This window comes from Natrialba sp. INN-245, from assembly GCF_009807105.1.
Taxonomy (GTDB): domain Archaea; phylum Halobacteriota; class Halobacteria; order Halobacteriales; family Natrialbaceae; genus Natrarchaeobius; species Natrarchaeobius swarupiae.
On the sequence record NZ_WUBV01000063.1, the window covers coordinates 185,085 to 242,755 of the forward strand.

Below are 57,671 nucleotides of genomic sequence, written 5' to 3' on the forward strand. Positions count from 1 at the left end.
CAATCGTGTAAAGCAACGAGCCGACATTCGCGTACAGGCGTCGAAAACCACCTTACTGGAGCCCACGCTCGACACCAGGCTCGTGGGATCGAATACCAACACATATAATGCCAATATTATCAATTAGATAGTATCAAGTTGCTGCACCATAGATTTATACAGGTATTCGGCGTCGTCGGTACTATGATGGAACAGCAACCCGCGACCGAACGGATCGACGACCTCCCAACTAACATCGAGTCACCGCAGGGAAAGCTCGTCTACCTCTATCTCGAGGCGGCGGGCAACGCGACGGTCGACGACCTCAACCGCACGCTGGCGATGAACAAGATGTCGGTGCTGAGCGTCCTCGAAACCCTCTCGAGTCAAGGACTCGTTCGGAAAACCGGCGGCGAGTACACGGTCGGCGTCAGCCGGTGAAGGCGACCACACGCTTTTGTTCTCGAACACGATTCCAGACGCGGTCACCGGCCGTCCTCTCGAGCAGTGCCATCCGCCCCGTCTCGCGGTCTTCGATCCGAATCCGTGGTTCGAAGCCTTTATCCGCTCGGTAGGCCTCCGTTTTCGTAAGTAATCACAACCATGTCCGATAAACCCGCCTCAATGTACCGGGACATCAGTAAGCCGGCCTACACGCGCCGCGAGTACATTACTGGCATTCCCGGATCGAAGATCGCACAGCACAAGATGGGCGACATCCGTGCCGAGCCCGACGACTATCCGGTTCAGATCAGCCTCGTCACCGAAGAGGAGGTCCAGATCCGCCACGGATCGCTCGAGGCCTCCCGGCTCTCGGCGAACCGCCACATGCTCAAAAACGCCGGCGAGGGCAATTACAAGATGATCCTGCGCAAGTTCCCCCACCACGTCATCCGGGAGAACAAGCAGGCGACCGGCGCGGGTGCAGACCGTGTCTCCGACGGGATGCGCCAGTCGTTCGGCAAGATCGTCGGCACGGCCGCACGGATCGACAAGGGCGACCGAATCTTTACGATCTGGTGTGACGTCGACGACGCCGACTTCGCGAAGGAGGCGTTCCGCCGCGCGTACAACAAGATCACGCCGCCGTGTCGGATCGTCGTCGAGAAAGGCGAAGAGCAACTCATCGCCTGAGCCGAGAGCCGTCTCGATCGAACGGACACGTTTCTGTCGTCACAGACGCCGAGAGCCGTCTCGAGCGAACGGACTGTCAGGCTCCCCGCTCTACCGTCGTGGGGCTCTCCTCTCAAAACAGATTCCAGTTGGTCGCGAGGACCGCTCAGAACGATTGACATTCCATCTCCGGAGGGTCGATCGGGTCGATCTCTCCCCAGGAGTGGTAGTCGATGGTGCCGGCCTCGATCTCGACGCGACGGAGATAGCCCGTTTCGGTGCTCACGTAGTAGGTGATCGTTTCACTCTCGTCGATTTCGAAAACGTACATCTCCTCGCCGTCGATCGTGTCAGTGCCGACAGCCTCGACGTTGGCGTGTGCCCCGACGCGATCCTCGTGGTTCTCGACGTAAGCGTTTTCACTCGGACCTGCGTCTTCCGCGGGGTCTGCCTCCGGTGCAGGGTTTTTCATACACATCTCATCGGTGACGACGTAGTCGTCGCCGTCGACGAGGTACGTCTCCATCACCTGGCCGTCCACCGTCATCTCCTGATAGTAATCCCCCTGGTAAAAGCGGCCGTTCATTTCGACCTCCCCCTCGGTGCCGTCGAGTTCACTGAAACGCATCGTTATCGCATACGAGTTCGCGAACTCGATGTCGCCGAATGTCGTCTCACCGACACTAGCTGCGCCGTTGGCCCCACCCGCGGAGTCGTCGGCGCTTTCGGCCCCGGCTCCGTCGTCGCTACTGCCGTTTCCACCGTCTGCAGCTGAGTCGTCGTCCAGACAGCCCGCCACCACACCGAGGGAGACGCCGACAGAGAGCTGCATCCACCGTCGTCTCGTAACATTCCCTTCCATGAGAAACTCCTCCGAGCCAACCGACCTAAGTTTCATCTTACCTCGTGGTAACGTCGACGGTTACGTGGAGGTACCTTCTCCGACACTGTATTTTACCCTCGCTGCAACACTCGAGTATGATCGATCTGGCGGTCGCCAACGCCCAGGAGACGTTCCAGCGGATGTCGAAACCGCTCGAGGAGCGCGATATACAGGTACATCACGTGCCCGCGAGCGAGCGCGTGGTGGACCTCGCGACGCCGCCGTGGGAGCCGGACGAGTACGACGCCGGCTTCGTCTATCCGGGCCGACTCATGGAGGGTGGAGTCGCCGACGCGATGCTCGAGATTCCGTGGCTCAACGACCACGAAGCGGTGCTCACCTCGCGGAACAAAGCGGAAGTGGTGGCGCGACTCGGGCGAGCCGACCTGCCGGTTGCGCGATCGGTGTACGTCTCGAACGACGTGAGCGAAGCTACCTTGGCGGACGTCTTCGAGCGGTTCGAGCCGCCAGTCGTGATCAAGCCCAACTCGACGACGCGGGGCGTCGGCGTCGCGAAAGCCCACGATCTGGACTCGTTTCTCGGAATCTGTGATTACCTCTCGCTCGTCCACGACTACCGGGCGACGGGCGACCGCTCGTTTCTGGTTCAGGAGTACCTCCCCGACGCAATCGATTACCGGGTGATGGTCCTCGAGGGAGAGTACGTCGGCGCGGTCGAGCGCCGGCTGCCCGACGACGCCGTCGCGGAGGGCCAGTGGAAACACAACGTCCACCGCGGGGCCGAGGCGAGAGGGGTCGACCTCCCCGACGATCACCGCGAGCTGGCCGAGGCGGTCGCGGCCGAACTCGAGATTCCGTTTCTGGGCGTCGATTTACTCGAGACCGGAGATCGACTCGTCGTCAACGAGACGAACGCACGGCCGACGATCGACGAGGAGACGAAGTACGAGCCCGGGTTTTACGATCGGCTCGTAGAGGCGATCCGATCGACGGCGGACCGATCACCCCGATAGCTCGTCCGTTCGATACGCCACACGACTATCTCGCGGCGTTCGGTAGACGGCACTCCCGGATCGGCGGCCAGGCTTGTCACGGTTAGATGACAAAAACGGATATGACCGCGACGGTCGAGTTATTCGAGGCTGATATCGGACGATTCTTTGGCGGGTTCGAAGACGACCTCGAGGACGCCGTTGTTGTACGTCGCCGAGGCCGTGTGTTCGTTGACCCGCTGGGGCAGGGAGATGCGCTCGTCGTACTGGTGGTGGTCGCTACCTGCAGAGATCGTCAGCGTTTTGCCGTCACACTCGAGGTCGATGTGGTCTTTCTCGACGCCGGGAAGGTCGGCGACGACGCGGATCTCGCTGTCGGTTTCGTGGATATCGACGTGGGTGTCCATTCCGAAGCCGTTCTCGGCGGTGTTCGCGGAGTCGAAGTTGACGTTCGCGTCCGCTCCGTTCATCATCTCGTTCATCATCCGTTCGATCTCACGGAAGAGGTCGTCGAACGGTTCGTCGCGGTCGTCTCGTCGCATGGGTGTAGGTAAGGAGGGGAGGTGCAAAAACTTTCCGCGCGCGAAAACGATTAGTCCGCCGTCTGTCGATCGAGCGTTCGACTCTCGCGGCCGTCGAGTCGGCTGAAGCCGATGCCGAGAGTCTCGTTCGTGAGCGAGCGGCTTTCGGGGCCGGTGAGATGTCCCGAGAGGGCGCGGATCGCGTCGACGTTCTCGGGAACGACGTCGGACTCCTGGTGGATCGCCTGCATACAGTAGAGATCCCTGCCGCGAAGGGTGATCGACTCCTCCCAGACGCAGTTCTCCCAGATGTCGCCGCGGGGGCGACCGGCGTCGAGTGCGAAGTCCTTCAGGGTCCCCGCGCCGTCGATGCCGGCGTACTCGGGGATCGTGAGAATGCGATCTTCGGATCGGAGTCGGTCGCGAATCTCGGTGACGTCGTCGGGTTCGTTCTCGAGGGTGACGTTGACGGTGTGGACGTGCATCATCGTCGTCGGTACCTTCAGCCCGATGGTGTCGATGTCCAGTTTCGGGAAGATGGTCTGGACGTCAGGGCCGTGGTGTGAGGGAATCGAAATCGGATCCGGAACCGCGTCGTTGATCGGCCCTCGTCCGGTCTGGTCCGGATCGCCGCCGCGGCGAACCAGCGTGACGCGGGCCTTCTCGATACCGTAGTTCTCGTAGAGTGGTGCGAGAAACCGGGAGAGCCCGGTCGTGTTACAGGAGACGACACGCACGTAGTCGGCGTCCTCGGCCTCGTCGTAGTTGACGCGGGCGTTGAAACTGACTTCGGCGACGGTGGCATCCTCGCCACCCTGGAAGAGTGCGGGGGTGTCGTGGTGTTCGTAGAGCGGACGGTTCTCAGCACCGACGCCGGAGGGTGTCGCGTCGACCACGACGTCGCTTTCGGCGACGAGTTTGTCGACCGATCCAGCGAGGTCGATGCCGGCGGCGGCGAACTCGTGAGCACGGTCGTCGTCGGCAGCGTAGACGGGATATCCCGCTTCAGTTGCGCCGACGGCGACGTAGTTCGGACTGCGTTTCGCGACGCCACAGACCTCCATATCGGGTTGTGCACGGACCGCATCGGCGACGCGTTTACCGATGGTTCCGTATCCGTTGACTCCGACCCGTATCATACGAGTTACTCTCCACCGCCGACGCCCATAACCGTTTCGCAAATAATTTACAGATGTTAACTCGAAATCGAGTAACATGGGAAAAACTGGCAGAAGAAGGCGGCAAAGATGGAAAATGGTATGTGTGCATATGTATTTGAATTATGTTATTTTTTCGTTACTCCCGCTTCGAATACCTGGTTTCGAATCGTCTGTGTGGACCGTTCATCAACGTTTTGGATTGGACAACAAATTTAACGGCGGGGGGCATAGAACTCGTATATGAGTGAACATTCTTACGAGGGAGAGAACGGAAAGGAGAACTCGTTGCGTATCGGTCTCAACGGATTCGGGCGTATCGGACGGAACGTACTTCGAGCCTCACTCGAGTACGACAACGTCGAGATCGTCGCGATCAACGACGTGATGGCCGACGACGACATGGAGTACCTCGCCCAGTACGATTCCGTCCACGGCCGACTCGATGACGTTTCCCGCGACGGTGACGTGCTCTCGGTCGACGACCACGAGATTCAACTGCTCTCCGAGCGCGATCCCACCGATCTCCCGTGGGACGACCTCGAGGTCGACGTCGCGTTCGAGGCGACCGGCCTGTTCCGCACACACGACGACGCGGCCCAGCATCTCGAGGCCGGTGCCGAGAAAGTGATTATCTCCGCGCCGCCGAAAGGCGAGAAGGAGGTCCAGACGATCGTCTACGGCGTCAACCACGACGAGTACGACGATGCAGATATCGTCTCGAACGCCTCCTGTACGACGAACTCCGTCGCGCCGGTCGTTAAGATCTTAGACGAGGAGTTCGGCATCGAGTCCGGCCTCCTGACGACCGTCCACGCCTACACCGGCACGCAGAACCTGATCGACGGCCCGCTTGGCAAGCGCCGCCGCGGCCGTACCGCCGCCGAGAACATCATCCCGACGTCGACCGGCGCCGCCATCGCTACCACCGAAGTGCTCCCACAACTCGAGGGGAAACTCGACGGGATGGCGATGCGCGTCCCCGTACCCAACGGCTCGATCACCGACCTCACCGTGGACCTCGCCGAAGACGTCACCGAGGAGGAACTCGCCGACGCGTTCCGCGAGGCTGCAGACGGCGAACTCGCTGGCGTCCTCGGCTACACCAACGACGAGATCGTCTCCCGTGACATCGTCGGCCTGCCGTTTTCGTCCTACGTCGACCTCGAGTCGACGATGTCCCTCGACGGTGGCCTCGTGAAGATCCTCACCTGGTACGACAACGAGTTCGGCTTCTCGAACCGGATGCTCGACCTCGCGACGTACATCGCCGCCGAATCCGAGGACGTCGGCCCCGAGGAAGCGCTCGCTCACTAACTCGTTCTTTCACGTTTAAGCGATTCGATACACCAGTTATTCACAATGACGACGTTCCAGACCGTAGACGACCTCGAGCGCGGCCAGCGACTGCTCGTTCGCATCGATATCAACGCCCCCGTCGAAGACGGGGTCGTCCAGGACAACCGCCGGTTCGCCCGTCACGCCGAGACGATCGCCGAACTACTCGAAAACGACCACGCCGTTGCCATCCTCGCCCACCAGGGACGACCCGGCCGAGAGACGTTCGTTCCGCTCGAGGGACACGCCGAGATCCTCGCCGACCACCTCGGCCGCGAGGTCGAGTACGTCCCCGACACCTTCGGTGAGGAGGCCCTCGAGGCGATCGACGACCTCGACTCTGGCGACGTGCTCGTCCTCGAGAACGCCCGGATGTGCGACGAGGAACTGCCCGAGGAAGACCCGGAGGTCAAGGCGGAGACGGAGTTCGTCCGGACGCTCGCACCCGAGTTCGACGCCTACGTCAACGACGCTTACTCGGCGGCCCACCGCTCGCACGCCTCGCTCGTCGGCTTCCCACAGGTAATGGACGCCTACGCGGGCCGTGTGATGGAAGCCGAGTACACCGCGAACTCCGCGATCCAAGAGCGCGAGTTCAACGGCCCCGTCACCATGGTGCTGGGCGGCACGAAAGCCGAGGATCTTATCCCCGTCATCGAGCAGGTCGACGACACCGTCGACCGGTTCTGTCTCGGCGGCATCGTCGGCGAACTCTTCTTGCGCGCCGACGGTCACGACGTCGGCTACGACGTCGACGGCACCGACTTTTTCGACCACCAGTGGGACGACCATCGGGAGACGATCGAACGCGTTCTCTCCGAGTACGGCGACCGTCTCCACCTCGCGAGCGACCTCGCCTACGAGGACGTCGAGGGCGAACGCGCCGAGAAAACTGTCGAAGAGATCGAGAAGGCGACCTCCTATCTCGACGTTGGAGGTGAGACCACCGGCGAGTACGTCGATCTCGTCGGCGACTCGGAGGCCGTCTTCGTCAAGGGCGCACTCGGCGTCTTCGAGGACGAACGCTTTGCCGACGGCACCGTCGACGTCCTCTCGGCGATCGCCGAAACGGACTGTTTCTCCGTCGTCGGCGGCGGCGACACGGCCCGCTCGATCGAGATGTACGACCTCGATGAAGACGACTTCTCGCACGTCTCGGTCGCCGGCGGTGCCTACGTCCGTGCACTGACCGGTGAGGGGTTGGTCGGCGTCGACGTCCTCGAGCAGGCCGACTGAGCGGGGCTGTTATCGGCGACCGATCTTCCGGTGATCTCATAGGGGTTATCGTAGCCTACCGAGGGTCTCGAAACCGGACCTTCGGCACTGTCTCTCGGTTCTCCAGCGAGAAACTCTGAACTTCTACGATAACCCCTATCACCGGTACAACACTCCCCCTGTACGGAGTCGAAGGGAAGACCTTTCGTTCGTCCTCCCGGATGCACGCGTATGTCCGAACTCCGAGCCGCCGCCGAAACGGCCGTCCAGGAGTGTCTCGAACTCGCATCCGAGGAATCCTGCGTCGTCGTGACCGACGACGAGCGCGAGCCCATCGGCGAGGCACTGTACGAGGTCGCACGCGAGATCACCGACGACGCCACCGTCGTCCGGTATCCGCCGGGCGAGCAACACGGTGCCGAACCGCCCGCACCCGTAGCCGCCGCCCTCGGCGGTGCCGACGCCTTCCTCGCGCCGACGACCAAGAGTTTGAGTCACACCCGCGCACGCTCCGACGCGACCGACGACGGGGCTCGCGGGGCGACGCTCCCGGGAATTACCGAGGAGGTGTTCGTCGCCGGTCTCGACGCCGACTACGACCGAATCAGCGAGGAGTGCGAGCGGACGCTCGAGCGGGTGGCCGGGGCCGACGAGATTCGCGTGACGACCGATCGAGGCACCGATATCACGTTCGAGCTGGGCGACCGCGAGTGGTTCGACGACACCGGCGACGTGAGCCAGCCGGGATCGTTCTCGAACCTCCCTGCCGGCGAGGTGTTCATCAGCCCCGAATCGGCCGACGGCACCTACGTCGTCGACGGCACGATGCGCCCACACGGCCTGCTCGAGGCGGGCCAGGAACTCGAGTTTGTCGTCGAGGACGGCTTCGTCACCGAGATTTCAGACGACGAGATCCGCCAGCAGGTCGAGGAGGCTGCCGAAGACGCCGGCGATGTGGCGTACAATCTCGCCGAACTCGGCATCGGGACGAACGTCGGCGTCACCGAACTCGTCGGCTCCGTCCTGTTAGACGAGAAGGCTGCAGGTACCGTTCACATCGCCATCGGCGACAACGCCGGCATCGGCGGCGAGACCGACGCGCCGCTCCATCTCGACGGAATCATCCGCGAGCCGACGGTGTTCGTCGACGGCGAGGAACTCACGTTGCCGTCAGCGTAGGATCGAACGCCGATCCGGTCTCGAGGCGATATTTCTGTTCTCGCTGATTCTCGTGACTGTACAGTATCGAGGTCGGGGTTGGGGCTACTGGTGGTCTGTCAGTGTACCCCATCGACCACGACGACGTACGATTCCATCGGTGAGACCACTCCGTCGTCGTCGCGATACGTCTCCAACGCATCCTCGAGGGTCTGGATCAGTTCGTCCCACACCGATCGCTCGGTAGCTGCGAGTGAGTCGGCGACCGGTGAACTCGCCGCCTCGCGGCGGACGAACTCCGCAACCGACGGGTATCTGACCGACCCGATCTCGATGGTGACCGACACGTCGTCGAACCCCGCGTTCAGGACCAGCGCTTGGAGATCCTCCCCGTCCCACGTAGGGAACGGAGAACGCATCACCGCCCCGGCCTCGTCACCGATACGTCGCTCGAGGGCGTCGGCCAACGCCACGTACGCGGGCTGGTACTCGAGCGATCGCCAGACGAAAAGCGCCAGACACCCGTCCGATGTGAGAACCCGACGCATCTCCTCGAGTGCCGCGACGGGATCGTCGAAGAACTGGAGGGCCTGTTGACAGCAGACGACGTCGAACGTCCCATCGTCGAACGGCAGATCGGTGGCGTCTCCCGTTCGCCACTCGATCGACGACTGGACGTCTGTGGCAGTTTCTTCTGCCACTGCGAGCATCCCCTCGTTGACGTCGAGGCCCACGACGGAGCCACTATCGCCGACCGACGGCGCCACACGACGCGCCACAATGCCGGTCCCGCAAGCGACGTCCAGGACTCGATCCCCCTCGTGGACGTCACTGACCTCGACGAGCCGATCCGCCCAGGGCGCGAAAATCGGCGGGACCAGATACCGTTCGTATGCTTCGGACGCGTTCTGTTCGATCTGCCAGCCGGATTGACGAGCGGGATTACTCACGTGCGTTCACCCGAAATCGAGTACGCCGCGACCAGACGTATACATGTCTAGTGAAATATTTCACGCCGTGAAAGCCCGATCCTCGAGACCGATTTCGTTGGACCGCTGATCAGTGGACTGATACGGTTTACTGTACGTCATTCCGGCGCAACCGCGACCCGGGCGGCGGTTGCGCCAGTACATCGTTACAGTAATCCGCATGACTCGAGCGAGCGGACGTCGTCTGCGTCCTCGAGCGGTCGGGCGTTGTCTCGGAACTGCTCGTAGTGGGACTTCGCCCACGTACACATCTCGTCGCTTCCGGTGTCGACCAGTGACCGCAACGCTCCCGTCTCCGGGTCGTAACAGCAGATGCAGACCCGCTCGTCGAACAGACTGATGCCACACCGATCGTCGAGCGGAAGCTCGTCGTGTACCAAGACGGTGTAGTTGGCACGCGTCGCCGTCTCCGCGACCGTTCTTTCGTCCCACGAGAGGAGCTCCTCGAAAACCGCAGGCGGGTAGATGTACTCGCACTCGAGACCATCCTGGATGTGATCGAAAAACGGCTCCAGGTTCCCCGATTTGAGCAGCGCCATGCCGAACCCGTACATCGTCTCCGACTCTGCGAGCAGTTCAGCGAGACGGTCGACGGGCTCGTACGGATATCCGGGCCCTGGCTGGGAGACCACCACGTCGGTGACCGAGCCAACGGTGAACCCGTCGATCTCGCGTGGCAGCCACGGCCAGACCTCCCGGAGTCGCCGCTGGGACGCCATTGCGTCCCTGAACTCCTCGAACCGGGCGGCCACGAACTCTCCCAGTTCGGTGAGCTGATACGTCCGCCCATCTCGTTCGATCCACCGGCGATCCTGGAAATCGGAGAGGATTCGTCCCATCGTCGGGGAGGACGCGCCAGTTGCAACGCGCAGGTCATCCCGGTCACACGAACCCCCTGCCAGTGTAGAGAGCACCTCGACGCGATGGGTCGAACTGACGAGGAACTCGATGTCGTCGTGTGTCCCGTCCATAGTCGTGTTGGGTGTTGGCACACAATAACCGTATGGCTAAAGGTCTCGTTGATGGTGAATTGCGCCCATTCTCACCGGCGCCCAGTTCAATCGTCTTTTACGCACGTAGCGTCTACGACGCGGTATGACTGATATTCCGGACCGCGTCCCGACGCCCTGTCCGTCGTGTTCGCCGGACCTCGAGACGGTCCACGAGGTGCTCACCACGACCGAGGGTGGCGGAACTGTCACCGTCCGCTGTAGCGAGTGCGGGCACGTTCACAAGGTCCAGCCCGAACGGACCCGTGAGGTCACGCTCGACGTCGTCGTCTCCCAGGAGGGCGAGTCGTTCACCGCGAACGTCACTGTTCCCGAAGAGGAAACCCTCGAGGTCGGCGACGAGTTCATCCTCGAGACCGACGAAGTGCTCTCGACCGTCCGCGTCACCAGCCTCGAGTTGGACCGACAGCGCCGCACCGAGGAGGCCGACGCCGACCGGATCGAGACGGTCTGGAGCCGCGAGGTCGACAACGTCGCGGTCAACGTCACCGTCCACCCACAGGACGGCTCGAGAGACGACAGTCGCTCGATTACGGTCCACGTTCCCGGCGACTACGAGTTCGAAGTCGGCGCGGTCGAGAGCTTCGGCGACGACGAGTTCGAGATCGACGCCGTCGTCGTCCGCGACGACGCCTCGGGCTACCACCGCGACCGCTACGAGATGGAGGGCGATACGGTCCTCGCGAAGGACACGAATCGCGTCTACGCCTACGACGAGACGAGCAGCGCGTGGTCAGCCTGGTAGTTGTCACCGTCTCCATCCTCGTGACGATTCTGACAGCCACGACTCGTCCCCGTCGCTGCCGCCGACCGCCCGACACACTCCGAAGACGACGAGCGACCCACAGCCTTCTGCCGGCGAGGGAGTAGCCACTGGCATGTTCGATCGGTTCGGCTCCGACGACGTCGATGACTACGGGGCTGCCCGGAAGCGGATGGTCGCGACCATGGCCGACACACTCGGCGTCGAATCCGTCGACGAGGTCCTCGAGATCGGAACCGGCTGTGGCTACCACGCCGCCGTGACCGCCGAAATCGTCGGCCTCGGGAACGTCTACAGCGTCGAGTACAGCGAGGAACTCGCACAGCGGGCCCGAGAGACACTCGCCGACACCGGCGACGGAGACGTCTCGATCCGCGTCGGCGACGGCCGTCGTGGCTGGGACGAGCACGCGCCGTACGACGCCGCGTACGCCACCTGCGCGATGGCCGAGTTCCCGGACCGAGTCGTCTCCCAGGTTCGTGTCGGCGGCGAGTTGCTCGCGCCGATCGGGCGGAGACGCCAGACGATCGTCCACGCGACGAAACGCGAGGGCGGCACCTAGAGCGCAGCGAACACGGCGGCGTCCGGTTCGTCCAGGTGCGCGGGTGACGGCTACGAGCGACGACGACCTCGTCCTCGATCGGTTCGAGCTACGACAGGATCGGACCGCGGTCAGCCACGTTCGAGCAAGCGCGCCATTGATACCGACGGAGGGGATAGCTCAGGTATGGACCCTGCGGTACTGCGGGCGGATATGGTCGACGGGCTCGAGTCCCCGCCCAGAGACGTCCTCTCCGACGACGCCGTCGCCACTGCGATGTGTACGGTTCCCCGCCACGAGTTCGTCGGCGACGAGCGAACCGCGTACGCGGACCGCGACCACGATGTCCTGGGAACTCGTGTGCTCTCCCCGAGTACGGTCGCCCGACTGTTCGAAGCTCTCTCAGCAACGGACGGCGATACTGTTCTGATCGTCGGTGCCGGCGTCGGCTACACCGCCGCGGTCGCAGCCGAACTCGTCGGCGAGACGAACGTCCACACGGTCGACATCGCGCGCCCGCTGGTGTTCGAATCACGGGCGAACCTCGCCGAGGCCGGCTACGACGGCGTCCTCGTCGATTGGCGAGACGGCGCCGACGGTCTCTCCGAGTACGCCCCGTTCGATCGTATCCTGCTCGAGGCCGCCGCAGTCAGACCCCCGCGCAGGCTGGTGGAGCAACTGACCAACGGCGGTCGACTGGTCTTTCCCTGTGGAACCCACCGACAACGACTCGAGGCGGTCTCGAGCGACGGCGACCGGAACCGATTCGGTGCGGTCTCGTTCGACCCGCTACTGATCGACGGCGAACAACACGGGGCCGTCGAACGAAACCGCACCGCTCGTGAGGATCGGGAACACGCGAATCGAAACGCCCAGTCTCGACGCGGATGGCAATTCGAGTGGATCGAGTGGGAGTCGTCTCTAGGGGGGTAACGTTCGGAAAGTGGGGGTGGGGGGATTGGGGGTGGCGACAGTCTACCGTTGATCGCCATTTCTTCGTACTGCCTGCCGGGGATTAAACATACTCTTTATTTGTTTAGCAACGTCAGCATCACTCCTCTAATTATTTAGTATCGGCGTCGAACACCAGCGAGACGAGCGTCCGTTCCGCCGCCCGAAGGTGATAGTGGTACGTGGGCGGGGAGATCTCGAGTGCATCCGCGATGTTCTCTCCCGTGGTCTCACGGGGCCACTCGAAGAACCCGCTGTAGTGTGCGGCTTGCAACGCTTCGAACTGCTTGTCGGTCAACAGATCCTCGAGTCGGGTGTCGAGTCGACCCACCGACTGCGTGCTCGTCGTCTCGCGGCGGGCGACTAGTTCCGTCTCGGGGTGTGCCTCCTCGATCGCTTCGATTACTGACCGTGCTTCGACGCTCTGTGGGAGCTCGAGGACGAGCGTCGACGTTCCGCCGTCGGCAGTCGCGGCGCGCAATCGCACGTCGTACGTCCGAAGTACGTCCAGAAGTGGCGACGACGTGATCGTCACCTCGAGGAGACTCCGACTCTCGCCCTCGGAGACGACCGACGCCGTGTCGATCGACGCCCGCTGATCCTCGAATTCGGCCAGCTCCGCCGGCGACGGTGTGCCGACGATCGCGACGACGGTCTCTCCTCTGTCGATCAGCCCCTCGAGCGTGATCCGTTCGCCGACGGTCGACGAGAGCCGGTTGAACAGGAGTCGCGAATCGTGACACTCGAGTTCGATCTCGATGCGGCTGTCGGTGAGCATCGCGCGCGTCCGTTCGACCATCCGAATCGCGTGACCGATCGTCTCCCCGAGTTCGGCGAACACTTCACGCTCCCCATCGCCGATCGAATCGACGCCGCTGACGTGGACGAGCAACACGCCGTAGTGGCGTTCGTCGTCGACCAGCGGGACCGCCAGCACTGTCTGATAGCCGTACGTCAGTGCGTCCGTTCGACGGCGGTCCCAGCCATCGGCCTCGAGAACGTTCTCGACGACTCGAACCCCCTCGCGCTCGAGGGTTTCGTCGACGAGAACTGTCTCCGGCGCTCGCTCACCGTCGGCGCGGATCCGATCGATGTACACCGCTTCGATCCCTGCCCACTCGGCCGGCACCGGTGGATCGCTCTCGCTGTCGGCGATCCAGGCGAATCGGTATCGCTCCGTATCGGCGAGCCGTTCACAGACCGTTCGCTCGATCTCGGCCCGCGTCGAGGCGCGCGTCACGCCCTGGTTGATTTCGCGAATCACTTCGTTGATGTGATTCAACCGCGTCAGCTCCTCGTTCTGTCGTGCCAGCGTTCGGTCGTGTTCACGAACTAGCTCCTCGCGCTCCGCACGGTCGAGTGCCGTCTCGGTGTTGGCTCCCAGAATGTGTACCAGTTCGATCATCGTCTCGTCGAAGCCGTCGCCGTCTTCCGTTCCGACGACCAACACGCCGTGTGATCCCAGCGGCTCGATCAGTTCGCTTCGACAGTACGAGTTCATCGTAATTCCGTCCGCGCTCGGTAGGTCGCCGTGGTAGACGCTTTCGCCCGCGGAGAACGCATCCCAGACGTGCCCATCGCCGCGTTCGACCGTCGACGTCGAATCGACGAGTTCCCGTCCCGTCCCTGCAGCCGAGACGTACTCGAGAACGCCCTCGTCCGGCTCGAACACGTACGCTACCGCCACGGCGACGTTGAGAATCTTCGCCGCCGTCTCGACCGCCTCCTGATAGATCTCCCGTTTCGTTCCGGCACGCATCAGATTCCGGGTCGTCTCGTGGAGTGTCGCCAGCGTCCGCTCGTACCGTCGCTTGTTCTCCCGAAGCTCGATCTCGGTCCGATACTGCGAGACCGCGTTCGTGATCTGATTCGCCAGCAGCGTGTACTGTTCGTTTCCAGTTCCCTTCTGGAGATACTGGGTTACGCCCGCAGCGATCGCCTCACTCGCGACGTCCTCCGATCCTCGTCCGGTAAAGAGGATAAACGGAAGCTCCGGATCGGTCGAACGAACCCGCTCTAACAGCTCGATCCCGTTCCGTTCGGGCATCTCGTAGTCACTGACGATGCAGTCGACCTCCCGATTGTCGAAAACCTCGAGTGCCTCGTCGGCACTCGCCGCGGGTACCGAGACGATCGAGTCGTGTTCTCGCTCGAGCATTTCGCCGGCCAACTCCGCGAAGCCGGGTTCGTTGTCGACGACGAGGACGGTGATCGGATTCGTCATAGTCTGGGGGAGGTCTGCTCTCGATGGAGCGATACTCGATCGAATACTAAATGATTAGTGCTATCGAAACCGTCTTCTATTCAGTTCGGAATGGTGCCGGTAAACTCGTACGCGTCCGCCCAGTTTATCGACGGGTGGTTGATCTCCGACTCAAATCGCAACTCCATTTTCTGCTCGTTCGCGTCGCTCGCATCGATCCAGTAGCAGGTCTCGGTCGGCGGGTAGTAGACGAAAAATGCGTCTATCTCGCCGCTGTACGTTTCCTCGTGATATGCTCCGTCTTTCGTCGTCTGGGTATGAGTATTGAACCGGATCGTTCGCTCCTTGTTCGACCACGCGGTCTTACACTGGATCCGATACAGTCGAAACCCATCGTCGACCACGAGATCGTACTTGTCGTTGTCTCCGAACGGAATCGAAACGCTGTGTCCGCTCGAGACGAGTTCTGAGATCGCCCTCGCTTCGGTTTTGTCGCCGATATCCTTCGAGTTACCCATGTGGATTGTAGATTCACTTTCAGTGAAAAAGACGAGGACGAGACTCGTTTCTCGCGCTATTAACCTGCAGGCCGGAGCAATATTTGTACCACGGTCGCTCTGTTCTCCATTGCTCCCCAGTTCAAATTCCTGTTGAGGTTTTTACAGCCAAGCGACTCGCTCCGCTCGTCGTCGTAGTCCCCGAAAAACGCCCGGAGCGGGATTTGAACCACGGTCGTTCCGCTCAACTCGTTCGCTGCACTCCCTGATTCAAATCCCTGTTCGCGTTTCTCGATTCCGTCCTCGCTCGTCGCTTGGGCTCCTCGCTCGGTGTTGGAATCGAGAAAACGCCCGGAGCGGGATTTGAACCCGCGTCACAACCGTGACAGGGTTGTATGATGGGCCACTACACCATCCGGGCTTACGACTCAGGTTTTCCCGGTGAGGGTATTAAGGGTTTTGCTCTGGTTTCCTCCGCTGTTCGAGACGGTCCGTCGACCAGGGTTGTCAACGGTAGCACACGATCCCGACGACCCCACCCGCTCACGAGTCGATGATAATTCCTCGGGCGAACTGTGACACACGGAACAGTCACGGCCAGTTTGCTGGTCGTTCTGAGAACGAATTCCGAGAAGCGCCCGGAGCGGGATTTGAACCACCTGAACTTCGCTCACTACGTTCGCTCGCTCCGTAGTTCGAATCCCTGTTGAGGTTTTTTACAGACAAGCGACTCGCTTCGCTCGTCGTCGTAGTCCCCGAAAAACGCCCGGAGCGGGATTTGAACCCGCGTCACAACCGTGACAGGGTTGTATGATAGGCCACTACACCATCCGGGCTTACGACTCAAGGTTGCCCGGTCGAAGTATTAAGGCTTTCCAATCGGAGCCCGTGTGGTACGGTGAATCGGGCCACGGCAGCCGGCGATTCACCCCCCATGATCGTGCCACTTCTTCACACGACCCACAAGGAATTTAACCGAGAATCGGGAACTGCTAGGTGTGATCGGCACTCCCGGTCAGGGACGCCCGGTCGGTTAGCCCCGCTTCTGGCTCGAGTTAGTAACCGTTAAATGCGTGCCGCCGTTAAGACCCTGTAGTATCTCGTGACAGCCACTTCTCTCCCAATAGCCCGCAGGCACATCGACACTCACACCGACACATGGTAGACGTAAGCCAACACGAACTCGTTCCGGAGCATACGATCCTCGAGGAGGAGGTCCTCGAGGAGGTGCTCACGGAGTACGACATCGATCGCACAGACCTTCCCAAAATCAAACGGACCGATCCCGCGATTCCGGACGACGCGGAGACCGGCGACGTCATCAAGATCGTTCGCAACTCACGGACGACCGACCAGGCAGTCGTATATCGACTTGTGGTGGAATAAATGGCAATGGAACTCGACCGCGACAAACGACGGGACATTTCACGCGAATATTTCTCGAAGGAACGGCTCGCAGAACACCACTATCGGTCCTTTAACGCCTTCCTGAATCGGGGCATGCAGCAGGTCGTCGACGAGAAGGAGACGATCGACACCGACATCGGTGATAAGGAAGGCGAGGAGCCGGTTCACGTCGAACTCGGCGACGTCCGTGTCGTCACGCCACGCGTTCGCGAGGCTGACGGCTCGGAGGAACTGCTGTATCCACAGGAGGCACGACTCCGAAACATCACCTACTCCGCGCCCGTCTTCATGGAGATGTCCATCGTCAAAGGCGAGGAGGGCGACGAACGGGTCGTCGACTCGACGGAGACGAAGATCGGCCGGATGCCGATCATGGTCGGCTCCGAGAAGTGTAACATCGCCGGTTTCTCCGACGAGGAACTCATCGAGATCGGCGAAGACCCCGCCGACCCCGGTGGCTACTTCATCGTCAACGGCTCCGAGCGAGTCCTGATGACCAGCGAGGACTTGGCACCGAACAAGATCCTCGCGGAGTACGACACCAAGTACGGCGACGAGATCCAGGTCGCCAAGACCTTCTCCCAGCGTCGTGGCTACCGGGCGCTCGTGCTCTGTGAGCGCACCCGCGACGGCTTACTCGAGGTCTCGTTCCCCTCCGTCTCCGGCAGCATCAACTTCGTCACGCTCGTGCGTGCGCTTGGCCTCGAATCGGACGAAGAGATCGTCCACAAGGTCTCGAACGACCCCGAGGTCGTCAAGTACATGCTCGAGAACTTAGAGGAAGCGGACGTCCAGACCGAAGAGGAGGCCATCGAGACGCTCGGGAAGCGCGTCGCCTCCGGGCAGGGAAAGAACTACCAGCTCAAACGAGCGAACTACGTCATCGACCGCTACCTCCTGCCACACCTTCACGAGGACGGCGTCGACGAGGAAGACGTCCGGATCAACAAGGCACACTATCTCTGTCGGATGGCAGAGGCCTGTTTCGAACTCGCACTCGGACGCCGCGAATCCGACGACAAAGACCACTACGCAAACAAGCGTCTGAAGGTCTCCGGGGATCTGATGAAAGACCTCTTCCGGACGGCGCTGAACAAGCTGGCCCGGGACGTCAAATACCAGCTCGAGCGTGCGAACATGCGAAATCGGAACCTCTCCGTTTCGACCGTGGTTCGGTCGGACGTGCTCACGGAACGCTTAGAGCATCCGATCGCGACGGGTAACTGGGTCGGGGGTCGTTCCGGCGTGAGCCAACTGGTCGACCGGACCGACTTCATGGGTGTGCTTTCACACCTGCGCCGACTGCGCTCGCCGCTTTCGCGCTCACAGCCACACTTCGAGGCACGGGACCTCCACGCGACCCAGTGGGGACGCATCTGTCCCTCGGAGACACCCGAGGGGCCGAACTGTGGGTTGGTAAAGAACTTCGCACAGGCGATGGAACTCTCCCAGAACGTCGAGGACGAGCAGGCGCTGAAACGCGAACTCGCCTCGATGGGGGTACAGGGCATTCCGGGTATCGAGGGAATCGAACGATCGACGCCGGCAGACGACTAAACACATGAGCAGCCAACAACGAGAAGCCAAAGTCTACGTCAACGGGTCGCTGGTGGGGACCCATCCCGATCCGCACGAACTCGCAGAACAGATCCGCGAAGCGCGTCGCATCGGCGACGTCAGCGAGATGGTCAACGTCTCGGTCAAAGAACGTACCCGCGAAGTGATCGTCAACGCCGACGCAGGTCGCGCTCGTCGCCCGCTTTTGGTCGTCGAGAACGGCGAACCACGCATCTCCGAGGCGGAAATCGAGGCGGTTCGCGACGATGACCTCGAGTTCGAGGATCTCGTCTCCCACGGCTACATCGAGTTCATCGACGCCGAGGAAGAAGAGGACATCTACGTGGCGGTCGACGAGGACGATCTGAACGAGAAACACACTCATCTCGAGATCGATCCCTCGCTGATCTTCGGGATCGGTGCGGGGATGATCCCGTACCCAGAGCACAATGCCTCGCCCCGCATTACGATGGGGGCAGGAATGGTCAAGCAGTCGTTGGGCCTCCCCAGTGCGAACTACCGGATCCGACCGGATACGCGCCAGCATTTGCTGCATTACCCGCAGCTATCGATGGTCAAGACCCAGACGACCGAACAGATCGGTTTCGACGAGCGGCCCGCAGCCCAGAACTTCGTCGTCGCCGTGATGAGCTACGAAGGGTTCAACATCGAGGACGCGCTGGTCATGAACAAAGCCAGCGTCGAGCGTGCACTCGCCCGGTCGCATTTCTTCCGGACCTACGAGGGCGAAGAACGACGCTACCCCGGTGGTCAGGAGGATCGCTTCGAGATTCCGAGCCAGGACGTTCGCGGCGCTCGCGGCGAGGAGGCCTACGCGCACCTCGACGAGGACGGTCTCGTGAATCCGGAGACCCGGGTTGACGAGAACAGCGTCTTGCTCGGGAAGACCTCCCCGCCACGGTTCTTAGAGGAACCAGACGACATGGGCGGACTCTCCCCACAGAAGCGCCGAGAGACGAGCGTGACGATGCGCTCCGGAGAGAGTGGCGTCGTCGATACCGTTACACTGATGGAAGGCGAGGACGGCTCGAAGCTCTCGAAGGTCTCCGTGCGCGACGAGCGAATTCCCGAACTCGGGGACAAGTTCGCGAGTCGCCACGGCCAGAAGGGCGTCGTCGGCCACCTCGCACCACAGGAGGACATGCCCTTCACCGAGGAAGGCGTCGTGCCCGACCTCGTCTTGAACCCACACGCACTGCCCTCGCGGATGACCGTCGGACACATCTTAGAGATGATCGGCGGTAAACTCGGCGCGATGGAGGGTCGGCGAGTGGACGGCACGCCGTTCCTCGGCGAGGACGAGGACGAACTCCGCAACGGACTCGAGGCCAACGGCTTTGACTCCGCGGGCAAGGAGACGATGTACTCCGGCGTCACCGGAGAGAAGATCGAGGCCGAAATCTTCGTCGGGATCATCTTCTACCAGAAGCTCTACCACATGGTCTCGAACAAGCTTCACGCTCGCTCGCGCGGGCCGGTGCAGGTGCTCACCCGCCAGCCCACTGAGGGTCGCGCTCGCGAAGGTGGGCTCCGTATCGGGGAGATGGAACGGGACGTGTTCATCGGTCACGGCGCGGCGATGACGCTCAAAGAACGACTGGTCGACGAATCCGACCGCGAGGAGGTCTACATCTCGGCCGAAACCGGTATGATCGCGGTCCAGGACGTCAATCAACGTCGTGTCTACGACCAGCTCACCGGGGACGAAAGCGACATCCACCGCGTCGAAATCAGTTACGCGTTCAAACTGTTGCTCGACGAGATGATGGCACTCGGCATTCGACCACGGCTCAACCTCAAGGACGCAGTCTAATATGTCAATTCAAACACCAAAAGAAATCGACGAGATCGAGTTCGGGCTCATGGACCCGGAGACGTATCGGGACCTCTCGGTCACGAAGGTCATTACGGCGGACACCTACGACGACGACGGGTTCCCCATCGATATGGGGCTGATGGACACGCGTCTGGGCGTCATCGATCCGGGTCTCGAGTGTCCGACCTGTGGACAGCATTCGGGATCGTGTCCGGGTCACTTCGGACACATCGAACTTGCCGCGCCGGTCATTCACGTCGGCTTTACGAAACTCATCCGTCGACTGCTGCGTGGGACGTGCCGAGAGTGTTCGCGACTGTTGCTCACCGAAGACGAAAAGCAGGAGTTTCGCGACCGGCTTTCGGAAGCACACCGTCTCGGTCGTGATCCACAGGACGTACTGAAAGCGGCGATTCGACAGGCACGGAAGAAAGATCGATGTCCTCACTGTGGGGAGGTTCAGTACGATATCGAACACGAGAAGCCGACCACGTACTACGAGGTTCAGCAGGTTCTGACCAGCGAGTACTCCCAGCGCATCGCGGCGGCAATGCAAGGCGGCGAGGACGGCGAGCGGACGACGCCGGACGAACTCGCCGAGGAGACCGACATCGACATCTCGCGGGTCAACGAGATCCTCTCTGGCTCGTTCCGGCCACGGGAGAGCCAGCGGGCGGCGATCGAATCGACGCTCGATATCGATCTCACCGAGGAGGACACGAACAAGCTGATGCCGAGTGATATTCGGGACTGGTTCGAGGCGATCCCGGACGAGGACATCGAGGTGCTGGGCATCAACTCCGAGCGCTCGCGTCCCGAGTGGATGATTCTCACCGTGTTGCCGGTTCCACCCGTGACGACACGGCCGTCGATTACGCTTGACAACGGCCAGCGCTCCGAGGACGACCTCACGCACAAGCTGGTCGACATCATCCGGATCAATCAGCGCTTTATGGAGAACCGCGAGGCAGGCGCGCCCCAGCTAATCATCGAGGACCTCTGGGAACTGCTGCAGTACCACGTCACGACGTTCATGGATAACGAGATTTCGGGGACACCACCGGCACGACATCGTTCCGGACGTCCACTCAAGACCCTCTCCCAGCGTCTAAAGGGCAAGGAAGGTCGGTTCCGTGGCTCGCTGTCCGGAAAGCGCGTGAACTTCTCGGCCCGAACGGTCATCTCGCCGGACCCGACGCTCAGTCTGAACGAGGTCGGCGTCCCGGACCGCGTGGCCAAAGAGATGACCCAGACGATGAACGTCACCGAGCGCAATCTCGAGGAGGCCCGTCGGTACGTCTCCAACGGTCCCGAGGGTCATCCCGGTGCGAACTACGTTCGCCGACCCGACGGCCGCCGACTGAAGGTGACCGAGAAGAACTGCGAACAGCTCGCAGAGAAAGTCGAGGCTGGCTGGGAGGTCAACCGCCATCTGGTCGACGGCGATATCGTCATCTTCAACCGCCAGCCCTCGCTCCATCGGATGTCGATCATGGCCCACGAGGTGGTGGTCATGCCGTACAAGACGTTCCGGCTCAACACCGTCGTCTGTCCGCCGTACAACGCCGACTTCGACGGCGACGAGATGAACATGCACGCCCTCCAGAACGAGGAGGCCCGCGCAGAAGCGCGCGTCCTCATGCGTGTCCAGGAGCAGATCCTCTCGCCGCGGTTCGGCGAGAACATCATCGGCGCGATCCAGGACCACATCAGCGGAACGTACCTGCTCACCCACGACAATCCGCGGTTCAACGAGACGCAGGCGCTTGATCTCCTGCGTGCGACGCGGATCGACGAACTACCCGAACCGAGCGGCGTCGACGACGAGGGTGATCCGTTCTGGACCGGTCACGACGTCTTCAGCGAACTGCTACCCGACGACCTCAACCTCGAGTTTACCGGTACGGTCGGCGACGACGTGATCGTCGAGGACGGCCAACTCGTCGAGGGAACGATCGCCGAGGACGAAGTTGGAGAGTTCGGCGGCGAGATCGTCGACCGGATCACGAAGGCCTACGGCAACACTCGCTCGCGGATCTTCATCAACGAGGTGTCGACGCTCGCGATGCGGGCGATCATGCATTTCGGGTTCTCGATCGGTATCGACGACGAGACGATCCCGGAGGAAGCACAGGCCCGGATCGACGAGACGATCGAGGACGCAAACGACCGCGTCGAGGAACTCATCGAAGCCTACGAACGGGGCGAACTCGAGTCTCTGCCCGGCCGAACGCTCGACGAGACCCTCGAGATGAAGATCATGCAGACGCTCTCGCGTGCGCGTGACAACGCTGGTAACATCGCGGACGAGAACTTCACCGACGACAACCCGGCCGTCGTCATGGCCAGTTCGGGTGCCCGTGGTTCGATGCTCAACCTGACCCAGATGGCCGGCTGTGTCGGCCAGCAGGCAGTACGCGGCGAGCGGATCAACCGTGGCTACGAGGACCGCACGCTCAGCCACTACGAACCGAACGATCTCTCGGCGGAAGCACACGGCTTCGTCGAGAACTCCTACACCAGCGGACTCACTCCACGGGAGTTCTTCTTCCACGCGATGGGTGGACGCGAGGGCCTGGTCGACACCGCAGTGCGAACGTCGAAATCCGGCTACCTCCAGCGTCGGCTGATCAACGCACTCTCGGAACTCGAGACCCAGTACGACGGCACGGTTCGCGATACGAGCGACACCATCGTCCAGTTCGAGTTCGGCGAGGACGGCACCTCGCCGGTCAAAGTCTCTTCCGGCGAGGAGAACGCGATCGACGTCGGCGAAATCGCCGGCCGCGTCCTCGACTCGGAGTTCGCCTCCGAAGAGGAACGACGTGAGTTCCTCGGTGAGCGGCGTGAGGTGACGAACCTCTCCGAACACGCGGACGATCGTCTCGTCGAGGGTGCGGAGGTGACCTCCGATGACTGAAGTCACATACGATGTCGACGACGATACGATTGCGGTCGTCGAGGATACCAACCTCCCCCGACGGCTCAAAGACGACGTTTACGCGGAACTCGAGGGACGCGAGGGCGCGACCGTCGAAGACGCGGACGAACTCGCGAAGGCCGTCGAGACGCGATATCTGGGGACTCGAGTCGACCCGCTCGACCCGGTCGGCACCGTAAGTGCCCAGTCGATCGGCGAACCGGGAACCCAGCTGACGATGAACACGTTCCACTACGCGGGGGTCGCGGAGATCGACGTTACACAGGGTCTTCCCCGTCTTATCGAGCTGGTCGACGCCCGGAAGACGCCGGATACGCCGATGATGACCGTCCACCTCGAAGACGAGTACGCCACCGAACGCGAGAAGGCACACGAGGTCGTCTGGAACATCGAAGCGACGAAGATTCTGGCGCTGGGCGACGTCTCGACGAACGTCGCGGACATGCGAGTACAGATCTCGCTCAACCGCGATACGCTCGAAGAGCGGATGATCACGCCCGAGGAGGTCGCCGAGATCATCGAGGACAACCTCGGTGTAAAGACGGTCCAGAACGGGACCGAGATCCAGTTCGGGCCAGAGGAGCCGTCCTACCGCGATCTCCTCCAGCTGGTCGAGGAGCTCCGTGATATCACGTTCAAAGGAATCGAAGAGGTCTCGCGGGTCGTTATCCGACGCGAGGAGATGGATGACGATACCGAGGAGTTCGTCCTCTATACCGAGGGATCGGCCTTCGGCGACGTCTTAGAGATCGAAGGCGTCGACGCCTCGCGGACGACGTGTAACAACATCCACGAGATCCACCGCAACCTCGGTATCGAGGCGGCTCGAGAGGCCATCATCGAGGAGACAAACAACACGCTGGCCGAGCAGGGACTGGACGACGTCAACGTCCGACACCTGATGTTGGTCGCGGACATGATGACGAACAACGGCGAGATCGAGTCGATCGGGCGTCACGGTATCTCCGGCTCGAAGCAATCGGTCCTTGCGCGTGCGGCGTTCGAGGTCACGGTCAACCACCTCCTCAATGCCGCGATCCACGGAGAGATCGATGAACTCGACGGCGTCACCGAGAACGTCATCGTCGGCAAACCGATCAAACTCGGCACCGGCGACGTCGACCTCCGGATGGGGTCGACGACCTCGAGCGGTCGACAGGCAGAGTAATCGATGGACCTTACCCTCGACGACGACGCTCGCCGACATCTCGCGCTGTTCGAAGACGTCACCGGAGCGGACGGAATCGACTGTCTGTTCGAGGACGATACTGACGGCGAACCGACCGACGACCGGTTGATCGTCGTCGTCTCGAGCGGGCAGATGGGCGAGGCGATCGGGACCGAGGGTCGGACGATCCAGCAGTACGAAGAGCGCGTCGATGCGTCGGTCCGGCTCGTCGAAGACGCCGACGACCCCGAGGAGTTCGTCGCGAACACCCTCGCACCCGCGGCGGTCTACAACGTCACGATCAGCGAAAACGAGGATATCGTCGCCTACGTCGAGGTTGCAGAAGACGACCGCGGGGTCGCGATCGGCACGAACGGCCGGACTATCGAGGCGGCGCGCAGGCTCGCGGACCGGCACTTCGACATCAGTGACGTCCAGTTGATCTGAGCGAGCGGTAGCGGCTAGTTCTCGATCGAAAATCGGCGCGGTCCGGCGTCAGAACTCGTCTTCGTCGGGTGCGTACGTTTCGTGAAACTCGTTTACCGCCGCCATCACGTCGTCGTCGCTCGCGAGTGCGACGAACTCCTCGTCGGAATCCGTCTCGAGTATCGACCACACCTCGACGTAGCCGTCGACATCGTCCTCGTACGCGTTGACGTCCGTCTGTATCTCCCGTTTCTCTTTCCGGACCGACTCGAGTTCCATCTCGAGTTCGCTGTACAGCTTTCGCAGATCCATATCCACCGTGATGGGTTCCTCGTGGGGGTCCCCGACCTCGGCTTCGAACGTCTCGACGATCTCCTCCGTGTGGCGTTCGAGTTCGTCCAGACGCTCCCGAATCTCGTAGAGGCTGGTTCCGATCCGATCAGCGTCGCTCTCGAGTCCCGTCGACCGATACTCGTCGATCGCCGTCTCGAGGTCTCCGTACGCCTCGTCGAGTTCGTCCCCGAGTTCGGCTTTCTCCTCGAGTCCATCGTTGAGTTCCGTACCGACGTCGTTGGCGTCGTTGCCGTCCTCACCATCGTCAGTACCGTTAGATTCACTCGAGAACAGACGTTTCAGCGCTCCGAACATCGTTACTTTCCAGAGAAACTCGAAAAATATCAATCGTTCGGTCGACGTGGTGCCCGTTGTGTGCGAGTATGAGGCTGTGCGGGTACGAGGCTCGCGTCGGTGTCCTGGTGGTTCTCGTTGCACTCGAGTCTCTCTCGTGACCTCCTCCACGGCCTGAAGGCCGTGGCATCCGGCCACCGGATGACCGGCCTGCCGAAGCAGGACGTTGCGGTTCCAACCCGCACTCAGAGGGAACCGGCAGCATCTCGGAAGACACAGTCTTCCGATGATGCCGCGAGAGCGCTTTTCTCGCTTGATACCGGCGAAACTCTCGTTTCACCCTCGCTATAGGGCTGTGGCCCGGTCACGCAGGCCCCATCGGAATCGATGTCATTGCCGTGTGACGAACAGACCGCGTCCGTCACCGCCCCTTGTCTGTTGGGGGCCGGCGTCTCACCGATTCCGTAGCAGTTTCCAGTATGTTGAGCCACGACAAAACCCTTCGGTCAGTCATCCAGTCCGGCCACAGTACGGTGGTTTGTGTGCCCTGAGTGTCCGCTTGACCCCCGCCTGTTCGCTCCTCGGTTCCGACGTTCTGTCGGAACACTCGTCACTCACGGGAAGGCGGAGGTATGCGCTCGTATCTCTATCACGACGCTCCCGTTGTCCGTTCCCGCGACAGGGGTGGGAGGTCTTCGTTCACGATAGGATCCAGCAGTGTCCGCTCTCACTGACGTCTTTGGCCTCGAGCGGTGCTGACAGCCGCGTTCTCGCCCACCTTCAACTACTCCGGAAAGCGAGCGACGCGGTGAGACGGGTTCTCGAGGACCGAAACGCGCTCATATCTCTTCTTACACCCTGTTAGATCGATCTCAGACCGTCTCGAGGAACTCGAAAACGGGTCGCTTAAGTGCCTCCGTCGGATAGCGACTTCCATGGCAAACGGCAAGTACGCCGCGCGTAAGCTCAAGAAGGACCGCCAGAACCAGCGGTGGTCCGACTCCGACTACGCGCGCCGCGCACGGGGCCTCCGCGAGAAGTCCGACCCCCTTGAGGGTGCCCCGCAAGGACGAGGTATCGTACTCGAAAAGGTGGGCATCGAGGCCAAACAGCCCAACTCGGCGATCCGGAAATGCGTCCGGGTGCAGCTGATCAAAAACGGCAAACAGGTCACCGCGTTCTGTCCCGGTGACGGCGCCATCTCGTTCATCGACGAACACGACGAAGTCACCATCGCCGGTATCGGTGGGGCGAAGGGTCGTGCGATGGGCGACCTCTCGGGTGTCAACTACAAGGTCGACAAAGTCAACGGCGTCGCGCTGTTGGAACTCGTTCGCGGAAACGCGGAGAAACCGGTGCGATAACATGGCAGCAGAAGACCAACCCGACCCGGACGCCCCTGCGGGCGGTGCCGACGTCGGCGCGAAGCTGTTCGGTACGTGGGAGATCGACGAGATCGCCTACGAGGACCCCTCGACGGAACGGTATATCTCGGTGACGCCGGTCGCACACACCGCCGGTCGCCACGCGAGCAAGCAGTTCCAGAAGTCCCAGATCTCGATCGTCGAGCGCTTCATCAACCGACTCATGCAGTCCGAGGAGAACACGGGCAAGAAACAGCAGAACCTGAACTTCGTCCGCGAGGCGTTCGAACTCATCCACGAGCGCACCGAGGAGAACCCCGTGCAGGTGCTCGTTACCGCCGTCGAGAACGCCGCGCCGCGCGAGGAGACTGTCCGCCTGAAATACGGTGGTATCTCGGTTCCAAAAGCGGTCGACGTTGCCCCACAGCGCCGGGTCGACCAGGCGCTTAAGTTCCTGGCCGAAGGCGTCCACAACGACTCGTTCAAGACGCAGACGTCGGTCCCCGAGGCCATTACACGCCAGCTTACCGGCGCGGCCAACTACGACGTCCAGACGTACGCGATCAGTCAGAAAGAGGAGAAAGAGCGCGTCGCGGCGGCCGCACGCTAACCGACTCGACACCGTCTTCATTTCTCGATTTTACCGACCATCGAGTCCGTACTCTACGGTCTCGAGCGGGCCGATCGTTCGATCGATCCAGGCACGTCCGCCCGACGTGCTGCCGGTCACTCGAGGAAATGGCAATACTTTGCCACTAACGGCAGATGGATGAGATATGCTTCTCGGCATCTTCGGCTCTGGTCGACCGTTCCACAGAGCCGTGGGTCTGGTCGTCGGAGTGGCGTTCTTTCTGGTCGTCTTCGCTCTACAGGAGACGCTGTTGTTCGCTCTGGCGCTGGTGTCGTTCGGCGGACTGACCGCGGTAATTCTCGGTCAGTTACGAATCCGGAGCGCGCTCTGCGTAACGCTCTCGCTCGTTACCGGGTCGCTGTCGCTGCTTTCGCTTCTGGCGGCGCTGGTGGGTGGCTCGCTGCTGTTCGCGTTCGTCACGATCGGCTGTGGCGTCGTCGCAGGAATCCTCTCCACTGCGTTAGACGAGTTCAGTCGGCTGCCGCCCCCGGCCCACCGGCGTACGACCGGGTCGCGTCGACGAGCACCTGTCGGTAGGTACTCGAGTCGGGTTCGCGGGCGAGTTCCCGAAAGCGACGCTTGAACCCCGCGAACTCCACGTCGGGAGCGTCCATTGCCGCCGCGTGTGCGAGGTCGTACAGTCGATGATCGTCGTCGACGAGGTCGTGGCGCTCGGCGAGTGCGAGGGCAAACGCCGCGTTGACCGCCGTAATCTCGGGATCCGCGCTCGGCGAAAGCCGCTCGAGTCCCGGCCGAGTCGGGGTCTCTGACCTGTTTGCGACCGCCGCCGCGAGACCAGACTCGAGAAACGACAGCAGTTTCTCGCCGGGGCCGACCGAGAGCGTGATGTCGTCGGCGTAGATGTCTTTCATGTGGTTTGCGATCTGATAACAGTGAGAGAGCTTTCGACGCTCGACGCTTTTCCCGGCGAGTGCGAGGTAGAGTACCTCCTCGGTCGACTGGACGTGGGAGGGATGTTCCTGTTCGTGTCTGGCCATGTGGGCGAACTCGTGGAGGGCAAGTTCGCGTGCCATCGCACTCGAGGCGGCCTGTCTCGAGATATTTAAGACGTGGCGGTCGTCGTAGTGGGCGGCCCACGTTCGTTCGTCCGGGTCCTCCCGGAGCTGGACGTAGACCGGCAGGGTGAGGTCGTGTTCGGTCTCGAAGAGACCTCGAGCGCTGAGAAACGGAGCGGTCGGACCGGAGCCCTGTACTCGTATATCCATGCGTGTACGGTACTAGGTCCGTTACAGTATGTCTCTTACGCCCGTTCTCGCAGACTGTACCTGTTACCGATCTCGACCGGATCGCGAGTTTCGACGGTGCGTTCTACCTCGTTGCGTGGCATTCACTCACGCAAATTGGATATTCACGTCTCCGAGCGGGGATACGCGTCGAATTCTACCGGCGACGAAACACTACCCTTTTGACCCCGCTGGCGGTAACAGGGAGTATATGGGCCGACGCAAGAAGATCGTCCAAGAGTGTGAACGGCTGATGGACGAACCGGAGAACATCCGGAACATCGCCATCGCCGCTCACGTCGATCACGGGAAAACAACGCTTTCTGACAACCTGCTGGCTGGTGCGGGCATGATCTCCGACGAGACTGCCGGCGAACAGCTCGCGATGGACACGGAAGAAGACGAGCAGGAACGTGGGATCACCATCGACGCGGCGAACGTGTCGATGACCCACGAGTACGAAGATACCAACCACCTGATCAACCTGATCGACACGCCAGGCCACGTCGACTTCGGTGGCGACGTGACCCGCGCGATGCGCGCCGTCGACGGTGCGCTCGTCGTCGTCGACGCCGTCGAGGGTGCCATGCCACAGACCGAAACCGTTCTGCGCCAGGCCCTTCGCGAGGGCGTCAAGCCGACCCTGTTCATCAACAAGGTCGACCGCCTGATCTCGGAACTCCAGGAGGGCCCCGAGGAGATGCAAGAGCGTCTGCTCTCGGTCATCCACGACGTCAACGAACTCATCCGTGGGATGACTCAGGACATGGACGACGTCGACGACTGGACCGTTTCCGTCGAGGGCGGCACCGTCGGCTTCGGCTCCGCGCTGTACAAGTGGGGCGTCTCGATGCCCTCGATGCAACGCACCGGCATGGACTTCGCCGAGATCATGGAACTCGAGCGCTCCGATAAGCGCCAGGAGCTTCACGAGAAGACGCCGCTGTCGGACGTCGTCCTCGACATGGTCTGTGAGCACTTCCCGAACCCGGTCGACGCACAGCCTCGACGTATTCCACGCATCTGGCGCGGTGACGCAGAGTCCGACCTTGCCGACCAGATGCGTCTCGTCGACGAATCCGGCGAAGTCGTCTTCATGGTTACCGACATCTCGATGGACCCACACGCCGGCGAAATCGCGTCGGGTCGTGTCTTCTCGGGTAGCCTCGAGAAGGGCCAGGAGCTGTACGTCTCCGGCACTGCCGGGAAAAACCGCGTTCAGTCCGTCGGGATCTACATGGGTGGAGAGCGCGAGGAAGTCGACGAAGTTCCCGCGGGGAACATCGCCGCCGTCACCGGGCTTCGCGACGCCATCGCTGGCTCGACCGTCTCGGAAACCGAGATGACGCCGTTCGAATCGATCGAGCACATCTCCGAGCCCGTCATTACGAAGTCCGTCGAGGCCCAGACCATGGACGACCTGCCGAAGCTGATCGAAACGCTGCGTCAGGTCTCCAAGGAAGACCCCACGATCCAGATTACCATCAACGAGGACACCGGCGAGCACCTCATCTCGGGACAGGGTGAGCTTCACCTCGAGGTCATCACCCAGCGTATCGAGAAGAACCAGGGAATCCCCGTCAACACCGGTGAGCCGATCGTCGTCTACCGCGAGCAGTCCCAAGAGCCAAGCGCCGAGATCGAAGGCATCTCGCCGAACCGCCACAACCGCTTCTACGTCTCCATCGAGCCGATGACGGACGAACTCGTCGAGACGATCAAAATGGGCGAGGCTTCGATGGACATGCCAGAGCAGGAACGTCGTGAGGCCCTGCAAGAAGCCGGCATGGACAAGGACGACTCCCAGGAAGTCGAGCACATCCACGGGACGAACATCCTCATCGACGATACGAAGGGGATTCAGCACTTAAACGAGACGATGGAACTCGTGATCGAGGGGTTCGAGGATGCGCTGGATAACGGCCCACTCGCGAACGAGCCAGTCCAGGGGACGCTCATCCGCCTGCACGACGCCCGCCTCCACGAAGACACCATCCACCGTGGTCCAGCACAGGTCATCCCCGCGACCCGAAACGCACTCCACAAGGCGCTGATCGACGGCACGATCAAGATGCTCGAACCGATGCAGGACGTCCGCATCGACGTGCCAAACGACCACATGGGTGCCGCCTCCGGCGAAATCCAGGGTCGTCGTGGCCGCGTCGACGACATGTACCAGGAGGGAGACCTCATGGTCGTCGAGGGTATCGCACCCGTCGGCGAGATGATCGGGTTCGCCTCGGACATCCGTAGCGCGACTGAAGGTCGTGCCTCCTGGAACACCGAAAACGCCGGCTTCGAGGTTATGTCCGACTCGCTCCAGCGTGATAAGATCATGGAAATCCGCGAGCGCAAAGGCATGAAACTCGAACTCCCGCCGAGTATCGACTACATTTAACGCGGTTTCGTCTTTCGAATCGTTTGTTCGTTCGCAGTGAGGTTGTTTTGCAAGTAGCTCCGTCGCCACACGTCCGACATCCACTTATTATGAATAATAATCTAATAGTTAACAGTTTTTATTAGTCCTTGGAGGATATTTATTATTGTCGTGGAAGACGACCGATCCCGGATTCCGGATGGAATCGATACGCTTCGAGTCGGAGCTAACGCGGCGCTCGTCGGTGTCTTTCTCGGCGCTGGAACTGCCGCTGTGGTCGGCGGCCCGCGAATCCTGTATCTTCTCGTCGTCGCATCGATCTTGGTGGCCGCCTGTGTCATCATCTGGCGAGGGCCCTTCGCCCTCGCTACCTGTACCAGTACCCCCAGTCGACCAGGCCTCGAGATCGGGCAACGTGATCGAGCTCTCGACCCGAGCTGCCGACAGCAATCCGTCTCATACGGTTTACTGTCAGTCGGGACCGCCGAACCCGCGACCCGTCTGCGGGTTCGCCGGGACAGTGGTACCGCGATCCGTATCAGTCGTCCGCGAGGACCGCCCGTTCGGATCGCTCCTCTCGTGTCAAAAGCGGCGTTCCGTCGGCGTTCGGCCCGAGTTCGGGTCCGAACGGCGGATCGTCGGCATCGATCGCTCGGCGACGGTCGTAGTCGGTCGATCGCTCGACCGGCGTTCGGCCGATCGACGTGATCAGGTCGACGTACTCCTCGAACGAGCGGAACTCGCCGTAGGTACCGCCGGCTCGCTTAGTAATCTCTTCGGAGAGAATCGTTCCCATGAAGTCGTCGGCTCCGCAGTTCAACATCTTCAACCCCTGCTCGTCGCCGTATTTGACCCACGAGGACTGGACGTGATCGACGTTGTCGAGAAAGAGCCTCGAGACGGCGATCATCAGTTCGTCCTCGTCGGTGCTCGCGCCGCCGGAGACGACGTCGTGTTCGAAAAGCGGTGTATTCTGATGAATAAAGGAGAGCGGGACGAACTCCGTAATTGCGCCGTCGACGCGGTCCTGAAGCTCTCGAATTCGTTGTAAGTGTACCGCGCGGTGAGCCTCGTTTTCGACGTGGCCGTACATAATCGTCGCCGTCAGTCCGAGACCAACCGACGCGGCGGCTTCCATCGCCTCGAGCCACTCGTCGGTGCCGATCTTACCGGGACAGATAACGTCCCGTACTTCGTCGACGAGGATTTCGGCGGCAGTGCCGGGAACGGTGTCAAGACCGGCGTCTTGCAGCCGACTGTACACCTCCTCGTAGGTCAAGTCGGTTCCCCGGCGGGCGTGGTACCCCTCTTCGGGAGTCATCGAGTGGACGTGAACCCCGTCGACGCTCATCGCGGCCATCTGTTCGACGTAGGTCCCAGGATCGGTCTCGTACCGATCGGCCGGGATGTAGTTGACCTCCTTCGGGTTCGGGTGACCCTCGAGGATCTCGCGATGTTCCTCGTCGAGGACGAACGCGGGGTGAAGTCCGGAGACAGAGGTGACTTCGTAGATACCGCGGTCGACTGCGTCGGCAACGATCTCTCGCGATTCCGCGGGCGTTTTGGTGAACCCCGTCATCTCACCCTCGTAGTCGGTCTCGAACGTGTGAGCGGAGTCTTTGAAATTACAGAACAGACAGCCGACGTTACACGCCGTCGTGACGTTGTTGTTGAGGTTGGCGACGAAGGTGACCTCCTCGCCGACGACCTCGGCCCGGCGGCGGTCTGCAGCCTCGAGTACCTGTTCTTTTCGCCGACGGTCGATGCCGTCGATGTCGGTTCCCGTCGTCAGGAGTTCGACGGCGTCGTCGACGGTGAGTCGATCGCCGTCACGTGCTTTCGCCAGCGCGTTCTCGAACGACTGGTCGGTGTCGGGTACGCATTCGAACGTCAGATCGGCTTCGGTCACCGGTCGTTCCATCGTCACAACGATGCCGGCACAGTGAGAAAAACTTGATGGATCCGTGCAGCCGACTGCCGCGAACAGACCGCATTCGACGGCTGGCGGTCGTTTTATAATATTACCTGACTTACCACTGAAACTACAGATCGACCGCGGTTACGTGCGACTCCGTTCAAATGCTCCGTCTCGGAAGGTGCCGCTGTACGCCACAGCCGGGACGACCACGATCCGTCTGCGAACACACCGAAAAAAACCGTTCCACCGGTCCTGTCATACGGTTTACTGTCAGTCGCTACCGCCGAACCCGCGACCCGTCTGCGGGTTCAGCGGTAACACGGTACAGCAATCCGTATCAGTCCTCCGTGTCGGCGGTGGCGAGGTCGGTCTCCTCGTCGTGCTCGAGGACGAGGCCGGTTTCTCCCTCGTGCTCGGACTCCTCGAAGTCGTTGTGCTGATCGCCGTCGGAGTCGCCGCGTCCGTCGACGTCGAATGCGTCGAGCGACAGGCGGAGATCGTCGGCCATCGCGGTCAGCGACTGGGCTCCGTCGGCGACTTCGGAGATGGTCGCGGCCTGCTCTTCGGCCGCGGCGGCGACGGTCTCGGTCTCGGCTTTCGTGTTCTCGCTGATCTCGGTGGCGTCGTCGACCATCGTGACGACGCGCTCGCTCGCTCGAGCTTGCTCGTCGGTGGCGTCGTTGACCGACTGGATGCTCTCGTTTGCGGTCTCGACCCGCTCGGTGATCGCGTCGATCGCCTCGATACCGTCCTCGACGGTCTCCGCGCTGGCGGTAACCCGCTCGCGCATGCGGTCGATCTCGTTGACCGTCTCGTCGACTGACGACTGGACACTCGAGACGAGGGCGTCGACCTCCTGGGTTGCCTCGCCGGTCTCCTCGGCGAGGGACTTGACTTCGTTGGCGACGACGGCGAAGCCGTCACCCTCCTCGCCGGCGGCGGCGGCCTCGATGGAGGCGTTGAGCGCGAGCAAGTTGGTCTGATCGGCGATCTCGTCGATCATTCCGACGATCTCGCTGATCTCGTTCATCTCCGAATCGAGTCGTTCGACCTGCTCGGTGATCGCCTCGGCGCGACTCTCGAGTCGATCCATCTCGTCTTGGATCTCGTCGGTCGCGTCGCCGGCCACGGCAGCCTGATCCGCGGCGTCACTGGAGACGGTCGCGACGTCGTCGGCGGTCGAAGCGATCTCCTCGACGGTCGCCGAGAGGTCGTTCATCTCGCCGTAGACCTCCTGGAAGCGGTCGCTCTGTTCTGCGGCAGCGGTCGCGATCTCTTCGGAGGAACGACTGACTTCGCCGCCAGCCTTTTCGATCTCTTCGACGCGGCCGGTGACGTCTGCGCTGACGTCGTCAACGTCCTCGGCGAGAGCCTGAATGTCGACGATGGTGCGTTCGAGTTCGGCAACCATCTCGTTGAACGCGGTCGCGATCTCGGCGAGAGCCTCGTTGTCGACGTCCTCGTCGAGACGCTGGGTCAGGTCGCCGTCGGCGGCGACGGCCATCACTGCACCGAACTCCGCCGCCTTTCGTTCGAGCCGGTCGGCGAGTTCCTCGGCTTCACGTCTGGCTTCGGCAGCCTCCTGACTCGCGGCTTCGGCTTCGGCTTTCGAGGCTTCGACGTCCTCGATGTAGCTCTCGAGGTCTGTCCGCATCGTCTCGAGGGACTTCCCGAGCGTGCCGGGGACGTCCTCCTCGAGGACGGGATCGTCGAACGCCTGTCTGGCGATGGCGTCGGACTGGTGGGTCGCCGTCTCGATGTACTGGCTGATCTCGCGGAACGAATTCCGGACTTGCCCGATTTCGTCGATTCGGCCGTCGGTGGTGATCTCGACGTCGGTATCGCCGTCCGAGAGTGCGGTGGCGTCGTCAGCCAGATCTCCGAGGGTACTCGCGGTCGATCGGCCGACAGTTGCACCGATGACGAGGAGGGTCGCAACCGAGACTCCGATGAGTGCGATCAACGACGTTGCGACGTTGTCGGCGAGTGCATATGCGTTCGACTGGGTTGTGTGCGTAACCAACACCCAGTCTGTCCCCGGCACCAGTGCGTATCCGGCGACTTCGTCGGTGTCGTCGAACTCGACTGCTCCCGGTTCGTCCGCCCCTCGTTGGATGACCTCGTCGGCAGTTCCGTCCCGGTACGTCGAGTAGAGTTGTTCGTCGTTCTGGGAAAGCAACACGTCGTTTTCTCCGTAATCGACGACCTCGACGTGGCTATCTTCGTCCGTACTGTCGAATCCGTCGGCCAGTTCGGACGCCGAGACGAGGATCATGATCGCGCCGTTGCTATCGGAGTGGTCGACCGGACTGATGAACGCGACGACGTCCTCCCCGTTGTATTCGAACGTGTCCGTATACGTCGAATCGAGTCGCATAACGACGATATCTTCGTACGCGTGCTCGGTCGCCGCGCCGCGGGTTCGGGTGTGCACGTTCAGATCGAGTTCGGTGACGTCGGTTCCGATGTCGTCTTCGTTCGTACTCTGGGTGACCGTATCCGTCTCGAGGTCGACGTGGTGTATGGAGTGGATGCTGTCCGGCCCGCGGATGTGCTCGTTTTCTAAGGTTAGCTGAATCCGGTGATCCGAACGGTCGACGATCCGCTCGTTGTTCGCGAGCATCTGTGCCGTCTGCTCGTATCCGCCCAGTTCGTTACCGAGCTCTTCCGCTTCGAACTCGGCTGCCATCTGGATTTCGTCCTGGGAGTTCTCGGTGATCTGGTTCGAGATGTCGAGATAGAAAAACCCCGAGACGAGAGAGATCAACACCACCGCGAGGAGAATACCGATACCGAACTTGGCGACGTAACTTCGTCGAATTCGATCGGGAACGAGCCGTGACAGCATCGACGGACTGCCGTCGGAACCCTTCGGATCACCGCCTGACCCGTCTCGATCGCTGCTGGCATCGGTCGTGGTCGAGGGAAGCCGCTCTCGAATGCCGTCGAAAATCCGCTGTTTCAGTTCGGACAGCCGCTTCCGAGTGCCGTCCGGACCGAGTCGTGGTGGCCGTGACATTTCCGAAAACGTTCCACTATGTTATAAAATCAGTTGTGGCCCCCTTTATAAGCGATTCTGTGAATTACGATACTTTCGCGGCCGCTGGCGGATAATTTACGTCGTAACTGTGGCTGGCTGGAACCGATACTGAAACCTTCTTGGGGGACCGCCTCGCGAATGCGAATATGAACGACCGCGATCGTTCCGGAGCGGGGTGGCGTCGGTGACGAGCGTCAAGGAGTTTCGAGTCGAAACGGAACCCACCGCGGAGTCACTCGGGCAAGGTGCGTTCGTCTTCACCGACGACTACTCGGTGTTCGACTGGGGCAAGATGCCGGACCGCATCCCCGAGAAGGGTGCAAGTCTCTGTACGATGGGCGCGTTCAACTTCGAGTTGCTCGAGTCGGCGGATATCCCGACCCACTACCGTGGCGTCGTCGAACGGGACGCTGCCGACGGCGAGGTCGTCGCCCTCGAGGACGCCGACGAACCGCCGGTCGAGATGGCGATCGATCTCACGCAGGTGCCCGACCTTCCGAACGAGGGCCGGGAGTACGATTACGACCACTATCACGACGCCGCCGGCGAGAACTATCTGATCCCACTCGAGATCGTCTTTCGCAACCGCGTTCCGGAGGGTTCAAGCCTTCGCCGACGCACCGAGCCGGCCGATCACCGACTCGAGCTCGACGGCTGGCCGGCGGAAGCCGTCGATCTGGCGGAGCCGATCGTCGAGTTCTCCACGAAGTACGAGGAGAGCGACCGCTACCTCGACCGGGCGGAGGCCGACTCGATCGCTGGCCTGGCCGACGTTGACGACCTCGAGTCGGTGGCACGGGAGGTCAACCGCGTTATCACCGAGCAGGCCGAGTCCGCCGGCCTCGACCATCAAGACGGAAAAATCGAGTGTCTCTACGTCGACGGCGAGATTCGCGTCGCCGACGTCGTCGGCACCTTCGACGAGAATCGGTTTAGCTACGAGGGAACGCAACTCTCCAAGGAAGTCCTCCGGCAGTATCACAAGCGCACGCAACCGGAGTGGGTCCAGTCCGTCGAAGCGGCGAAAGCCGAAGCCAAACGCGAAGGCGTCGCCGACTGGCGAACCCTCTGTACGACCGATCCCGATCCGCTCGAGGATGCCGTTCTGACCGTCGCCCACGATATGTACTGTGCCGGGGCAAACGCGTACACCGGACGGGAGCTCTTCGACGCCCCGCCGCTCTCGAGTGCGATCGGGGCCGTCCGTCGGCTGTAGCTCGGGCGACGTCACCGTGCGCCTAGTTGACACCTTACAGGGCTCGACGCGCCCGATATCGACGGATAGTCGATCGATTCAGTAACCCTCATATGCAGGGACTGACGATCGGGTACTGAACACAGATGACTCTCGCCAGTCTCGTCGCATCGAGTATCGTCCCGTCCGACCCGACCAGCGCGATCGCCGCCGTCGCCATCGTCGCCCTCCTGGCGTTCGTCGGTTTCATGGCATTTCTCGCGCTCGCACCCGTCGTCTCGTCGTCGTGGGCGAGCCGACTCGGCGGAACTGCGTCCGCCGGCTCGTCGATCGAAGCCAACGAAGCCGACTGATCAGGACCCCTGTCTACTGATAGGGATTATCGTCGCCAACCGATCGTTTCGCCGCGTGGCTGTGGACACCGTGTCTCGACCGACGGGCGGGTAATCTCTGGACCTCTACGATAATCCCTATGAGACCGATTGCTGTACCGATCTCCCGTGGCCTCGCAGAGCGGATCGCAGACCCACCGGCGCTGACGGACAGCGGGCAGTGTGAACAGATCACTCACCCAACCTTTATGTTGCAACTCGTTGCCGTCTTGGCTGGCTATGATGTCCACGAGTGAACAGAACCTTGCAGTACCGGACGATCTTGTCTCACCACAGGCCAAACTCGTCTACGTCGCGCTTTACGCGACCGGTGAGGCGACACTGAGAGAACTCCAGCGATTACTGGGGCTCTCGAAACTCACGCTCTTTCCGACGCTCGAGTCGCTCGTCTCGAGGAAGTACGCTCGGCGCACGGAGAGTGGGTATGCCAGCCGGTGAGACGGCGACGGCCGAGACGGCGTTCGACCCGCCGGCGGAGTGTCACGTCGTCTGTTACGTGCGCTCGCATCTCCCCGGTTCGATCGCCGGCACGGTCGAAACCGTCACCGACCGACTCCGCCGTCTCAGCGAGGAGGGACGACTCGCCGGCTGTCGAATCGAACACTGGCCACCGGAGCGCCACGCGCTTGCCGGCGCTGGGGAGCGAACGAGTCGGGACGACCTCCTCCGCGAGTTCGAACGGTGGGCCGAGCGACACGGGTGCTCGCTCGAGCCCGGATTTCGACGCGAGAGTCGGCCGACGTCCCGGTTCGTCGTCGACTCCGAACCCGCGGCCGACGAACGGATTCGGGTTCCGGTCGTGGCGCTTGTGCTGTACGACGGCCCGCCGTCCGAAGCCGCCGACGTTCGAGGCGTGATCCCGCGGACGGAGCCTCGAGATGCGGGCGACGAACGGACGATTACCGTCGAGGAGTGGCTGGCCGCGGTCGAGACTGGCGGACGTGAGCCGACCGTAGAGACCACGACCGGTCCCCGGCTGTCGTCACTCGAGGGAGGACGGTGATCCTGACAGTCGACGTCCCGAATCATCGAGTTCGTCCCCGCCGATAGTCGCGACGATAATCCCTAACTGCCTCCGGCATCTGGCGTTTCTTCCGGAGGAAACTGTTATGGTGTCTTTACTCTTTTGTGCACGTACCGTTTACCGCGTGTACGTAACCCCTTAGTATGCTCTCCACCCGGTCCCTCCTCGTCGTCGCGACAGCCGTCGCACTCGTCGTGGCGGTGGTCGCTCTGGTCGCGGTACCGGTCGTCGACGTCGGCATAGACCGATCGACGCTCTCGCCGACCGACGGTGAACCGACCGGCGACGCCGACTGGAACCAGGACGATCGATCGGCGGAGTCGATCACCGTGGCGGTCCTCGATACGGGGATCGACGACGACCACCCCGACCTCGAGGGGACCGTCGTCGACAGGATCGACCTCACGGAGGCTGCGGGCAGCGGGGAGCGCGACGAGTACGGCCACGGCACTCACGTCGCTGGCGTCCTCGCGGGAAGCGGCGAGGCGAGCAACGGCCGACACGTCGGCGTCGCACCCGACGTCGATCTCGTCGACGTCCGGGTTCTCCGGGCGGAGGGCGACGGCGACGCCGACCGGATCGCGTCGGGGATCGAGTACGCCGTCGACGACGCGGACGCCGACGTCGTCCTGTTGAGCCTCGATTTCGGCGGAACTGACGAGGAACGGATCGCCGAAAGCATCGCGTGGGCGGTCGACAGCGGTGCCGTCGTGGTCGCCTCGGCGGGCAACGACGGGGAACCGCGGACGATCGGCACGCCGGGAACCGAACCCCAGGCGATCACGGTCGGGGCGACGGACGCTGATGGGACGGTTTCGACGCACTCATCGCAGGGACCGACGCTCGAGGGCCACCTCAAACCGGAACTCGTCGCGCCTGGCGAGGAGGTGGTCGGACCGAGAGCCGGTTACGACGGGTCGGGGGACGACGCCTACACGACGCGAACCGGGACCAGTTTCGCCGCCCCGACGGTCGCCGGGGCCACAGCACTGGCGCTCGAGGCCGACCCGACGCTGTCGCCGGCGGACGTCGAGGGGTGGCTGACGAGCACGGCGCGTCCGGTCGAGGACGAACACGCCTACGCGAGCGGAAGCGGTGAACTCGGTATCGATCGTGTACTCGAACCCGACGTCGTCGCGAGCGACGGCGCGGTCGACGCTGGAATCGTCGGTCCGAACGAGACCGTGACGCGGACGGTGACCCTCGAAAACCGGGGCGATCGCCGTCACGACCTCTCGTTCGAAACGCCGGCGCGAACCGTCGACGGAGGGACAGACGCGGCGGAGACCGTCTCGGTGAACCGATCGGACCTCGCGCTCGCGCCCGGCGAACGTGCCGATCTCGCGGTGACGGTCGATGGGAGTCGAGCGGAGAGCGGCGGCGCTCACACCGGTGAGATCCGATACGACATCGACGGGGAGCCGCGATCGATCGCCGTCGGATTCGTCCGCGGCGGAACCGTAACCGTCGAAAAACGACCGCTCTCGGCGGGAGGATCAGTCGAGGGCGACGCGTTGCTCGTCTTCACCGAGGACGACAGCCGCTCGGAACTGCTCGAGTTCGAGAACGGACGTGCCTCGTTCGTCGCCGGGAGCGGCGACTACGTCCTCTGGTCCGCCGGCGTCGACGACCGAACCGGTTCGCTCGTGATGCTCTCGGAACGACTCGAGGTCGACGGATCGGAGCGTGTCCTCCTCGACGAATCGGAGACGATCCCCGTCGGGGTCGACGCCGATCCGATCGTCGCGGAGTACGGTCCGCTCGCGAACCACTCCGTCGCCGCCTCGATGAGCACCGATACCGGCGGCGACAGGGCCGAGTTCTCGCGGACGATACTCGACGCCGACAATCGAACAGTCCGCGTCTCGGAGGACCCTGAGACGTCGATCGCGACGACGTACCTGCTCACACCGGCGTCGGGTGACGACCGTCTCGACACCCCCGACGTCTTCCAACTCCACCACGCTGACTCGAGCGCCCACTGGACGTCGCCCGTGAAGGTCCACCCCGACGACCTCGAGACGACCACCTATCGGATCCATCGGACGACTCGGGACCGGACGCTCGAGGGACAGGATCGAACGACGGTGCGAACCGTCTGGAACAATCCGTCGCTGTACTGGTTCGAACTCGGCGACAGGGAACTCCAGCGCGTCCACCGGACCGCCGACGGTGCCACTCACGAGCGCCAGCTACGCGGAGACGGCTGGCGGGCAGTTCTCGAGGATGATGCGGACTCGGTCGACGCCCTCGCCCACCCGATGATCGCACTCGTCGGGGACGTCTCGATCGACGACGGGCGTGTGGCGGTCGAGGGGCGACCGGTCGCCGACGGTGCCGGGACGCGGATCGTGGCGAGCGACGAGCACGCGATGACCGTCGACGTCGACGGCGAACGGATAGATACCGTCCGCGGCGGCCCCGACCTGTCGATCTCCGACGTCGACGTCGAGCACGGCGAGTCGGTGACGATCCGAGCGAACGGCTCGGCCCCCGACGACAGGCTCTCGACGACGACGCTGACCGAGGTGACGATCCACGGCTACGAGCCCGGTATCGACCATCGACCTCCGATCGCACGCGACGTGTCGGTCCCCGACGCCAACGGGACCAACGCGGTCGATCCCGGCGAGGTCACCGTCACGATCGACGCTGACGAACTGAGCTCGGTTTCGGGCCCGACCGTCTGGTATGCGACGGACGAAACCGAGACGCCTCCCTGGGAGGACGAGACCGGCTGGGAACGCGCCTCGACCGGCCGCGACGACGACCTGCTCACTGCCACGCTCGAGGCACCCGACGACGCGGAGACGATGAGTCTGGCCGTGGAACTCGAGACGATCCGAGACGACCGCAGTCGAACGATGACGACGAACGCCGTCTACGTCGGCTCCGCGCCGAACACGTCGGCCCGGACGATTGGTGGTCAGCTACGGACGGCAAACGGGACGCCCGCGGACAACGATTCGGTGGTCGTGGCACCCGTCGACGGTGACACCGGGACCGCCGTTCGGACGGACGAAGACGGCACGTTCGACCTCGAAGTGCCGAAAAACGAGTCCTACGACCTCTCGTATCGCCGGGGTGTTCCGCGGGAGATCGTCCCCGACGCGGGCGAGCCCTGGTCGATCGGCGACCCGACCGACGATGGCCGCCCGGCGATGGTCGGCCTCGGACGGGTTCACGCCGAGACCGACGTGACGATCGACCGATCCCTTCCGGAGGCGAAGCGACTCGACGTCCGTGTCGTCGACGAACGGAACGAGTCCGTTCCGAACGCGACCGTTCGCGTCGGCCATCGGGGAGAACACGAGCACCTGACTGCGACGGCCGAGACCGGATCCGACGGCACACTGTCGGTCGGCGAGGACGACGCTCGCGGCGTCGCGCTGTCGGGGCCCACCAGCGTCGTCGTCGAACCGCCAGCCGACGGCCCACACGTCGACGAACCCGCCGTCCGAAACGTCACCGTCACGGGCGAGAACCGCACCGAGACGGTCGTCCTCGAGACTCCTCCGCCCGAAGCTTCCCTCTCGAGCAACCACGACTGGCTGCTCGAGGGAACGCCGGTGACCCTCAAGGCCGGCGACAGCGACGTTCCGGCGGGCGTCGCCGAGTATCGCTGGGACATCGACGGCGACGGATCGACCGATCGAGTGACGAACGAATCGACGACCCGGTACACCCCCGATACCGGCGAGTCCGAACCGTCGGTGACGGTGGTCGACGCGGCCGGGAAAACCGACACCGACTCGACGTCGATTCGCGTCGATCAGGTTGGGTGACTGTCGCTCTATAGTAGCCACTGAAAGTCAATGCACACCCGATCGCCAGACGGATCGGCGATCGGTGTGTGAATCGTTTCAGTTGTTACTATAGTTGATGTGTCTTCGACCGAGACGGTCCTCGATCCCAAAGCATGTTGGGTACAGATATATACGGCCAGGAACAATTGAAACAATCGAGGCCGCAGTCCGGTCGAGGGAGTACAGGGCCCGGCGTGTGAGCGACCGGTCGACGCGGCCCGAGGGCGATCAGTTTCGCCCCGCTTTGCCACCATTTATACGCGATGAGAGCCGTATACCACTGCAATGGCGCAAGCGGGAAATACGGAACTCGTCGACGCATTCGAGCAGTTCTTCCGCAACTACTACGACAACGAGATCAAACAGCTTGCGCAGCGATACCCGAACGAACAGCGGTCGCTCTCGATCGACTGGCAGGATCTCTACCGGTTCGATCCCGACCTCGCGGACGACTTCCTGAACCAGCCCGAACAGCTCCAGCGCTACGCGGAGGAGGCGCTTCGGCTGTACGACCTCCCGATCGACGTCAGTCTCGGGCAAGCCCACGTTCGAATTCAAAACCTTCCAGGGACCGAATCGCCGGAGATCAGGGAGATCCGCGCCCGCAACATGAACTCCCTCGTTCAGGTTCGTGGCATCGTTCGCAAGGCGACCGACGTCAGACCCAAAATCGAGGAGGCCGCCTTCGAGTGTCAGCTCTGTGGGACGCTCAACCGGATACCACAGTCGAGCGGCGACTTTCAGGAACCCCACGAGTGCCAGGGCTGTGAACGCCAGGGCCCGTTTCAGGTCAACTTCGACCAATCGGAGTTCGTCGACTCCCAGAAACTCCGCATCCAGGAGAGTCCCGAGGGACTGCGCGGCGGTGAGACTCCCCAGTCCCTCGACGTCCACATCGAAGACGACATCACCGGCGAGGTCACCCCCGGCGACAACGTCTCCGCCACCGGCGTCCTTCGCTTAGAGCAACAGGGAGACGGTCAGGACAAATCACCCGTCTTCGACTTCTACATGGAAGGGATGTCCGTCAAGGTCGAAGAAGAGCAGTTCGAGGACATGAACATCACCGATGAGGACAAAAAGCGGATCTACGAAATCTCGAACGAAGAGGTGGTTTATGACCGAATGATCGCCTCTATCGCCCCTTCGATCTACGGCTACGACCAGGAGAAACTCGCGATGATCCTCCAGCTCTTCTCCGGCGTGACGAAGCAGTTGCCCGACGGCTCGAGGATTCGTGGGGACTTACACATGCTCCTGATCGGGGATCCGGGTACCGGGAAGTGCGTTCGCGGCGATACGAAAGTCACACTCGCAGACGGGCGTGACGTCCCGATACGCGAAATCGTCGAGTCCAATCTCGAGGACCCGAAGCCGATCGACGACGGCTGGTGGGACGAAGTCGATCTCGAGGTACCATCCCTGCAAGACGATGGCTCGATTTCCCCCCAGCAGGCGACGAAAGTCTGGAAACGTGAGGCTCCCGAGCGAATGTATCGGATTCGAACCTCGAGCGGGCGGGAACTCGAAGTGACGCCATCACATCCGTTGTTCTGTCCGACTCCCGACAGTTTTCGGGCAGTTCGTGCCGACCGGCTGTCGACCGGCGATCGGGTCGCTGTCACGAACACGGGACGGAAACCCGTCTCCCAGCCAACCGCTACCGACGTACTGGCCGACGGTGGGGCGGTGATCGAACACCAGTCAACAGCCACCGATCGCATCGTTTCGATCCAAACGCTCGAGCCCGACTACGACTGGGTGTACGACCTCGAAATCGCTGGCACGCACAACTACGTCTCGAACGGCATCGTCTCGCACAACTCCCAGATGCTGGGGTACATCCAGAACATCGCCCCACGGTCCGTCTACACCTCCGGTAAGGGTTCGTCCTCGGCCGGTCTCTGCGTGACCGGAGACACGCTCGTCCACACCGAAGACGGCTTCCAGCGGATTCGAGACGTCGCCACCGAGCGCCTTCCGGAGCCGGTCGATGCCGAAACGGCAGTCGAGGACGAGGTCGATCTCTACACGTTCGATCGTGACAGCGGCTCGCTCGAGACGCGAGCGACGTCACACGTTTGGCGGATGCCGCCGAAACAGTGCCGTCGGATCGAGACGGCTCGAGGAAAGGAACTCGAAGCGTCACGAAATACGCCAGTGTTGACCTGTGGTGACGACGGCTTCGAGTGGAAACCGATCGCCGAGGTCGAAGCCGGCGAGTACGTCGCCGTCCCGGAGTACGACGACGTCGACCGTTCGACGCCACCGATCGAGGAGTATCTCGAGTTCACTAACGAGAAACTGAAGCTCGCCGACGAGTCGATCGTTCTCGTCCGACGTCGGCTCTGTGAGGAGTTCGGAACGCTCCGCGAAGCGGCTGCGGCGCTCGATTTCCCCGAGGGTTTCGTCTACGATACGATACGGAATCGACACATTCCACTGGATCGTCTCGAGCGAATCCTTGACGCGATCGATCTCGAACTCGACGACCTCTCGATCGATCGTGCAATGCTTCGTCACGGGGACAGCATCGAAATCCCCGACGAGTTCGACGACGATCTCTGCTATCTACTCGGACTCATCTTCGGCAATGGCGACATCATGCTCTCTCGACGCGGTGAGAATCGGGGACACGTTCGAATCTCCAACAGCGACGAGGCGATCCTGGAGCGCGCGATCGAAATCGTCGACGATACGTTCGACAAACGCCCCGAGATCGAGTATCAGGACGGCAAAGTCCCGTGTATCCGGATCCACAGCGCGACCATCGCCCGATTCGTCGCGAACGTCGGGATGGAGACACCGAAGGAGAACCTCGAACTCGATCCCGCGCTGACGACCTCGGAACACGTCGACACCTTCCTCCGTGGACTGATGGACGCGGATGGCTCCGTCTCCGCACGGACCGAGGGCGGCTCGAGCATCCACCTCTCGACGATCAGCGAGGAGTTTGCACGCCAGGTCCAACTCATGCTCGAGACGTACGGTGTCCGATCCCGCGTTCGTGAGCGCGATCGCCGTGGCGTCACCGTCCTCGAAAACGGTCAGGAGATCGAGTCACAGCACGTCCAGTATCATCTCGAGTGCTACGGTCGAGACATCGACCGATTCGCCGACGCGATCGGATTCGGCTGTCCGGAAAAACAGGCAGCGCTCGACGGTATCGTCGGCGATGCTGTCCGGCGCGGGGAGAAGATGCCGGTCGGCGGGGCGCTCGCGGCGGTCGACGCCGCCGCCGGCGAGTACTACATGAATATCAATCGGGGCGACAACCCGGGTCGCGAGCGAGCCAGACGGATGCTCGCCGACGTCGAACTCGGAGGGGCGGAACCGATCGTCGAAGAGGCAGTCGAAGCCGATCTGTGCTGGGACGAGGTCGTCGCCGCCGTCGATACCGGCGAGAAGGAAGTGTTCGACCTCACCGTCCCAGAGACACACAACTTCGTCGCAAACGGCGTCGTCACTCACAACACGGCTGCCGCCGTTCGCGACGACTTCGGTGATGGCCAGCAGTGGACGCTCGAGGCCGGTGCCCTGGTTCTCGCAGACCAGGGCATCGCAGCGGTTGACGAACTGGACAAGATGCGGTGTGTAACCGGTGACACACTCGTTGAATTAGCTGATGGCTCGAGCGTTCCAATCGGTGAAATTACTGAACAAGCAATAGAAGACGGTGAAATCGAATCTCTCGAGAACGGTCGAACGATCCGCGACGTCGACCTGACTGTCCGGACGATGACTGATTCGGGTGCGATCGTCGAACGGTCAGTTACTGCCGTTCATCAGTACGAAGCGCCCCCGGAATTGATCGAAGTCGTCACCGAAGACGGAGAGCAACTCCGCGCAACGCCAGATCATCCATTCTTCGTTCAAGAGAACGGATCGATCCTCGAGCGAAGCGCAGCGGACCTTGAGGTCGGTGATCAGACGCTTGCGCCACGTAACGGACCAGCCGCTGCAGCAGACGGCGGTGCTGTAACTGCTAGAACAGACGGCAATTCGAGCCTCCGTGACGTCGAACCGAAAGAGATAGTCGATATTCGACGGATCGGCGGAGCCGATTGGGAGCACGTCTACGATCTTACGGTAGAGGGCACGCACAACTTCATCGCGAACGGTATGATCGTCCACAACTCCGAGGATCGCTCCGCCATGCACGAAGCGCTCGAGCAGCAAAAGATATCCGTAAGCAAGGCCGGAATTAATGCAACTCTTCAATCCCGGTGTTCACTGCTCGGTGCGGCGAACCCCAAGTACGGCCGGTTCGACCAGTACGAGCCGATCGGCGAACAGATCGACTTGGAGCCGGCGCTGATCTCGCGGTTCGACCTGATTTTCACCGTCACGGACCAGCCTGACGAGGAAAAAGACAGGAATCTCGCCGAGCACATCCTCACGACCAACTACGCCGGCGAGTTGACGACCCAACGCGAGCACATGCCATCACTCGACGTGAGCCAGGACGAGATCGACGAGATGACCGAGACGGTCGATCCGGATATCGACGCCGAACTCCTGCGCAAGTACATCGCGTTCGCCAAGCAAAACTGCCACCCGCGGATGACCGAAGAGGCCCGCGAGACGATCCAGGAGTTCTACGTCGACCTGCGCTCGAAGGGGGCCGACGAGGACGCACCGGTGCCGGTGACGGCACGAAAACTCGAGGCGCTTGTCCGACTGTCGGAGGCCAGCGCTCGGGTTCGGCTCTCGGATACGGTCGAGCAGGCGGACGCCGAGCGGGTGATCGAGATCGTTCGCACCTGTCTCCAGGATATCGGTGTCGATCCCGAGACCGGCGAGTTCGACGCCGACATCGTCGAAGCGGGAACGTCGAAGTCCCAGCGCGACCGAATCAAGAATCTGAAAGGGCTGATCGGGGAGATCGAAGACGAGTACGACGACGGGGCGCCGGTCGACATCGTTCTCGAGCGCGCCGAAGATATCGGGATGGACCACTCGAAGGCCGAACACGAGATCGAGAAGTTAAAACAGAAAGGCGAGGTCTACGAGCCGAGTACGGATACGCTCCGGACGACCTGATCGCTCGTACCACCGGCTCTCGAGTCTTCGGCCGTATCGCACGTTCGAGCCGAGAGCGTTCGCGACCGAATTAGTCGAATCGTGTTCGGACGGCCAGTACGTACTTTCCGATCAATCCGGCCGTCGCGACGGTCATCACGACTGCGAACGTGACGACGAATCCCGACGTGGAGAGCGGATCGCTCGCGACGACCGTGAGTTCGTCGCGGACGAACGAACCGGCGGTGACCGCGGCGACGCCGACGAGGATCAGTCCGCCGACGTTCGCGAGCCGAGGGTTCGGCTCCGGAACCGCGTCCGGGTGGTTCAACAGATAGAGGACGACGACGAGTGCGAACGGCGTTCCGATCAGACCGAACGCGAGGACGAGCACGAGAAGCGGGAAGAACGCCCCCTCGAGGAACGCGCCGATCGCACCCGCGGCGGCGACGGCGACGATGGCGACTTTGAAACGGGCGTCGGAGACGTCGGCCTCCCAGCCGAATTTGTCGGCCAGGAGATACGGTGGGACGACGGTGTTCGCACCGAGCGTCGAGATCGCCGCCCCCCACAGTCCGAGCAAGAAGAGCCACTGTGCGTACTCACCGGCGAGTGGGCCGAGCGCCTCGGCGGCCGCAGCGGCGTCGAGTTCGGCTGCGACCAGATCCGGGGTGTGGAGGACGCTCGCCGCGACGAGGAAGGTTGCGAGGCTGAAGATGCCAAAGGCGACGAGCATCGATGCGCCGACGTCGAACAGCCCGAGGTCGTACTCCTCGCGCGTCCAGCCGCGGGCGCGCAGGGTGTAGGTGTGCATCGTCACGAGCGTGATGTGGACTGCGCCACCGAGGACGCCGGCGGCGATCAGAGCGCCGCTCAGCCCGTCGGGAATCACGGGAATCAGTCCGGTTGCAGCGGCCCCCGGATCGATCGGCACGACGAACACCGACGCGACGAACGCGAGGACGACGGCCGAGACGATCACCTTCGCGCCGAGTTCGGCGATCGAGTAGCCACCGACGGCTAACCCGATCGCGAGGATCGCCGCCCAGGCTATCCCCCAGAGACGGGCGTCGACACCGGTGATTGCGGCACTGACGTCAGCGAGCGTTTTCATGATCACGATCTGTGCGAGACCAGATGCGAGTACCGCGTCGATCACGAGCACCCAGGCCCAGAACTCGCCGATGTGCTCTTCGACGACGCCGACGATGCCCGCCTCGGTGAGTAATCCGAGCCGCATCGAGAGATACTGGGCCGTCGTTCCCAGTACCGCCGACGCGATGACGACCCACAACAGCGCGTACTCGAAGGCCGCACCGGCGGTGATGACACTCGCCATCGTCGCTGGACCGGCCGCGATCGCACCGGCGAGCCACGCCGGCCCCATCTTCGAGAGATATCGCCCGAGGGTTTCCCGCCTCGTCGCGGTCGATTCGTGTGAAACTCCTTCTGTCCCCATTAGATGGGGGACTCTTCCCGATACGTATAAACTGTTCCACTCCGTTGTACCACTCGAGTATACTCCGTCGGCGTCCCGCGGATACATGGCCACGTATCGGCCCCAGAATGCTTGCATGCGGCAAAGTCCCCCCGGATCTGGTCTCAATCGCCGGTCGAACCGAAACAATTACTCTGGAATACCACCGACAAGTATCCAGTGAGTTCGATCAGTACGTTGAGCGACGAGCAGTTCGAACAGTACCAGCGCCAGGGATACGTCGTCCTCGAGGACGCACTCTCGGCGGAGACGGTCGAGCGGGTACGGAGTCGACTCCGGGAGTACACCCACGGCGACCGCGAGCGCGAGGGGTTCACCTCGCAACTCGAGCCGGCGGTCGAACGCGGGGAGCGAGAGGTCGACGAGCGAGGCGACGCCGTCCGCAAGTTCGAGGGACTCGGAATGGTCGAGACCGACGACGTCTTCCGCGAGGTCGCGGAGAACGACTCGATCGTCTCGGCCGCCCAGGACCTGCTCGGCCCGAATCTCAAGCTGTTGCGAAGCGCCGCGATGTTCAAGCCGCCACAGGTCGGCAGCGAGAAGGGGTTTCACCAGGACGCCGCCTACTACCCGATCCAGCCGATGGACCACGTCACGGTCTGGATCGCCCTCGACGAGGCGACGCCCGAAAACGGCTGTATGACCGTCGTCCCCGGCGCACACAGGGACGGGCTCCTCGAGCACGAGGCCGTCGAGTACGACACCGACATCGTCATCCCCGGGTCCGAATACGACGACGAGGACCTCGTTCCCGTCCCGATGGAGGCCGGTGACGCGCTGTTCTCTCACTGTCTGTTGCCCCACTACACGGCACCGAACGAGACTGACCGGTGGCGACGGGCGCTCATCATGGCGTACATGAATTCACGCTCGCGGTTTACGCAAGACGAAGACGAGCGGCCGCCGTGGGTCGATTCGGTTCGGATCGCGGGTGAGGAGTTCCCCGGTTGCGTCTAATATCGATCGGGCACGCTGAACAGTCAGTAAAACAGATACAGCACGATCGGAGAGAGTAGCATATAGGTGAGCCCACCAATTCTCAGGCCGATAGCGATTCGTCGGTTCTCTTTCGGCAGAACCTCCAAAACTGCGAACAAAAGAACGAACGGGACGAAGACGGCGGTAAACGGGTAGTACAGTGGAGCGACCACAGTGTACAGTAGAGCCGCTCCCAGCCCAATCCAGGACCCCATCCCTCTCCGAGGCTCGTCGTAGATGCTCCGGTTCCACCAGTTCCTTGCCATTTCGTCGGCTGTCACGTACTCACAGTATCTATTTGATCCACAGTAAATGTATATAAGGATGTCATAGAACGCATCCCACACCGTGGTCACGGTACTTCCCGGATTGTCTCCACGCCCGTAGTTGGTGGTTGCGACGACAACGCGAAGGCACAGTGCAAGGAACACCCGCTCGTGCGTGAATGCGGCCTCGGTGAACGTCCGTGCCAGGGGCGCCAGTCCCTGACGAGGACGACGTTCGAGACGGACCGTCGTCCGTCGCGTCGTTCGCAAGCCCGGTCCCCGAACGCCAGCCGAAACAATAACGCCGCCGCGCTCGAGAGTGGGGGACGTGACGCTCGCTGGCACGTCGGTCGCGGCTCCGGACCTCCTGCGGCTCGTCGCGGTCCCCGTCTTCGCGTGGGTCGCGGTTCGTGACATCAAGACCCGTCGGGTCTCGAGTGGCGTCTGGATCCCGCTTGCGACCCTCGGCGGCGCGTTGATCGTCTGGGACGGCTGGCGCGCCTGGAACGCGGGCGGTTTCGTCTGGACTCACGAGTTTCTCCTTCCGGCCGCGATCAGCCTGGGGTTCGTCGTCCCAATCGCGTACCTGTTCTGGTGGTTCGGGGGCTTCGGCGGCGCAGACGCGAAGGCGCTGATGGTGCTGGCACTGCTGTTTCCGACGCTTCCGACGTACGCGATCGGCTCGTGGACGTTCCCGGTCGCGCCGACGCCCGTCGGCGCGCTCTCGTTTACCATCCTGACCAACGCCGTCGTCGTCGGGATCGCCATTCCGATCGTGCTGGCGATCCGCAACGCGGCGGCGGGACGGATCGCCCCCGTCATGTTCGTCGGCTGGCCGATCCCCTGGGATCGCGTGCCGACGACCCACGGGACGTTGCTCGAGACCCCCGCCGGGCTCACTCGCAGCGGACTCGACCTCGACGCCCTCCGGATGTACCTGCGCTGGCGCGGACTCTCCCTGGCGGAAATCCGCGAGTACCCGGATCAGTACCGCGATCCGTCGACGCTGCCCGAGCAACCGAATCCGCCAACGGACGGGGCCGTCACCGCCGAAGTGCGAGGCGACGGCGGGCGGGTGGAACTCGCCGAGGACGCAGCGAGTGCACTCGAAGATGCAGAGCGGGACGAAACACCATCGTACGAGGACCCGTGGGGTGCAGAAACGTTTCTCGCGGATATCGACGGGTCGGCCTACGGGACGAAACCGGACGAACTCCGGAACGGACTCGAGGTACTCGTGGAGGCCGAGAGGGTCTGGATCTCGCCGGGAACGCCGTTTCTCGTCCCGGTGTTCGTCGGAATGGTGATCGCGCTGGTGTACGGCGATCTGTTGATCGGAACGCTACTCTAAGACCAGCCGACCGTTCGCTCGTACAGCGGTACGAGCGCGGTCCAAAACAGGACGAACGACGCGCCGACGACGACGAGCGCGAGCCAGGGCGTTCCCGTTTCCGCAGGCGGCCCGGTCGTAAGCAACGCGAGGACGCCGACGAACAGAACGAAACAGACGAAGACGCTGCCGAGTTCGAGCGTCGTCGCCACGGGGTGGTCGCGAAACTGTGCGGCGAGATTGGCGATCATGCGCGGGTCTCGATCTCCTCGGCGATCGTGTCGAGTTCGTCGTCCGCGAGGTCCGGTTGATCACCCGCGATGGCGTGGATCGGGCCGCCGCCGTCGCCGGCAAAGCGCGGGACGAGATGGCAGTGAACGTGTGGCACCTCCTGGCCGGCGGCTTCGCCGTTGTTGAACGCGACCGTCGTCGCGTCGGCGTCGACCGCCTCCTCGACGGCCGGAACGAGCCGATGGACCGTTGCGTACAGCTCTGTCGCGATGTCCTCCGGAACGTCGTTCAGCCGCTCGTACTCGTCTTTGGGGATCACCAGCGTGTGTCCCGGTGCAAGGGGGTTGACGTCGAGAAAAGCGACCGTCGACTCGTCTTCGTATACGATTCTCGCGGGGATCTCACCCTCGACGATCTGACTGAAGATCGTGCTCATAGCCGTGTGTGTGTCGGCCCGCGGTAAGAAGGTTACTCGAGGTCGTTCCCTCGGAAAGGGATAGATGCGGGTTCGATCGGGTGATTCGTCGTACCGCTTTCGTTCAGTCACCGAGTATATTGAATATATATCTCTATATAGGACAACAGTGAGAACAATTCACATTCGTAAAATTTATACCCCACGAGCGATTCTGTCGGGAGTATGTCGTACGATCGTGAGAACACGAGACGGACTGTCTTAAAAGGTGCAGGGGCGGCTGGCCTCGCAGCGCTCGCCGGCTGTACCGGTGACGGAAACGGTGGAAACGGTGGAAACGGTGGAAACGGCGGAAACGGCGGAAACGGTGGAAACGGCGGAAGTGAGGAAACCTTCGAGGTCGGCTACGGCGACTACCAGACGACGATCAGCGAGAGCGATTTCCCCGACGAACTGTACATCTACTGCGTCCAGACGGGATGGTCGAACTGGGACGCCATCATGGAACAGTTCCAGGACCGCTACGGCGTTCCCCTCCACGACGACCAGCGGTCGTCCGGTGAAGCGGTGACGCACATCCGATCGAACGCACAGAATCCAACCCACTCTGCGTACAACGGCGGATACTCGTTCGGGATCGAAGTGATGGATGACGGGTTCTTGACCCCGTACAAACCGGCAAACTGGGACGCGGTTCCCGAGGAGCTGAAGACCGAGGACGGCCAGTTGACGTCGACGCGACAGATGACGACGGCTGTGACGTACCGTCCTGACGTTTACGAGGAACGCGGCGTCGAGCCGCCGGAGACGTGGGAAGATCTCAAACACCCCGATATCGCACAGGACCTCGCCTTTACGCCGCCACACACTGCCAACGGCCTCGCCTCGGCGCTGTCGGTCAACAATGCATACGGTGGCGATCTCGACAACGTCGATCCACTCATCGAGTACCACGAGGAGATCGAAGAACACGGGGCCGATTTCCGCCGGAACGTCGAGGGTGACTTCACGAGTGGGGAGATCTCGACGGTCATCGAGTACGACTACACCGGCCTCAATCTCAAGTACAACGTCGACGAACTCGACGAGGATCAGGTCGACATCGCGATCCTCCCGGGACCGAACGGTGAAGCTGGTGCGATGAACGTCCCGTACGGGTTCGGGCTGCTCGAGGGCGCCCCGAACCCCGATACCGCGAAGCTATTCATGGACTTTGTCCTCTCGCTCGAGGGACAGGAGCTGTTCTTCGACGCCTACGTGCGACCGATCCGGGCGGACGAACTCGACCAGCCCGAGGAGTTCCCCGACCAGTCGGAGTACGACGAGGCCGAGTTCGCGCTCGATCAGCTAGAACTGGTCGAGAGACAGGACGAGATTATCGACGAGATCATGGATCGGACGCCGCTTCCCGGTGCACAGTAACCTCGACTCAGTGGTTATGAGTTCACAAACACACGAGACAGAGACGTTTACCGCGGTCGCGACGGCACTGATACGCCCCGAAACCGAACAGGAACGAGAGCGGCGGCGCATCGTCGTGATGTGTCTGCCGTTTTTCGTCCTCGCGACGTTCGCCGCGTTCATCCCGCTCGTCGTGATGGCTCGGATGAGCGTCTCGGCTGACCAGTTCGAGAACTCCGGGTTCTCGATGGAGGCGTGGTACACGCTCGCGACCGAATCTGTCTATCTCACCGTCGCGTGGAACACCCTCTGGTTCGCGACGCTGGCCACGGTTGCCAGTGTCATCTTCGGAGTCGGCATCTCTCATGCCTTGGAGAAGTACGAGTTCCCGTTCAAGGGCTTCGTCGTCTCGATGATCTCGTTTCCGATTGCGCTTCCCGGGATCGTCGTGGCGTTCATGATCATCGTATTGCTGGGTCGACAGGGGCTGCTTACACACACGGTCGCTTTCTTCACCGGTGGCTCGCCACTTGACATCGCGGTGGCGACGACGGTGTTCGGGCTGTTCTGTGGCTACGTCTACTCGCTGATCCCGCGATCGACGATGGTGCTCCGTGGGACATACACCGAGGTCAATACGGACGCCGAGGAGGCAGCCCGCGCGCTCGGTGCCGGCTCGTTGCGGACGTTCTATCACGTCACGCTGCCCGAAATTCGACCCGGCGTCGTCGCGGCGTTTATTTTGACGTTCCGATCGGCGCTCGCCATCTTCGGGACCGTGCTTGTACTCCAGAGTCTGAACGTCGCCACACTCAGGATCGATCGTGAGATCGCCGTCGGCTTCAACAGCCAGGTCGCGGGTGCGATCGGACTGATCTACTTCGTGTTCATCCTCGCGTTTACGTTCGTGAGTCTGCGGTTCACCGAAACGGATGTGGTCGAGATATGAGCGGAGACATTCACGATGCGGAGGGTGGACGAGGGATCGTCGCGCGAATCGACCGACTGATCGCCGGCCCGACGGCAAAGGCCGTCGTCCTGGGGATGATGGCGTTCGTGCTCCTGTTGTTGATGGTGCCGATCGTGTTCACGTTCGTCGCCTCCTTTGCGGAGTCGGCCGCAGGAGCACTCCCCAGCGGGTTTGTCACGCTTGACAACTGGCGGACTGTCCTCGGCCTCGGTGACTACGGCGTCCAGACGAGCGTCGGTCCGGGACTCGCGTTCAGCGCGATGCTCGCGACCGGCGGGATGGTGCTGAACATCATTATCGGCGTGCCGATCGCATACGCGCTTACCAGATACAACTTCTTCGCGCGAGACTGGATCAACGCGATCGCGATCCTTCCGCTCGTCCCCGGTATCATCCTCGGTGTCGCGTTCCTCCGGACGTACCCCGAGAACGCGGGGTCGGCGCTCGGATTGATCGTCGGCTACGCGCTGTTGAAGTCGCCGTATATGGTGCTGACCGTACAGAGTTCCTTCCAGTCGATGGATCTCCAGCAGTTAGAGGAGAGCTCTCGATCGCTCGGCGCGTCGTGGCCCCGGACGTTCCTAACGGTCATCGTCCCGAACGCAAAAGACGGGATCATCGCCGGGAGTATCATCTGTTGGACGCTCGCCGCCGCCGAGTTCAACTTCACGTACATGGTGTACGCGCGAGGTCCGCGACCGTTCTCGCTGTTCCTGTTCGAGAACATCTCGAACGCGCCGTACCTCCAGTCGGCGGCCGCGATCTCGGTGTACTTCCTGATCGTGGTCGCGGCGATTACGGTCCTGCAGTTGGTCGGGAATCGCGGGTTCAGCACTTCGTCCGACCGCTAACTCATCGAACAACAACATATTTCACACGAACACATGGCAGAAGTCACACTCGAAAAACTCCACAAACGATACGGAGACGAAACTGCAGTAGAATCGCTCGATTTCACCGTCCACGACGGCGAGACGCTCGGCGTCGTCGGGCCGTCAGGATGTGGAAAGACGACAACGTTGCGGATGATCGCTGGGTTCGAGACACCGACCGACGGTGTCGTTCGGTTCGACGGCGAGGATGTCACCCACGTTCCCCCCGAGAAACGAAACGTCGGACTGGTGTTCCAGTCGTACGCGCTGTTTAACAACATGAGTGTCCTCGCCAACGTCGCCTTCGGGTTGAAGATGCAAGGCGTCGGAAAGGAAGAGCGACGCGAACGCGCACAGGAACTGCTGGATATGCTCGGGATCGGCGACCTCGGCGATCGACCGCCCGAGAGCCTCTCTGGCGGCCAACAACAACGCGTTGGGCTCGCACGCGCACTCGCGATCGAACCCGATATCCTCCTCCTTGACGAGCCGATGACCGGCCTCGACGCGAAGCTCAAGACGCGTCTGCGCACCGAAATGAGCAATTTGCTCGAGGAACTCGGCGTCACCGCTCTCTACGTCACCCACGACCAGGAGGAGGCGATGGCGATGTGCGACCGGATCGCGGTGCTCAACGACGGTCACATCGAACAGATCGGAACGCCCGACACCGTTTACGAACAGCCCGCGAACACGTTCGTCGCGAACTTCATCGGCACCTCGAACGTTCTTCGGGGGAAAGCAAACGGAGACAGTGTCGACCTTGGGTTTACCCGTGTCGAGGACGAACGACTCGAGTCGATCGACGGCGAAGCAACGCTCATCGCCCGCCCGGAGGCGTTCGACGTCGACGATAACGGCTTCGAGGCCCGGGTCCGGGACGTCCACTATCTCGGGGAACGAATCCAGGCGACGGCCGAACTCCCGGACGGAACCGAGCTAACCCTCAAGTTCGACTCGTTCGACCGGCGAGTTTCGACCGATGACGTGGTCTCGCTCGCGCTGGACCTCGAGGACGTCCACGTGGTCGACTAACTCCAGTAAAAAGAGATGAGTGTACAAACGGGAACACGACGGATCGGCGGTTCGACGCGGCCGAGCAGTCGCGTCGATGATCGTCCGAACGGGGACGCAGCGTCACCGAGTCGAACGCGGGTGACCGACGGTGTCTGAGCCGGCACTCGGTGGAGCGCTCGTCGACATCGACGGGACGGTCTTCCGAGGAAGCGAGCCGATCGCCGGCGCTCCGGACGGTATCGAGACTCTACGGGAAGCGAATATCAGACCCGTGTTCCTCTCGAACAACGCGACGAAACGTCCGTCGACGTACGCCGAAATCCTCGACGAGGCGGGGATCCCGACCGAACAGGCGTCCGTGCTCAACGCCGCCGGCATCGCGGCCGCGTACCTCGGCCGCCATCATCCCGACGACGGGGTATACCTGATCGGCGAACCCGCGCTTCGGGCGGAACTCGAGGCCGCGGACGTGAGCCTGGTTGCGGACCCGACGCGAGCCGACGTCGTCCTCGCCTCGACCGATCGGTCCTTCGACTACGGAACGCTCGAAGACGTCCTGGCCGCCGACGAGGCAGGCGGCATCACGGTCTACGCCACGAACCCCGACCGGACGGTCCCCACGGAAACCGGCGAGCGCCCGGACTGCGGACCGATAATCGGTGCGATCGAGGGACTCCTCGGCAGGGAGGTCGATCGCGTTCTCGGCAAGCCCTCAAAGGTGACGGTCGAGGTGGCTCTCGAACGACTCGGTCTCAGGGTCGAAGAGTGTGTGATGATCGGTGACCGATTGGACACCGACGTTCGAATGGGCGAGCGCGCCGGAATGCGAACCGTTCTCGTCCGATCCGGCGTGACGGACGACGACGCGCTCGCGGCGTCAGAGCTCGAACCGGATCACGTAATCGACTCGCTTGGCGACATCGGGAGGGACCTGATATGACCGTACTCTCCGGGGGAGATTCGTCGTGATGGCGACCGGCATCGAGAACGCGCTGTTGACCGAGATCGATACGACGGTCGCCAACCTCGTCATCGCGACGCTTCTCGGGCTCTTTCTGGGCCTCGAGCGCGAGTGGTCACAGAAGACCGCGGGCATTCGGACGTTCGCGCTGATCAGTCTGCTCGGTGCCGTCTTCGTCGTCGTCGACTACGAGGGGTTGCTCCTCATCGGCGGTGTCCTGATCATCGCACATGCCGTGTTGCTCGCGGTTCGAACCTTCCTCCAGGAGGAACACGAGGGGCTCTCGTTGACGACGTCGGTCTCGATGTTGGTCGCCTACAGCATCGGCGTCCTCGTCGGTCTCGAGTTCTACATCGAGGCGGTTACCGTCGCCGTCATGTCCTCGCTGTTGCTCGTCTTGAAACGCGAACTCCACGAGTTCGCGTGGGGGCTGTCGAAAGAGGAGGTCCGATCTGCGACCGAGTTCGTTATTCTCGCGTTCGTCA

46 protein-coding genes, 2 tRNA genes and 2 pseudogenes (1 of these 50 only partly in view) are annotated in these 57,671 nt (G+C 62.3%); 32 read left to right on the forward strand and 18 right to left on the reverse strand.

The genetic code is table 11. The features are described 5' to 3' along the window. Positions 1-183: 183 nt before the first annotated feature. Together GRS80_RS17465 and GRS80_RS17470 are read left to right on the forward strand one after the other, a co-directional pair. Positions 184-420, forward strand: coding sequence for a MarR family transcriptional regulator (locus tag GRS80_RS17465; RefSeq protein WP_160048673.1), 237 nt, complete (start codon positions 184-186; stop codon positions 418-420). Positions 421-582: 162 nt separating this feature from the next. Next, entirely contained in the window at positions 583-1,113 is a 531-nt protein-coding gene (locus GRS80_RS17470; RefSeq protein ID WP_160048674.1) for a 50S ribosomal protein L16, read from the forward strand. A 145-nt stretch (positions 1,114-1,258) separates the two neighbouring features. Here the strand turns inward: GRS80_RS17470 and GRS80_RS17475 are convergent, their stop codons facing one another. Then, positions 1,259-1,990, reverse strand: coding sequence for a hypothetical protein (locus GRS80_RS17475; protein ID WP_160048675.1), 732 nt, complete (start codon positions 1,988-1,990; stop codon positions 1,259-1,261). An 80-nt stretch (positions 1,991-2,070) separates the two neighbouring features. On the opposite strand from GRS80_RS17475, the gene GRS80_RS17480 reads away from it, so the two are divergent. After that, positions 2,071-2,949, forward strand: a complete 879-nt coding sequence (locus GRS80_RS17480) for a RimK family alpha-L-glutamate ligase (RefSeq protein WP_160048676.1) — start codon at positions 2,071-2,073, stop codon at positions 2,947-2,949. Between the two features lie 119 nt (positions 2,950-3,068). Here the strand turns inward: GRS80_RS17480 and GRS80_RS17485 are convergent, their stop codons facing one another. Beyond that, the gene (locus GRS80_RS17485) at positions 3,069-3,470 is read right to left on the reverse strand and encodes an Hsp20/alpha crystallin family protein (protein WP_160048677.1); all 402 of its coding nucleotides are present in this window, start codon (positions 3,468-3,470) and stop codon (positions 3,069-3,071) included. 50 nt (positions 3,471-3,520) lie between these two features. Continuing rightward, the gene (locus tag GRS80_RS17490) at positions 3,521-4,588 is read right to left on the reverse strand and encodes a type II glyceraldehyde-3-phosphate dehydrogenase (RefSeq protein ID WP_160048678.1); all 1,068 of its coding nucleotides are present in this window, start codon (positions 4,586-4,588) and stop codon (positions 3,521-3,523) included. Between the two features lie 261 nt (positions 4,589-4,849). Here GRS80_RS17490 and gap point away from each other — a divergent pair, with 261 nt between their 5' ends. The 3 genes from gap to GRS80_RS17505 all read left to right on the forward strand — a co-directional run bounded on the left by gap (position 4,850) and on the right by GRS80_RS17505 (position 8,338). Continuing rightward, positions 4,850-5,923, forward strand: coding sequence for a type I glyceraldehyde-3-phosphate dehydrogenase (gene gap / locus GRS80_RS17495; RefSeq protein ID WP_160048679.1), 1,074 nt, complete (start codon positions 4,850-4,852; stop codon positions 5,921-5,923). 45 nt (positions 5,924-5,968) lie between these two features. Further along, positions 5,969-7,180: a phosphoglycerate kinase gene (locus GRS80_RS17500; protein ID WP_160048680.1), complete on the forward strand. Its 1,212-nt coding sequence runs from the start codon at positions 5,969-5,971 to the stop codon at positions 7,178-7,180. Between the two features lie 210 nt (positions 7,181-7,390). Next, positions 7,391-8,338 carry an aminopeptidase gene (locus tag GRS80_RS17505; RefSeq protein ID WP_160048681.1) on the forward strand — a complete coding sequence of 316 codons (948 nt, stop codon included), beginning with the start codon at positions 7,391-7,393 and terminating at the stop codon, positions 8,336-8,338. 98 nt (positions 8,339-8,436) lie between these two features. On the opposite strand, the gene GRS80_RS17510 is transcribed toward GRS80_RS17505, so the two are convergent. After that, on the reverse strand, positions 8,437-9,267 hold the full coding sequence (locus GRS80_RS17510; protein ID WP_343161633.1) for a methyltransferase domain-containing protein: 831 nt from the start codon (positions 9,265-9,267) through the stop codon (positions 8,437-8,439). 185 nt (positions 9,268-9,452) lie between these two features. Next, entirely contained in the window at positions 9,453-10,277 is an 825-nt protein-coding gene (locus GRS80_RS17515) for a transcriptional regulator (protein WP_160048682.1), read from the reverse strand. A gap of 124 nt (positions 10,278-10,401) precedes the next feature. On the opposite strand from GRS80_RS17515, the gene GRS80_RS17520 reads away from it, so the two are divergent. The 3 genes and pseudogenes from GRS80_RS17520 to GRS80_RS17530 all read left to right on the forward strand — a co-directional run bounded on the left by GRS80_RS17520 (position 10,402) and on the right by GRS80_RS17530 (position 12,553). Continuing rightward, entirely contained in the window at positions 10,402-11,061 is a 660-nt protein-coding gene (locus GRS80_RS17520; RefSeq protein ID WP_149080133.1) for an HVO_0476 family zinc finger protein, read from the forward strand. Positions 11,062-11,194: 133 nt separating this feature from the next. Continuing rightward, positions 11,195-11,688: pseudogene (locus GRS80_RS17525) on the forward strand (methyltransferase domain-containing protein). Between the two features lie 118 nt (positions 11,689-11,806). After that, entirely contained in the window at positions 11,807-12,553 is a 747-nt protein-coding gene (locus GRS80_RS17530; protein ID WP_160048683.1) for a protein-L-isoaspartate O-methyltransferase, read from the forward strand. Positions 12,554-12,683: 130 nt separating this feature from the next. Here GRS80_RS17530 and GRS80_RS17535 read toward each other — a convergent pair whose 3' ends face one another. From GRS80_RS17535 to GRS80_RS17555, 5 genes are all read right to left on the reverse strand, one after another. Then, the gene (locus GRS80_RS17535) at positions 12,684-14,795 is read right to left on the reverse strand and encodes a bacterio-opsin activator domain-containing protein (RefSeq protein ID WP_160048684.1); all 2,112 of its coding nucleotides are present in this window, start codon (positions 14,793-14,795) and stop codon (positions 12,684-12,686) included. A gap of 80 nt (positions 14,796-14,875) precedes the next feature. After that, complete coding sequence (locus tag GRS80_RS17540; RefSeq protein WP_160048685.1) at positions 14,876-15,292, reverse strand: group I intron-associated PD-(D/E)XK endonuclease; 417 nt, start codon at positions 15,290-15,292, stop codon at positions 14,876-14,878. 59 nt (positions 15,293-15,351) lie between these two features. After that, the gene (locus tag GRS80_RS17545) at positions 15,352-15,519 is read right to left on the reverse strand and encodes a hypothetical protein (RefSeq protein WP_160048686.1); all 168 of its coding nucleotides are present in this window, start codon (positions 15,517-15,519) and stop codon (positions 15,352-15,354) included. A 100-nt stretch (positions 15,520-15,619) separates the two neighbouring features. Then, a tRNA-Asp gene (locus GRS80_RS17550) sits at positions 15,620-15,692 on the reverse strand. Positions 15,693-16,034: 342 nt separating this feature from the next. Then, positions 16,035-16,107: transfer RNA gene (locus GRS80_RS17555), tRNA-Asp, on the reverse strand. Between the two features lie 322 nt (positions 16,108-16,429). Between GRS80_RS17555 and GRS80_RS17560 the strand changes: the two genes are divergently transcribed. The 6 genes from GRS80_RS17560 to GRS80_RS17585 are packed head-to-tail and all read left to right on the forward strand — an operon-like array spanning position 16,430 to position 24,628. After that, positions 16,430-16,657 carry a DNA-directed RNA polymerase subunit H gene (locus GRS80_RS17560; RefSeq protein ID WP_149080129.1) on the forward strand — a complete coding sequence of 76 codons (228 nt, stop codon included), beginning with the start codon at positions 16,430-16,432 and terminating at the stop codon, positions 16,655-16,657. After that, positions 16,658-18,235: a DNA-directed RNA polymerase subunit B'' gene (locus GRS80_RS17565; RefSeq protein WP_149080128.1), complete on the forward strand. Its 1,578-nt coding sequence runs from the start codon at positions 16,658-16,660 to the stop codon at positions 18,233-18,235. A 4-nt stretch (positions 18,236-18,239) separates the two neighbouring features. Continuing rightward, a complete protein-coding gene (gene rpoB, locus GRS80_RS17570; RefSeq protein WP_149080127.1) occupies positions 18,240-20,069 on the forward strand; it encodes a DNA-directed RNA polymerase subunit B in 1,830 nt (609 codons plus the stop codon). A 1-nt stretch (position 20,070) separates the two neighbouring features. After that, complete coding sequence (locus GRS80_RS17575) at positions 20,071-22,992, forward strand: DNA-directed RNA polymerase subunit A' (RefSeq protein ID WP_160048687.1); 2,922 nt, start codon at positions 20,071-20,073, stop codon at positions 22,990-22,992. Then, entirely contained in the window at positions 22,985-24,181 is a 1,197-nt protein-coding gene (gene rpoA2, locus GRS80_RS17580; protein ID WP_160048688.1) for a DNA-directed RNA polymerase subunit A'', read from the forward strand. Before GRS80_RS17575 ends, rpoA2 begins: the two co-directional genes overlap by 8 nt. Before the next feature lie 3 nt (positions 24,182-24,184). After that, on the forward strand, positions 24,185-24,628 hold the full coding sequence (locus GRS80_RS17585; protein WP_160048689.1) for a NusA-like transcription termination signal-binding factor: 444 nt from the start codon (positions 24,185-24,187) through the stop codon (positions 24,626-24,628). Between the two features lie 48 nt (positions 24,629-24,676). Here the strand turns inward: GRS80_RS17585 and GRS80_RS17590 are convergent, their stop codons facing one another. After that, positions 24,677-25,255, reverse strand: a complete 579-nt coding sequence (locus GRS80_RS17590) for a hypothetical protein (protein ID WP_160048690.1) — start codon at positions 25,253-25,255, stop codon at positions 24,677-24,679. A 914-nt stretch (positions 25,256-26,169) separates the two neighbouring features. On the opposite strand from GRS80_RS17590, the gene GRS80_RS17595 reads away from it, so the two are divergent. Both GRS80_RS17595 and GRS80_RS17600 read left to right on the forward strand, forming a co-directional pair. Continuing rightward, positions 26,170-26,598 carry a 30S ribosomal protein S12 gene (locus GRS80_RS17595; protein ID WP_149080122.1) on the forward strand — a complete coding sequence of 143 codons (429 nt, stop codon included), beginning with the start codon at positions 26,170-26,172 and terminating at the stop codon, positions 26,596-26,598. A 1-nt stretch (position 26,599) separates the two neighbouring features. Then, entirely contained in the window at positions 26,600-27,208 is a 609-nt protein-coding gene (locus tag GRS80_RS17600; RefSeq protein ID WP_149080121.1) for a 30S ribosomal protein S7, read from the forward strand. 491 nt (positions 27,209-27,699) lie between these two features. Here the strand turns inward: GRS80_RS17600 and GRS80_RS17605 are convergent, their stop codons facing one another. Then, entirely contained in the window at positions 27,700-28,455 is a 756-nt protein-coding gene (locus GRS80_RS17605; protein ID WP_160048691.1) for a DUF5781 family protein, read from the reverse strand. Positions 28,456-28,684: 229 nt separating this feature from the next. Here GRS80_RS17605 and GRS80_RS17610 point away from each other — a divergent pair, with 229 nt between their 5' ends. Beyond that, a complete protein-coding gene (locus GRS80_RS17610) occupies positions 28,685-30,871 on the forward strand; it encodes an elongation factor EF-2 (protein ID WP_160048692.1) in 2,187 nt (728 codons plus the stop codon). Positions 30,872-31,388: 517 nt separating this feature from the next. Here GRS80_RS17610 and cofH read toward each other — a convergent pair. After that, a complete protein-coding gene (gene cofH, locus GRS80_RS17615) occupies positions 31,389-32,771 on the reverse strand; it encodes a 7,8-didemethyl-8-hydroxy-5-deazariboflavin synthase subunit CofH (RefSeq protein WP_160048693.1) in 1,383 nt (460 codons plus the stop codon). Between the two features lie 334 nt (positions 32,772-33,105). Then, a complete protein-coding gene (locus GRS80_RS17620) occupies positions 33,106-35,616 on the reverse strand; it encodes a methyl-accepting chemotaxis protein (RefSeq protein WP_235019799.1) in 2,511 nt (836 codons plus the stop codon). A gap of 376 nt (positions 35,617-35,992) precedes the next feature. Here GRS80_RS17620 and GRS80_RS17625 point away from each other — a divergent pair, with 376 nt between their 5' ends. The 6 genes from GRS80_RS17625 to GRS80_RS17650 all read left to right on the forward strand — a co-directional run bounded on the left by GRS80_RS17625 (position 35,993) and on the right by GRS80_RS17650 (position 47,268). Continuing rightward, positions 35,993-37,024, forward strand: coding sequence for a phosphoribosylaminoimidazolesuccinocarboxamide synthase (locus GRS80_RS17625; protein ID WP_343161634.1), 1,032 nt, complete (start codon positions 35,993-35,995; stop codon positions 37,022-37,024). Between the two features lie 125 nt (positions 37,025-37,149). Then, positions 37,150-37,356 carry a hypothetical protein gene (locus tag GRS80_RS17630; RefSeq protein ID WP_160048695.1) on the forward strand — a complete coding sequence of 69 codons (207 nt, stop codon included), beginning with the start codon at positions 37,150-37,152 and terminating at the stop codon, positions 37,354-37,356. 261 nt (positions 37,357-37,617) lie between these two features. Further along, positions 37,618-37,833 carry a MarR family transcriptional regulator gene (locus tag GRS80_RS17635; protein WP_160049064.1) on the forward strand — a complete coding sequence of 72 codons (216 nt, stop codon included), beginning with the start codon at positions 37,618-37,620 and terminating at the stop codon, positions 37,831-37,833. Further along, positions 37,820-38,398 carry an HTH domain-containing protein gene (locus GRS80_RS17640; RefSeq protein WP_200840416.1) on the forward strand — a complete coding sequence of 193 codons (579 nt, stop codon included), beginning with the start codon at positions 37,820-37,822 and terminating at the stop codon, positions 38,396-38,398. Before GRS80_RS17635 ends, GRS80_RS17640 begins: the two co-directional genes overlap by 14 nt. A 164-nt stretch (positions 38,399-38,562) precedes the next feature. Then, entirely contained in the window at positions 38,563-42,204 is a 3,642-nt protein-coding gene (locus GRS80_RS17645) for a S8 family serine peptidase (RefSeq protein WP_160048696.1), read from the forward strand. Between the two features lie 306 nt (positions 42,205-42,510). Next, positions 42,511-47,268 (forward strand): LAGLIDADG family homing endonuclease, encoded by a 4,758-nt coding sequence (locus tag GRS80_RS17650; protein WP_160048697.1) that lies wholly within the window; start codon positions 42,511-42,513, stop codon positions 47,266-47,268. 70 nt (positions 47,269-47,338) lie between these two features. On the opposite strand, the gene GRS80_RS17655 is transcribed toward GRS80_RS17650, so the two are convergent. Continuing rightward, positions 47,339-48,706, reverse strand: a complete 1,368-nt coding sequence (locus tag GRS80_RS17655; RefSeq protein WP_160048698.1) for a divalent metal cation transporter — start codon at positions 48,704-48,706, stop codon at positions 47,339-47,341. A 198-nt stretch (positions 48,707-48,904) separates the two neighbouring features. On the opposite strand from GRS80_RS17655, the gene GRS80_RS17660 reads away from it, so the two are divergent. Then, entirely contained in the window at positions 48,905-49,702 is a 798-nt protein-coding gene (locus tag GRS80_RS17660) for a phytanoyl-CoA dioxygenase family protein (protein WP_200840417.1), read from the forward strand. 365 nt (positions 49,703-50,067) lie between these two features. On the opposite strand, the pseudogene GRS80_RS17665 reads toward GRS80_RS17660, so the two are convergent. Continuing rightward, a pseudogene (locus GRS80_RS17665) lies at positions 50,068-50,179 on the reverse strand (IS5/IS1182 family transposase); the annotation flags it as partial. A gap of 138 nt (positions 50,180-50,317) precedes the next feature. Between GRS80_RS17665 and GRS80_RS17670 the strand changes: the two are divergent. Then, positions 50,318-51,340, forward strand: a complete 1,023-nt coding sequence (locus GRS80_RS17670; protein WP_343161635.1) for an A24 family peptidase C-terminal domain-containing protein — start codon at positions 50,318-50,320, stop codon at positions 51,338-51,340. On the opposite strand, the gene GRS80_RS17675 is transcribed toward GRS80_RS17670, so the two are convergent. Together GRS80_RS17675 and GRS80_RS17680 are read right to left on the reverse strand one after the other, a co-directional pair. After that, positions 51,337-51,570, reverse strand: a complete 234-nt coding sequence (locus tag GRS80_RS17675) for a hypothetical protein (protein WP_160048699.1) — start codon at positions 51,568-51,570, stop codon at positions 51,337-51,339. The two genes, GRS80_RS17670 and GRS80_RS17675, sit on opposite strands and share 4 nt — an antisense overlap. After that, positions 51,567-51,986, reverse strand: coding sequence for an HIT family protein (locus GRS80_RS17680; protein ID WP_160048700.1), 420 nt, complete (start codon positions 51,984-51,986; stop codon positions 51,567-51,569). The genes GRS80_RS17675 and GRS80_RS17680 overlap by 4 nt, the downstream gene beginning before the upstream one ends. Before the next feature lie 204 nt (positions 51,987-52,190). Here GRS80_RS17680 and GRS80_RS17685 point away from each other — a divergent pair, with 204 nt between their 5' ends. The 6 genes from GRS80_RS17685 to GRS80_RS17710 form a co-directional block, all read left to right on the forward strand. Next, the gene (locus GRS80_RS17685) at positions 52,191-53,387 is read left to right on the forward strand and encodes an extracellular solute-binding protein (RefSeq protein ID WP_160048701.1); all 1,197 of its coding nucleotides are present in this window, start codon (positions 52,191-52,193) and stop codon (positions 53,385-53,387) included. A gap of 16 nt (positions 53,388-53,403) precedes the next feature. Continuing rightward, entirely contained in the window at positions 53,404-54,315 is a 912-nt protein-coding gene (locus tag GRS80_RS17690) for an ABC transporter permease subunit (protein WP_235019779.1), read from the forward strand. Next, complete coding sequence (locus GRS80_RS17695; protein WP_160048702.1) at positions 54,312-55,187, forward strand: ABC transporter permease subunit; 876 nt, start codon at positions 54,312-54,314, stop codon at positions 55,185-55,187. The genes GRS80_RS17690 and GRS80_RS17695 overlap by 4 nt, the downstream gene beginning before the upstream one ends. A 33-nt stretch (positions 55,188-55,220) precedes the next feature. After that, on the forward strand, positions 55,221-56,243 hold the full coding sequence (locus GRS80_RS17700) for an ABC transporter ATP-binding protein (protein ID WP_160048703.1): 1,023 nt from the start codon (positions 55,221-55,223) through the stop codon (positions 56,241-56,243). Between the two features lie 130 nt (positions 56,244-56,373). After that, entirely contained in the window at positions 56,374-57,165 is a 792-nt protein-coding gene (locus tag GRS80_RS17705; protein ID WP_343161636.1) for an HAD-IIA family hydrolase, read from the forward strand. A 28-nt stretch (positions 57,166-57,193) separates the two neighbouring features. Continuing rightward, positions 57,194-57,671 carry the beginning of an MgtC/SapB family protein gene (locus GRS80_RS17710; protein WP_160048704.1) on the forward strand. It continues 779 nt past the right edge of the window, so the window shows 478 of its 1,257 coding nt (coding positions 1-478); its start codon is at positions 57,194-57,196; its stop codon lies beyond the right edge, outside the window.

Excerpts from the sequence above, each read along its gene's own strand:
- GRS80_RS17540 (WP_160048685.1), bottom strand. The coding sequence starts at position 15,292 with ATGGGTAACTCGAAGGATATCGGCGACAAAACCGAAGCGAGGGCGATC.
- GRS80_RS17700 (WP_160048703.1), top strand. The coding sequence starts at position 55,221 with ATGGCAGAAGTCACACTCGAAAAACTCCACAAACGATACGGAGACGAA.
- GRS80_RS17575 (WP_160048687.1), top strand. The coding sequence starts at position 20,071 with ATGTCAATTCAAACACCAAAAGAAATCGACGAGATCGAGTTCGGGCTC.
- GRS80_RS17595 (WP_149080122.1), top strand. The coding sequence starts at position 26,170 with ATGGCAAACGGCAAGTACGCCGCGCGTAAGCTCAAGAAGGACCGCCAG.
- GRS80_RS17515 (WP_160048682.1), bottom strand. The coding sequence starts at position 10,277 with ATGGACGGGACACACGACGACATCGAGTTCCTCGTCAGTTCGACCCAT.
- GRS80_RS17620 (WP_235019799.1), bottom strand. The coding sequence starts at position 35,616 with ATGCTGTCACGGCTCGTTCCCGATCGAATTCGACGAAGTTACGTCGCC.
- GRS80_RS17520 (WP_149080133.1), top strand. The coding sequence starts at position 10,402 with ATGACTGATATTCCGGACCGCGTCCCGACGCCCTGTCCGTCGTGTTCG.
- GRS80_RS17695 (WP_160048702.1), top strand. The coding sequence starts at position 54,312 with ATGAGCGGAGACATTCACGATGCGGAGGGTGGACGAGGGATCGTCGCG.
- GRS80_RS17590 (WP_160048690.1), bottom strand. The coding sequence starts at position 25,255 with ATGTTCGGAGCGCTGAAACGTCTGTTCTCGAGTGAATCTAACGGTACT.
- GRS80_RS17610 (WP_160048692.1), top strand. The coding sequence starts at position 28,685 with ATGGGCCGACGCAAGAAGATCGTCCAAGAGTGTGAACGGCTGATGGAC.
- GRS80_RS17475 (WP_160048675.1), bottom strand. The coding sequence starts at position 1,990 with ATGAAACTTAGGTCGGTTGGCTCGGAGGAGTTTCTCATGGAAGGGAAT.
- GRS80_RS17505 (WP_160048681.1), top strand. The coding sequence starts at position 7,391 with ATGTCCGAACTCCGAGCCGCCGCCGAAACGGCCGTCCAGGAGTGTCTC.
- GRS80_RS17690 (WP_235019779.1), top strand. The coding sequence starts at position 53,404 with ATGAGTTCACAAACACACGAGACAGAGACGTTTACCGCGGTCGCGACG.
- GRS80_RS17530 (WP_160048683.1), top strand. The coding sequence starts at position 11,807 with ATGGACCCTGCGGTACTGCGGGCGGATATGGTCGACGGGCTCGAGTCC.
- GRS80_RS17500 (WP_160048680.1), top strand. The coding sequence starts at position 5,969 with ATGACGACGTTCCAGACCGTAGACGACCTCGAGCGCGGCCAGCGACTG.
- GRS80_RS17480 (WP_160048676.1), top strand. The coding sequence starts at position 2,071 with ATGATCGATCTGGCGGTCGCCAACGCCCAGGAGACGTTCCAGCGGATG.
- GRS80_RS17465 (WP_160048673.1), top strand. The coding sequence starts at position 184 with ATGATGGAACAGCAACCCGCGACCGAACGGATCGACGACCTCCCAACT.
- GRS80_RS17470 (WP_160048674.1), top strand. The coding sequence starts at position 583 with ATGTCCGATAAACCCGCCTCAATGTACCGGGACATCAGTAAGCCGGCC.
- GRS80_RS17600 (WP_149080121.1), top strand. The coding sequence starts at position 26,600 with ATGGCAGCAGAAGACCAACCCGACCCGGACGCCCCTGCGGGCGGTGCC.
- GRS80_RS17640 (WP_200840416.1), top strand. The coding sequence starts at position 37,820 with ATGCCAGCCGGTGAGACGGCGACGGCCGAGACGGCGTTCGACCCGCCG.
- GRS80_RS17655 (WP_160048698.1), bottom strand. The coding sequence starts at position 48,706 with ATGGGGACAGAAGGAGTTTCACACGAATCGACCGCGACGAGGCGGGAA.
- GRS80_RS17565 (WP_149080128.1), top strand. The coding sequence starts at position 16,658 with ATGGCAATGGAACTCGACCGCGACAAACGACGGGACATTTCACGCGAA.
- GRS80_RS17645 (WP_160048696.1), top strand. The coding sequence starts at position 38,563 with ATGCTCTCCACCCGGTCCCTCCTCGTCGTCGCGACAGCCGTCGCACTC.
- gap (WP_160048679.1), top strand. The coding sequence starts at position 4,850 with ATGAGTGAACATTCTTACGAGGGAGAGAACGGAAAGGAGAACTCGTTG.
- GRS80_RS17535 (WP_160048684.1), bottom strand. The coding sequence starts at position 14,795 with ATGACGAATCCGATCACCGTCCTCGTCGTCGACAACGAACCCGGCTTC.
- GRS80_RS17635 (WP_160049064.1), top strand. The coding sequence starts at position 37,618 with ATGTCCACGAGTGAACAGAACCTTGCAGTACCGGACGATCTTGTCTCA.
- rpoA2 (WP_160048688.1), top strand. The coding sequence starts at position 22,985 with ATGACTGAAGTCACATACGATGTCGACGACGATACGATTGCGGTCGTC.
- GRS80_RS17485 (WP_160048677.1), bottom strand. The coding sequence starts at position 3,470 with ATGCGACGAGACGACCGCGACGAACCGTTCGACGACCTCTTCCGTGAG.
- GRS80_RS17605 (WP_160048691.1), bottom strand. The coding sequence starts at position 28,455 with ATGGATATACGAGTACAGGGCTCCGGTCCGACCGCTCCGTTTCTCAGC.
- cofH (WP_160048693.1), bottom strand. The coding sequence starts at position 32,771 with ATGGAACGACCGGTGACCGAAGCCGATCTGACGTTCGAATGCGTACCC.
- GRS80_RS17585 (WP_160048689.1), top strand. The coding sequence starts at position 24,185 with ATGGACCTTACCCTCGACGACGACGCTCGCCGACATCTCGCGCTGTTC.
- GRS80_RS17675 (WP_160048699.1), bottom strand. The coding sequence starts at position 51,570 with ATGATCGCCAATCTCGCCGCACAGTTTCGCGACCACCCCGTGGCGACG.
- GRS80_RS17650 (WP_160048697.1), top strand. The coding sequence starts at position 42,511 with ATGGCGCAAGCGGGAAATACGGAACTCGTCGACGCATTCGAGCAGTTC.
- GRS80_RS17685 (WP_160048701.1), top strand. The coding sequence starts at position 52,191 with ATGTCGTACGATCGTGAGAACACGAGACGGACTGTCTTAAAAGGTGCA.
- GRS80_RS17680 (WP_160048700.1), bottom strand. The coding sequence starts at position 51,986 with ATGAGCACGATCTTCAGTCAGATCGTCGAGGGTGAGATCCCCGCGAGA.
- rpoB (WP_149080127.1), top strand. The coding sequence starts at position 18,240 with ATGAGCAGCCAACAACGAGAAGCCAAAGTCTACGTCAACGGGTCGCTG.
- GRS80_RS17560 (WP_149080129.1), top strand. The coding sequence starts at position 16,430 with ATGGTAGACGTAAGCCAACACGAACTCGTTCCGGAGCATACGATCCTC.
- GRS80_RS17490 (WP_160048678.1), bottom strand. The coding sequence starts at position 4,588 with ATGATACGGGTCGGAGTCAACGGATACGGAACCATCGGTAAACGCGTC.
- GRS80_RS17630 (WP_160048695.1), top strand. The coding sequence starts at position 37,150 with ATGACTCTCGCCAGTCTCGTCGCATCGAGTATCGTCCCGTCCGACCCG.